This window comes from Endozoicomonas sp. 2B-B (assembly GCF_053470045.1).
On sequence record NZ_JBLZMU010000001.1, the window covers coordinates 1,513,186 to 1,570,856 of the forward strand.

At 47.6% G+C, this 57,671-nt stretch carries 37 protein-coding genes (2 of these 37 only partly in view); 8 read left to right on the plus strand and 29 right to left on the minus strand.

From position 1 onward, the window contains the following. The 18 genes from ACOMHB_RS06110 to ACOMHB_RS06195 all read right to left on the minus strand — a co-directional run. Positions 1-742, minus strand: partial view of a hypothetical protein gene (locus tag ACOMHB_RS06110; protein ID WP_448215907.1) — the beginning only. Its footprint begins 1,310 nt before the window's first position; the window shows 742 of its 2,052 coding nt (coding positions 1-742); the start codon lies at positions 740-742; its stop codon lies off the left edge, out of view. Positions 743-875: 133 nt separating this feature from the next. Next, positions 876-3,383, minus strand: coding sequence for a hypothetical protein (locus ACOMHB_RS06115; protein WP_448215908.1), 2,508 nt, complete (start codon positions 3,381-3,383; stop codon positions 876-878). Positions 3,384-3,518: 135 nt separating this feature from the next. Further along, positions 3,519-5,378: a hypothetical protein gene (locus ACOMHB_RS06120; RefSeq protein ID WP_448215909.1), complete on the minus strand. Its 1,860-nt coding sequence runs from the start codon at positions 5,376-5,378 to the stop codon at positions 3,519-3,521. 117 nt (positions 5,379-5,495) lie between these two features. Next, entirely contained in the window at positions 5,496-7,682 is a 2,187-nt protein-coding gene (locus tag ACOMHB_RS06125) for a hypothetical protein (RefSeq protein ID WP_448215910.1), read from the minus strand. Between the two features lie 113 nt (positions 7,683-7,795). After that, a complete protein-coding gene (locus tag ACOMHB_RS06130) occupies positions 7,796-9,943 on the minus strand; it encodes a hypothetical protein (RefSeq protein WP_448215911.1) in 2,148 nt (715 codons plus the stop codon). 231 nt (positions 9,944-10,174) lie between these two features. Next, positions 10,175-11,977: a hypothetical protein gene (locus tag ACOMHB_RS06135; protein WP_448215912.1), complete on the minus strand. Its 1,803-nt coding sequence runs from the start codon at positions 11,975-11,977 to the stop codon at positions 10,175-10,177. Positions 11,978-12,138: 161 nt separating this feature from the next. Then, the gene (locus ACOMHB_RS06140) at positions 12,139-14,115 is read right to left on the minus strand and encodes a hypothetical protein (RefSeq protein ID WP_448215913.1); all 1,977 of its coding nucleotides are present in this window, start codon (positions 14,113-14,115) and stop codon (positions 12,139-12,141) included. 660 nt (positions 14,116-14,775) lie between these two features. Continuing rightward, entirely contained in the window at positions 14,776-16,830 is a 2,055-nt protein-coding gene (locus tag ACOMHB_RS06145) for a hypothetical protein (protein ID WP_448215914.1), read from the minus strand. A gap of 23 nt (positions 16,831-16,853) precedes the next feature. After that, entirely contained in the window at positions 16,854-19,751 is a 2,898-nt protein-coding gene (locus ACOMHB_RS06150) for a hypothetical protein (RefSeq protein WP_448215915.1), read from the minus strand. A gap of 156 nt (positions 19,752-19,907) precedes the next feature. Next, the gene (locus tag ACOMHB_RS06155; RefSeq protein WP_448215916.1) at positions 19,908-21,665 is read right to left on the minus strand and encodes a hypothetical protein; all 1,758 of its coding nucleotides are present in this window, start codon (positions 21,663-21,665) and stop codon (positions 19,908-19,910) included. A gap of 322 nt (positions 21,666-21,987) precedes the next feature. Beyond that, positions 21,988-23,151, minus strand: a complete 1,164-nt coding sequence (locus ACOMHB_RS06160; RefSeq protein ID WP_448215917.1) for a hypothetical protein — start codon at positions 23,149-23,151, stop codon at positions 21,988-21,990. A 252-nt stretch (positions 23,152-23,403) separates the two neighbouring features. Further along, entirely contained in the window at positions 23,404-24,606 is a 1,203-nt protein-coding gene (locus ACOMHB_RS06165) for a hypothetical protein (RefSeq protein WP_448215918.1), read from the minus strand. 588 nt (positions 24,607-25,194) lie between these two features. Continuing rightward, positions 25,195-26,016 carry an RING finger protein gene (locus ACOMHB_RS06170; RefSeq protein ID WP_448215919.1) on the minus strand — a complete coding sequence of 274 codons (822 nt, stop codon included), beginning with the start codon at positions 26,014-26,016 and terminating at the stop codon, positions 25,195-25,197. Between the two features lie 280 nt (positions 26,017-26,296). Further along, complete coding sequence (locus tag ACOMHB_RS06175) at positions 26,297-27,613, minus strand: RING finger protein (RefSeq protein WP_448215920.1); 1,317 nt, start codon at positions 27,611-27,613, stop codon at positions 26,297-26,299. A 172-nt stretch (positions 27,614-27,785) separates the two neighbouring features. Continuing rightward, positions 27,786-29,036 carry an RING finger protein gene (locus ACOMHB_RS06180; RefSeq protein WP_448215921.1) on the minus strand — a complete coding sequence of 417 codons (1,251 nt, stop codon included), beginning with the start codon at positions 29,034-29,036 and terminating at the stop codon, positions 27,786-27,788. Between the two features lie 392 nt (positions 29,037-29,428). Beyond that, complete coding sequence (locus ACOMHB_RS06185; RefSeq protein WP_448215063.1) at positions 29,429-30,442, minus strand: IS110 family RNA-guided transposase; 1,014 nt, start codon at positions 30,440-30,442, stop codon at positions 29,429-29,431. A gap of 429 nt (positions 30,443-30,871) precedes the next feature. Further along, on the minus strand, positions 30,872-32,272 hold the full coding sequence (locus ACOMHB_RS06190) for a hypothetical protein (RefSeq protein WP_448215922.1): 1,401 nt from the start codon (positions 32,270-32,272) through the stop codon (positions 30,872-30,874). A gap of 143 nt (positions 32,273-32,415) precedes the next feature. Further along, a complete protein-coding gene (locus tag ACOMHB_RS06195; RefSeq protein ID WP_422474051.1) occupies positions 32,416-33,681 on the minus strand; it encodes a 6-phosphofructokinase in 1,266 nt (421 codons plus the stop codon). Positions 33,682-33,932: 251 nt separating this feature from the next. On the opposite strand from ACOMHB_RS06195, the gene mpl reads away from it, so the two are divergent. Beyond that, the gene (gene mpl / locus ACOMHB_RS06200) at positions 33,933-35,300 is read left to right on the plus strand and encodes a UDP-N-acetylmuramate:L-alanyl-gamma-D-glutamyl-meso-diaminopimelate ligase (protein ID WP_448215923.1); all 1,368 of its coding nucleotides are present in this window, start codon (positions 33,933-33,935) and stop codon (positions 35,298-35,300) included. 67 nt (positions 35,301-35,367) lie between these two features. Further along, complete coding sequence (locus ACOMHB_RS06205) at positions 35,368-35,919, plus strand: flavin prenyltransferase UbiX (RefSeq protein ID WP_448218608.1); 552 nt, start codon at positions 35,368-35,370, stop codon at positions 35,917-35,919. On the opposite strand, the gene ACOMHB_RS06210 is transcribed toward ACOMHB_RS06205, so the two are convergent. The 6 genes from ACOMHB_RS06210 to ACOMHB_RS06235 form a co-directional block, all read right to left on the minus strand. Then, positions 35,916-36,776 (minus strand): hypothetical protein, encoded by an 861-nt coding sequence (locus ACOMHB_RS06210; RefSeq protein WP_448215924.1) that lies wholly within the window; start codon positions 36,774-36,776, stop codon positions 35,916-35,918. The genes ACOMHB_RS06205 and ACOMHB_RS06210 overlap by 4 nt on opposite strands. Positions 36,777-37,201: 425 nt before the next feature. Beyond that, a complete protein-coding gene (locus ACOMHB_RS06215; protein WP_448215925.1) occupies positions 37,202-38,134 on the minus strand; it encodes a hypothetical protein in 933 nt (310 codons plus the stop codon). 50 nt (positions 38,135-38,184) lie between these two features. Then, a complete protein-coding gene (locus ACOMHB_RS06220; protein ID WP_422132460.1) occupies positions 38,185-38,490 on the minus strand; it encodes a hypothetical protein in 306 nt (101 codons plus the stop codon). Between the two features lie 215 nt (positions 38,491-38,705). After that, positions 38,706-39,248: a hypothetical protein gene (locus tag ACOMHB_RS06225; RefSeq protein WP_422132461.1), complete on the minus strand. Its 543-nt coding sequence runs from the start codon at positions 39,246-39,248 to the stop codon at positions 38,706-38,708. Between the two features lie 125 nt (positions 39,249-39,373). Then, positions 39,374-39,745, minus strand: a complete 372-nt coding sequence (locus ACOMHB_RS06230; RefSeq protein ID WP_422132462.1) for a c-type cytochrome — start codon at positions 39,743-39,745, stop codon at positions 39,374-39,376. A gap of 409 nt (positions 39,746-40,154) precedes the next feature. Then, the gene (locus ACOMHB_RS06235) at positions 40,155-40,727 is read right to left on the minus strand and encodes a hypothetical protein (protein ID WP_448215926.1); all 573 of its coding nucleotides are present in this window, start codon (positions 40,725-40,727) and stop codon (positions 40,155-40,157) included. A 457-nt stretch (positions 40,728-41,184) separates the two neighbouring features. Here ACOMHB_RS06235 and ACOMHB_RS06240 point away from each other — a divergent pair, with 457 nt between their 5' ends. Further along, on the plus strand, positions 41,185-41,997 hold the full coding sequence (locus tag ACOMHB_RS06240) for a hypothetical protein (RefSeq protein ID WP_448215927.1): 813 nt from the start codon (positions 41,185-41,187) through the stop codon (positions 41,995-41,997). A 202-nt stretch (positions 41,998-42,199) separates the two neighbouring features. Here the strand turns inward: ACOMHB_RS06240 and ACOMHB_RS06245 are convergent, their stop codons facing one another. Both ACOMHB_RS06245 and trmH read right to left on the minus strand, forming a co-directional pair. Next, on the minus strand, positions 42,200-43,309 hold the full coding sequence (locus tag ACOMHB_RS06245; RefSeq protein ID WP_448215928.1) for a polysaccharide deacetylase family protein: 1,110 nt from the start codon (positions 43,307-43,309) through the stop codon (positions 42,200-42,202). A 156-nt stretch (positions 43,310-43,465) separates the two neighbouring features. Further along, positions 43,466-44,149 (minus strand): tRNA (guanosine(18)-2'-O)-methyltransferase TrmH, encoded by a 684-nt coding sequence (trmH, locus tag ACOMHB_RS06250; protein ID WP_422132466.1) that lies wholly within the window; start codon positions 44,147-44,149, stop codon positions 43,466-43,468. Between the two features lie 153 nt (positions 44,150-44,302). Here trmH and ACOMHB_RS06255 point away from each other — a divergent pair, with 153 nt between their 5' ends. Continuing rightward, positions 44,303-45,592: a bifunctional DedA family/phosphatase PAP2 family protein gene (locus tag ACOMHB_RS06255; RefSeq protein ID WP_448215929.1), complete on the plus strand. Its 1,290-nt coding sequence runs from the start codon at positions 44,303-44,305 to the stop codon at positions 45,590-45,592. Between the two features lie 337 nt (positions 45,593-45,929). Here ACOMHB_RS06255 and ACOMHB_RS06260 read toward each other — a convergent pair whose 3' ends face one another. Both ACOMHB_RS06260 and ACOMHB_RS06265 read right to left on the minus strand, forming a co-directional pair. Beyond that, positions 45,930-47,600: an alpha/beta fold hydrolase gene (locus ACOMHB_RS06260; RefSeq protein WP_448215930.1), complete on the minus strand. Its 1,671-nt coding sequence runs from the start codon at positions 47,598-47,600 to the stop codon at positions 45,930-45,932. A 199-nt stretch (positions 47,601-47,799) separates the two neighbouring features. Beyond that, positions 47,800-48,534 (minus strand): FAD-binding oxidoreductase, encoded by a 735-nt coding sequence (locus tag ACOMHB_RS06265; protein WP_448215931.1) that lies wholly within the window; start codon positions 48,532-48,534, stop codon positions 47,800-47,802. A gap of 317 nt (positions 48,535-48,851) precedes the next feature. Here ACOMHB_RS06265 and ACOMHB_RS06270 point away from each other — a divergent pair, with 317 nt between their 5' ends. After that, a complete protein-coding gene (locus ACOMHB_RS06270; RefSeq protein WP_448215932.1) occupies positions 48,852-51,530 on the plus strand; it encodes a hypothetical protein in 2,679 nt (892 codons plus the stop codon). A 109-nt stretch (positions 51,531-51,639) separates the two neighbouring features. Here the strand turns inward: ACOMHB_RS06270 and ACOMHB_RS06275 are convergent, their stop codons facing one another. After that, complete coding sequence (locus tag ACOMHB_RS06275; protein ID WP_448215933.1) at positions 51,640-52,530, minus strand: SDR family oxidoreductase; 891 nt, start codon at positions 52,528-52,530, stop codon at positions 51,640-51,642. Positions 52,531-52,757: 227 nt separating this feature from the next. Here ACOMHB_RS06275 and ACOMHB_RS06280 point away from each other — a divergent pair, with 227 nt between their 5' ends. The 3 genes from ACOMHB_RS06280 to ACOMHB_RS06290 all read left to right on the plus strand — a co-directional run. Next, positions 52,758-54,503 carry a hypothetical protein gene (locus ACOMHB_RS06280; RefSeq protein ID WP_448215934.1) on the plus strand — a complete coding sequence of 582 codons (1,746 nt, stop codon included), beginning with the start codon at positions 52,758-52,760 and terminating at the stop codon, positions 54,501-54,503. A gap of 60 nt (positions 54,504-54,563) precedes the next feature. Further along, positions 54,564-54,770, plus strand: a complete 207-nt coding sequence (locus tag ACOMHB_RS06285) for a hypothetical protein (RefSeq protein WP_448215935.1) — start codon at positions 54,564-54,566, stop codon at positions 54,768-54,770. Positions 54,771-55,064: 294 nt separating this feature from the next. Continuing rightward, positions 55,065-57,671 carry the 5' portion of a hypothetical protein gene (locus ACOMHB_RS06290; protein WP_448215936.1) on the plus strand. 675 nt of this gene lie beyond the right edge of the window, so the window shows 2,607 of its 3,282 coding nt (coding positions 1-2,607); the start codon lies at positions 55,065-55,067; the stop codon falls past the right edge of the window.

The following is a 57,671-nucleotide window of genomic DNA, read 5'->3' on the forward strand; positions in this document are numbered from 1 at the left end:
TTGTATTGGCTGCCCCTGCAGCCATTGGTTCTGAGGCGACCCCATTTACCTCATTGGATGGATCGGAAGATTGTCGAAATCGACAGACACCGTTACAGGGATGGACAAAACAATTTAAATTCAAAGTATGCAGGTCTTGTTCAGGGTCTTGATTACCGCTGCCAGAGTCGGGATACAGAGGGCTAGTGTAATAGCCTGTAAAACAGGTAGTGGCCTGTGGGGCATGCTGACCCGATGATTGTGTTGGCTGATATTGAGGTTGGTTCTGTTCAGAGCCGGGCATCAGAGTGGTGATTGCAAACGGGTGATTTTGATTCGCCTCCTGGTGTTCAATTGGATTAAACAACGGTGAGAAGGGGTTCCAATAGTTTTTTAAAAGCCAGCCGACAGTGATAACCGCTTCCAGAGGTAGCCATGAATAAAGGGTTGGGCATTGAAAGGTGTCTTTGGTGGTCAGGATCATCTCATAAGCAACCAGCAGATTGGTAATGTCTAGCCATTGCCGGGAAATCGACTCAATCAGGGTTGTTTTGATCCCGTATATGTCAGTTTTGTGGCGTTTGTTATGAGGCGGTGAACCGGATTTTGTATAGCCGTTTGTATTGTCAAAGTCAGAGGGGTTGTCTGACAATATTTGTCGGTCAGGCTTTATAAAAAAGTTCTGGTTTGAAAAATCTGCATTCTGTTCAAACTCGATAACAAAGCGTCTCGTTAACGGTTTAGCCTGGCAGACGACAGACAACGACAGTAACAGCAGTGCCGCAAAGAGTGAGTGTTTAATGATTCTATCCCTGTCTTCTGATTTACAGAGAGGAAGGATAGATCAAGAAATAACTGTATTTTTTGCTTTTCTCACTGAGAGGGCGGTTATCAGTTCAAGGAGTGAGGTCATTGTCCCGGTTCACATTAACAGGCTTGCGTTTACGGTGTTTTCTTTTGTGGTCCGACAGGGCTTTGACATCTTTGCAGACCTCCCCGCAGTGCTGCGGCTGGCCGTCCTCGGCGACTGCGGTTTCATTACAGACTTGTTGCTTGCTGTGCACGCTTCTTCTGTGATACGACAGGGCTTGAATATTCTTGCAGACTTTCCCGCATAGCCTTGACTGACCATCCTCACTGATCATGGTTATTTCACAGGTTTTTCGCCCGGAATGGATGGTGATTCTGTGAGATGACAGTGATTGTGCATTCTTGAAGACCTTCCCACAAGACTGCAGCTGGCCATTCTTCCCCGGCATAGCCAGGTCACAGGTTTGTTGGCTAGTGTGAGCCATTTTTTTGTGCTTCAACAGGACCTGAGCAGTCTTACAGAGAGCCCCGCATGGTTGTGGCAGTCCATCTTCCCCGAGCACGGTTAAGTGGCAGGTTTTTTGCCCGGTGTGGTTGTTGCTTTTATGAACCGACAGAGATTGAGCACTTCTGAAGACCTTCCCGCATCGCCGCTGCTTGCCGTCCTCTCCAAACACGCTCGCTTCACAAATTCGTTGACTGGTGTGGAAGTTGCCTTTGTGATTCGACAGGACTTTAGCATTCTGACAAACCATTCCACATGGCCGTGGCTGGCCGTCTTCCCCGATGACTTTTGCGTTACAGGTTTTTTGCCCGGTGTGGTATGCGTTTTTGTGATTCGACAGGCTCTGCACACTCTTGCAGACCCTTCCGCATCGGTGCAGCTGGCCATCCTCCCCAACTACGTTGGCATCACAGGTTTGCTCTCTGGTGTGGACGTACCTTCTGTGAGTCCAAAGGGTTTGAGCATTCTTGCAGACCAATCCACATGGCCATAACTGGCCATCCTCCCCGACGACTTTAAAGGCACAGGTTTTTTGCCCTGTGTGGTATTTGCCTTTGTGATTTAACAGGCTCTGCGCACTCTTGTAGATTTTCCCACACGGTCGCTGCTCGCCATCTTCCCCGGTAACGGTCCCAGCACAGGTTCGTTGCCCACCGTGGGTTCTTTTTTTGTGTCTCAAGAGGGTCATAGCATTCGGGCAGACCATTCCGCAGGGTCGTGACTGGCCATCTTCTCCTGTCTCTGTCACGTTACAGGTTCTTTGTCCACTGTGGAACTTGCTTTTGTGCTCTGACAGGGCTTTAGGACTCTTGCAGATTTTCCCACATGTTCGCGGCTGGCCATCCTCACTGATCACGGTCGTATTGCAGGTTTGTTCCCCGCTGTGGACTCTTTTTTTGTGAGATGCCAATTTTTTTGCATTACTGCAGACCTTCCCGCACGGCTGCGGCTGGCCATCTTTCCCGACCACGGTTACTTCACAGGTTTTTTGCCCGGTGTGGTATTTGGTTTGGTGAATTGAGAGGGCTTGTGCACCGTTGTAGGTCTTCCCGCATGTTCGCGGCTGGCCATCCTCCCCTACTTCTGTTAAGTCACAGGTTTTTTTTCTGGCGTGGACTTTGCTTTTATGTTCAGACAAAGCCTGAGCACTTTTGTAGACCTTCCCACAGGGGCGTCGCTGGTCATCTTCTCCTGATAATGTCACGTCACAGGTTTTTTGCCCAGTGTGGTATTTGCTTTTGTGAGACCTAAGTATTTTTTTATTCTTTAAAGCTTTCCCACATTGTCGCAGCTGGCCATCATCTCCGATCAGGATCACGTTGCAGGTTACTTGTCCGACAGGGGGAGTTGTATAGGCTGCCCCTGTGAACATTGACTCTGAGGCGACCCCGTTCACGTTATCGGATGGATCGGAAAATTGTCGAAATCGACAAACACCGTTACAGGGATAGATAAAACAATTTAAACCCAAAGTGTGCAGGTGTTGTTCAGGGTCTTCATTACCGCTGCCAGAGTCAGAATACAGGAGGCTGGTGAAATAGCCTGTAATATGAGCAGTCGCCTGTGGGGTATGCTGATCCAATGATTGTGATGGCCGATATTGGGGTTGGTTCTGTTCAGAGCCAGGCATCATAGTGGCAATGGCAAACGGGTGATTTTGATTCTCCTCTTGTTGTTCAATTGAGTTAAACAGCGGTGAGTCGGGGTTCCAATAGTTTTTTAAAAGCCAGCCAACAGCGATAACCGCTTCCAGAGGTAGCCATGAACAAAGGGTTGGGCATTGAAAGGTGTCTTTGGTGGTCAGGGTCAGTTCATGAGCAATCAGCATAATCGTAGCCTGTAGCCATTGCCACGAAATCGACTCAATCAGGGTCGTTTTCATACCGTAAATGTAAAGTTTGTGTCGTTTTTTATCAGGTGGTGAACCGGGTTCTTTAAAGCCGTTTGTATCGGTAATGTCAGACGGGTTGCCTGACAATGTCCCTCGGTCAATCTTTATAAAAAAGTTCTGGTTTGAAACATCTGCATTCTGTTCAAGCTCGATAACAAAGCACCTTGTTAACGGTTTAGCCTGGCAGATGACAGACAACGACAGTAACAGAAGTGCCGCAAAGAGTGAGTGTTTAATAATTCTGTCTCTGTCTTCTGGTTTACAGAGAGGAAGGATAGATCAAGAAAATAAGTGTGTTTGTTTGTCTTTCCCGTTAAGGGGGCGGTTATCAGTTCAAGGACTGAGGTCATTGTCCCGGTTCACTCCAACAGGCTTGCGTTTACGGTGTTGTCTTTTGTGGTCCGACAGGGCTTTGACATTCTTGCAGGCTTTCCCGCACGGCCGCGGTTGACTATCTAACCCGAACACGGTCTCCTTGCAGGTTTTTTCCTTGCTGTGATATCTGGCTTTGTGATTCGACAGGGCTTTAAGATTCTTGCAGACCAATCCGCACGGCCCTGGCTGGCCATCCTCACCAATTACTGTTACGGCACAGGTTTTTTGTCCGGTGTGGCTGTTGCTTTTATGAACCGACAGAGATCGAACACTCCCGTATACCCTCCCGCATAGCCGCTGCTGGCCGTCGTCCCCAACCACGCTCGCATCACAACTTTGTTGACTGGTGTGGAAGTTGTTTTTGTGATCCGACAGAACTTTAGCATTCTGACAGACCATTCCACATGGCTGAGGCTGACCATCGTCTCCGACGACTTTTACGTCACAGGTTTTTTGCCCGGTGTGATATTGGTTTCTGTGATTCGACAGGGTTTTAGCATTCTTGCAGAGCTTCCCGCATGGGTATAGCTGGCCATCCTCCCCAACCAGGTTGGCATCACAGGTTTGTTGTCCCGAGTGAGCTATTCTTTTGTGATTCGACAGGGCTGTGGAATTTTTGCAGACCTTACCGCATGGTCGATGCTGGCCATCCTTCGACACTTCTGTCACATCACAGGTTTTTTTTCCACTGTGGATTCTGCTTTTATGTTCAGAAAAGGCTTGAGCACTTTTGTAGACCTTCCCGCAGCGGCGCGGCTGGCCATCTTCGCCGAATAATGTTAGGTCACAGGTTTTTTGCCCAGTATGGTATTTGCTTCTGTGAGACCAAAGTACTTTTTTATTCTTTAATAACTTCCCACATTGTCGCAGCTGGCCATCATCTCCGATCAGGATTATGTTGCAGGTTGTTTGTCCGACCAGGGGAGTCGTATCGACTGCCCCTGCAGCCATCGAGTCTGAGGCGACCTCGTCTGAGGCGACCTCGTCTGAGGCGACCTCGTCTGAGGCGACCTCGTCTGAGGCGACCTCGTCTGAGGCGACCTCGTCTGAGGCGACCTCGTCTGAGGCGACCCCGTCTGAGGCGACCCCGTCTGAGGCGACCCCGTTTAGGCTATTGGACGGATCGGAAGATTGTCGCAATCGACAAACACCGTTACAGGGATAGATAAAACAATTTAAACCCAGAGTATGCAGGTATTGTCGAGGGTCTTCATTACCGCCGCCAGAGTCAGGATACAGAAGGCTGGTGAAATAGCCTGTAATATGAGTACTGGCCTGTGGGGTATGCTGACTGGATGATTGTGATGGCTGAAATTGAGGTTGATTATGTTCAGCGCCAGCTATCATAGTGGTGATCGCAACCGGGTGATTTTGATTCGCCTCTTGTTGTTCAATTGGGTTAAACAGCGATGAGCCGAGGTTCCTATAGCTTGTTAAAAGCCAGCCGACGGTGACGGCCGCTTCCAGAGGTAGCAATGAATAAAGGGTTGGGCATTGAAAGGTGTCTTTGGTGATCAAGATCAGTTCATAAGCAACCAGCAGATTCATAGCGTATAGCCATTGCCAGGAAATCGGCTCAATCAGGACCGTTTTTATACCGTAAATGTCAGGTTTTTGTCGTTTTTTATCAGGCGGTGAACCGGGTTCTATACAGCCACTAGTAACGGCAATGTCAGACGGGTTGTCTGACAATGCTCGTCGGTCAAGTTTTATACAAAAGTTCTGGTTTGAAAAATCTGCATTCTGCTCAAGCTCGATAACAAAGCACCTTGTTAACGGCTTAGCATGGCAGATGACAGACAACAACAGCAACAGCAACAGCAATACCGAAAAGAGTGAACGTTTAATAATTCTATCCCTGTCTTCTGATTTACAGAGAGGAAGGATAGATCAAGAAAATAAGTGTGTTGATTTCCTCATCAAAGAGGGGACAGTTCAATGAGTGGGGTCATTGTTCCGGTAATTAGCAACGGGCTTGCGTTTTCGATGTATTCTTTTGTGATCCGACAGTGCTCTGACGCTCTTGCAGATTTTCCCGCACGACCACGTTTGGCCATCCACCCCGATCACGGCCTCATTACAGGTTTTTTGCCCGGTGTGGTATCTGGCTTTGTGATCCGACAGAGCTTGAGCACTCTTGCAGGTCTTCCCGCACGGCCATGGCTGGCGATCCTCCCCGACAACGCTTTTATTACAGATGAGTTGCCCGCTGTGCATGCTTCTTTTGTGATACGACAGGGCTTGAATATTCTTGTAGACTTTCCCGCAAGGCCGTGGCTTGCCATCATCCCCGACCATGGTTATTCCACAAGTTTGTCGCCCGGAATGGTGGCATCTTCTGTGAGATGACAGTGATTGTGTATTTTTGAAGACCTTCCCGCAAGGCTGCAGCTGGTCATTCTCCCCGAGCACGGTCAAGTCACAGGTTTGTTGTCCGGTGTGAGCTTTTCTTTTGTGATCCCGAAGGGCCTGAGCATTCTTGCAGGGCGTCCCGCATGGTTGTGGTCGGTCATTTTCCCCGGGCACGGTCAAGTCACAGGTTTTTTGCCCGCTGTGGATGCACCTTCTGTGACATGACAGTGATCGTCCATTCTTGAAGACCTTCCCGCAAGGCTGTAGCTGGCCATTCACCCCGACCACGGCCTCGTTACAGGTTTTTTGCCCGGTGTGGCATCTGGCTTTGTGATTCGACAGGGCTTGAGCACTCTTGCAGATCTCCCCGCACGGCCATGGCTGGCCATCCTCCCCGACAACCTTTTCATTACAGATGTGTTGCCCGCTGTGTATGCTTCTTTTATGATACGACAGGGCTTGAATATTCTTGTAGACTTTCCCGCAAGGCTGTGGCTGGCCATCTTCCCCGACCATGGTTATTTCACAAGTTTTTCGCCCGGAATGGATGTTCCTTCTGTGAGATAAGAGTGTTTGTGTATTCTTGAAGACCCTCCCGCAAGGCTGCAGCTGGTCATTCTCCCCGAGCACGGTCAAGTTACAGGTTTTTTGCCCGGTGTGGGATTTGCTTTTGTGCTCTGACAGGGCTACGGAACTCTTGCAGATTTTTCCACATGGTCGCGGCTGGCCATCCTTGCTGACCACGGTCGTATTACAGGTTTGTTGCCCACTATGGAATCTCTTTTTGTGAGATGCCAATTTTTTGGCATTACTGCAGACCATTCCACAGGGGCGCGGCTGGTCATCTTCTCCTGATAATGTTACGTCACAGGTTTCTTGCCCGGTATGGCATTTGTTTTTGTGAGTCCAAAGTGATTTTTTATTCTTTAAAAACTTCCCACATTGTCGCAACTGGCCATCGTTTCCGATCAGGATCACATTGCAGGTTGTCTTTCTGACGGGGGGAGTTGTATCGGCTGCGCCTGCAACCATTGATTCTGAGGCGACCCCGTTTACGCTATTGGACGGATCGGAAGATTGTCGGAATCGACAAACACCGTTACAGGGATAGATAAAACAATTTAAACCCAGAGTGTGCAGGTATTGTTGAGGGTCTTCATTACCACTGCCAGAGTCAGAATACAGAAGGCTGGTGAAATAGCCTGTAATATGAGTACTGGCCTTTGGGGTATGCTGACCGGATAATTGTGATGGCTGATATTGAGGTTGATTCTGTTTAGAGCCAGCCATCATAGTGGTAATGGCAAACGGGTGATTTTGATTCGCCTCTTGTTGTTCAATTGGGTTAAACCGCAGTGAGTCGAGGTTCCAATAGCTTTTTAAAAGCCAGCCGACAGTGATGGCCGCTTCCAGAGGTAGCGATGAATACAGGGTTGGGCATTGAAAGGTGTCTTTGGTGTTCAGGATCAGTTCATAAGCAACCAGCAGATTCGTAGCGTATAGCCATTGCCAGGAAATCGACTCAATCAGGGGCGTCTTTATACCGTAAATGTCAGGTTTGTGTCGTTTTTTATCAGGCGGTGAACCGGGTTCTATACAGCCATTAGTCTCGGCAATGTCAGACGGGTTGTCTGACAATGTTCGTCGGTCAAGCTTTATAAAAAAGTTCTGGTTTGAAAAATCTGCATTCTGTTCAAGTTCGATAACAAAGCACCTTGTTAACGGCTTAGCCTGGCAGATGACAGACAACGACAGCAATAGCAGTACCAAAAAAAGTGAGTGTTTAATAATTCTATCCCTGTCTTCTGATTTACAGAGAGGAAGGATAGATCAAGAAATAAGTTTATTGTTTTGTCTTTCCCTCTAAGAGGGGGGTTATCAGTTCAAGGAATGAGGTCATTGTCCAGGTTCACATTAACAGGCATGCGTTTACGGTGTATTCTTTTGTGATTCGAAAGGGTTTGAGCATTCTTGAATACCTTCCCGCATGGTCGCTGCCGACCATCCTCTCCGACCACGGTCGCGTAACAGGTTTGTTGCCCTGTGTGCTTGTCTCTTTTGTGATCTGACAGGGCTCTGAAACTCTTGCAGACCTCTCCGCACGGGCGTGGACGAGCATCTTCACCGATCACGGTCCGGTCACAGGTTCGTTGCCCGCTGTGGGCTCTGGTTTTGTGAGCTGACAGGGCCTGAGAACTCTTGCAGATCTTCCCGCATGCCCGAGGTCGGCTGTGCTCTGGGAAAATGGTTACGCCACAGATTTTTTGCCTGCTGTGTTGTTTGCTTTTGTGATCCGACAGGGCTTTAGCATTCTTGCATAGCTTCCCGCATGAACGCGGCTGGCCATCCTCCCCGACCCATGTCAAGTCGCAGGTTTTTTGTCCAGTGTGCTCTTTTCTTTTGTGATCAAGCAGGACTCTGGTATTCTTGCAGATCTTCCCGCATGGCTGTGGCTGGCCATCCTCTGCGAACACAGTGAAGTCACAGCTTTTTTGCTCTGAGTGGTATCTGTTTTTGTGATCCAACAGGACTCTGGAATTTCTGAAGGTCATCAGGCACAGTTTCTGCTGACCATCCTCCCCGATCAATTTAGAGTTACAGGTTTTTTGCCCGGAGTGGTATTTTCCTTTGTGATCCCAGAGGGCCTTAGCATTCTTGCAGAGTTTTCCACAGGGTCGCGGCTGCTTGTTCGCCTCAAACACGGTGAACCTACAGATTTTTTGGCCGCTGTGGTATCTGCTTTTGTGTACAGACAGTGATTGAGCATTTTTGAGGACAACCCCGCATGGCCGCTTCTGACTGTCCTTCCCGACAATGATCGCTTTACAGATTTTCTGTCCGGAGTGATATCTGCTTTTGTGTGATGATAAAGATTTAGCATTCTTGAAGACTGACCCGCATGGCTGCTTCTGACCATCCTTCCCGGTCACTGTAAAGTTACAGATTTTATTCCCGGAGTGGTATATGCTTTTGTGAGACGACAGGGATCGAGTATTCTCACAGACTTTCCTGCATAGCTTCTGTCGGCCGTCCTCCCCAACCACTATCAGGTTGCAGATGACCTGCCCGGCAGGGCCAATTCTATCGTTCTTCTCTGCATCTACTGACTGTGATGCGACCCCGTCCATATAGTTGCAATTATATTCTGCGTGCCCTGTCGAACTTTCTTCGGAATTCAGCTCTTCGCTATCGGATAAGTCAGATGAATCGGATGAGTCAGATGAGTCAGATGAGTCAGATGAGTCGGATGAGTCAGATGAGTCAGATGAGTCAGATGAATCGGATGAATCGGATGAGTCAGATGAGTCAGATGAGTCAGATGAATCGGATAAACCAAAAAAACCGTATAAAGAATATAAGTGGTGAAAGGGTAATGATCCCAAGTGACAAACGCCACGACATGGATGGACGAAACAATTTAGACCAAAGGTGTGTGAGTATAGTCCAGAGCCCCCCCTGCCTCCGCTTGAGTCAAAATACATGAGACCTGTGAAATAGTCTGTAGGCAGGGTGGAGAAATGTGAAGCTTGCTGGACAGATGATTCTGATGGCTGGCCTTGTTGTTGATGTCCAGAGCCAGACATCATGGTGGTGATCGCAAACGACTGATCCCCCTGTGTCAGCACAGATGTCGCCTCCTGTTGTTCAATTGGTTTAAATAGCGGTGAACCGTGGTTCCAATAGCTTTTTAAAAGCCAACCAACCGTGAAAAACGCTTCTACAGGTACCCATGAATAACTGTGAGAGCTTAGAGGGATGTTTCTGTTGGTCTGGATCAGTTCGAAAGCAACCAGCAGATGAGTGACGTAATACCATTGCCACGAAGTCGACTCAATGATTATCGTTTTTACTCTATAACCGCCAGGTTCGTGTCGTTTTTGATCTTGCGGCGAATCAGATCCTGCGTAGCTGGGTGTGTCGTCAATGTCTGATGGGCTGCCTGACAAAGTACGCCGGTTATTTTTCATAGAAAAGTTCTGATTTGGAAAACCTGTATCCTGTTCAGGCAAGGCAATAAAACGTCTTGTCAATGTTTCAGCCTGACAGAAGACAGATAAGAAAAATACCAGCAAGTGCAGGGTTACAAGGGATGCGTGTTTAATAATTTTATCCTAGTGTTACGGGTTGCAGAGAGGAAGGATAGATCAAGAAAATAAGAGTGTTTATCTGTCAAAGACCTTATGTTAAAAAACTCTATTAAAAAACTAAGGCTGTAAGGGGCACAACTTTATGGAATGGGGAGTGTCAGATCAGGGGCTGAGTTACTTGTCGTCACTGATATTAAAAGTGCTGCGTTTTCGATGTGTTTTTTTGTGATATGACAGGGCCAGAGCACTGCTGCAGACCAACCCGCATCTCTGCGACAGGCCATCCTGCCCGAATACTTTCACGTAACAGGTTTTTTGCCTGGGGTGATATTTTCTTTTGTGAGCCGACAGAGCATAAGGATTGTTGTAGATTTTGCCGCATATATTCCACTGGCCATTGTCCCCAACCATTATTATGCCACAGGCTTTTTGCCTGCTATGGTCTCTTCTTTTGTGATCCGACAGGGTTTGGGCATTCTTGCAGATCATCGCGCATGGCCACTGTTGGCCATCCCCCCCGACCACGGCTGCATCACAAATTTGTTGCCCGGTATGGTATCTGCTTTTGTGAACCGCCAGAGACGGCGCATTTTTGCAGACTCTCCCGCATGGCCGTGTCAGACCATCCTCCCCAATCACGCCCATTTCACAGGTTTGTTTTTGCTGGTTGTGGGCTCTCCTTTTATGAGACGACAGGGATTGAGCATTCTTGTAGACCGTCCCGCAATGCCGCTTCAGGCCATCCTGCCCAACCTCTGTTATGTCACAGGTTTTTTGCCCGGTGTGGTACTTGCTTTTGTGACATCTCAGAGCTTTGACATTCTTGCAGACTACACCGCATGGTCGCGGCTGGTTACCCTCCTCAACCACGGTCACGTTACAAGCTATCTGCTTGGTGTGGTCGTTAATTGCAGGCTGCAACTGGATTGCGTCTGTCTGAGAAAGATGAGGATGGTTCTGATCCGATTGGGATGATTCGGTGGTTTTTTGTTGTGTTTCTGAATGGTTAACCCTAACGGGAATACTTATACCTTTGAGAAAACTATTTACACAGAATGGCCGATTATTGTTTGCGAAATTATCGATGCCGGAGAGCAGGCTCCCGGGCATTGGTAATTCGTGGTCGGGTGGTTCGGTCGGGTTGACATCAATGTCATGCAGATTTGGCTCGGATAGTTGGTCAAAATCGAATAGGGGCTGAATGTAAGAATGATCATTCCATAGTTCGAAAAGCGATTCTTGTTCGATATTTGTAGCGTTAACAGGTTTAACATGACTTACGCAACTATAGCAGTATTCACTGGTCAGATGAGGGCATGAGCTTTGTTCGAGTGTCGCTGCGTAAGATGGATTGTATTTACAAACACCATGACAAGGATAGACGTAGCAACTGAAAGCCATAGTATGCAGTTGTTGTTTTGGGTCTCCGTTACCGTCGGCAGAGCCAAAATATAGCAGTCTATTGAAATAGCCTTTGGCGTGGGTAGCTGCCTTTGAGGGCTTCCGGCAGGACGATTCTGATTGTTGAGTTTGTGATGGATTGTGTCTTGGGCTAAACATCGCAGTGATGGCTGCAGACGTCGCTGGGTGTTTAATCGGCTTAAACTGCAATAAGTCGCGATTCCAATAGTTCTTTAGAAGCCAGTTGACAGTGATGACCACTTCTACAAGTAGCCATGAATAAGGGCTGGCGCATGGAGGGGCGTCTTTGGTGGTAAGGATCGGTTCGAACGCAACCAGAAGGTGAGTAGCGTAAAGCAACTGCCAGGAACTCGAGTTAATGATGGCCGTTTTTATTTCGTAACCGAACGATTCTTGTCGATTATTATCAGGCGGCGAATCTGGTCTTTCATAGCTGTTTTTGTCAGCAATGACTGAAGGGCTACCCGGCAACGTGTTCAGCTTAAGCTTTATAGAAAAGCTCTGGTTTGGAAAGTCTGCATCTTGTCCAAGCTCGACAACAGTACGTCTTGTCAACGGTTTTGCCTGACAGACGATAGATAGCGAAAGTAACAACAGCAGTGTTTTAAAGAGTGAGTGTTTAATAATTCTATCATTGTATTATGGTTCACAGAGATGAAGGATAGATCAAGAAAATAAATGTGTTTGAGAGGATGAGTATCAGATCGTTATTTAATTCATTTTGCTTTGTTTACTTTGCCTTCTTGAGAATCGGAGTCATTGTCCTGATTCGCATCAACAGACTGGCGCTTTCGATGTGTTTTTTTGTGATCCCGGAGGACACCAGCATTCTTGCAGAATTTCCCGTATGGTCGCAGCTGGCCATTTTTCCCAACCACGATTTCGTCACAGGTTTGTTGTCTGCGATGATATTTGCTTTTGTGTACTGATAGAGATGGTGCATTTTTGCAGACTAACCCGCATTGTCGTTGCAGTCCATTTTCCCCGACCAGGGTCGCGTCACAAATTTTTTTTTGCTTACTGTGGGCTCTGCCTTTATGAGACGACAGAGATTGAGCATTCTTGAAGATCATCCCACACGGTTGCTGTAGGCCATTCTTTCCAATCATGGTCACGTCACAGGTTTTTTGCCCGGTGTGGTATCTACTTTTGTGAACTGACAGGGATAGAGTATTTTTGCAGACTATCCCGCATGGCCGCTGCAGGCCACCCTCTCCGACCACGATCACGTCACAGGCTTGTTGCCCGGTATGGTATCTATTTTTGTGAACCGACAGAGATTGAACATTCTTGAAGAGCATCCCGCACGGCCGCTGCAGGCCATCTTCTGAAACCAGGGCCACATTACAGGTATTTCTTTTCCTTTCGACTCTTCTTTTGTGAATCGAAATGGCGTGGGCAGTTGGGTAGAGCTTGCCGCATAGCTGGTGCTGGCCATCCTCCCCGATCACAGTAACAATACTGGTTTGCTTCGTGTTGTGGTATCTGTTTTTGTGACATGCCAGGGCGCCGGCATTCTTAAAGACCTTCCCACATGGTTGTGTTTGGCCATCTTTATTGACCACGGCCATGTAACAGTTTTTTTGCCCGGTGTGGATTCTGCTTTTGTGAGATGCCAGAGACTTGTAATTCTTGTAGGCCCTCCCGCATAGTCGCTGCTGGCCATCCTCCTCGAACAGGATCTCGACACAAGTTGTCTGCCCAGTGCAGTCGTTCTCTGCTACCTGGACTCGTAATGCATCTGTCTGAGAAAGGTGAGGTTGGTTCTGACTCAATTGGGGTGATCCGGTGTTTTTTTGTTCTGTTGCCGAATGGTTAAGCGTAATGGACATTCCGACTTCTTCAAGAAAACTATCTGTCTCGGGAAGTCTGTCAATGGCCGCATAATTATCAACGCTGGAGAGCAAATTCCTGTGCATTGGTACTTCATTATTCAGTGACCCGTCTGGGTTGAAACCAATGCCATGCGAATTAGACTCAAATGGTTGGCCAGAATAGAGGGTGGGTTGAACGTCAGAAAAATCATTCCATAGTTCGATAAGCGATCTTTGTGCGGAATCTTTAGCGTTAACAGGGTTAAAATGGCTTACACAGTGATGGCAGTAGCCACTGGGCAAATGAGGACATGAGCTCTGTCGGGAAGTTGCCCACATGTGGCCTGTCGCACTTACATCAGAATTCGGCAGCCATTCAATTGACTCTCTGCTATCAGCAGAGAGTCGGTAGCTACAAACACCATGACAAGGATAAACGTAACAATTTAAACCCATGGTATGCAGGTGTTGTTGAGGGCCGCCGTTACCGCTGCCAGAGCCAGAATATAAGAGACTTGTGAAATAATCTGTGTCCTGGCGAGCAGCCTTTGAGGCTCTCTGGCCAGATGATCCTGATGGCTGGTATTGCGGTGTGTTATGTCCAGAGCCAAACATTGCAGTGATGATTGTCAAAGACGCCATGTGCTCAATCGGTTTAAACAGTGATGAGTCGGGGTTCCAATAGCTTTTTAAAAGCCAATCGACAGCGACAATCACTTCTACAGAAAACCGTGAATAAGAGGGTGAGTATTGTGGAGCTTCTTTGATGGTCAGGATCAGTTTGCATGCAGCCAGCAGGTTTGTGGTGTATATGTGTCGTTTTTCATCAGGTGGCGAACCTGAGGTTGAATAGCCGTTGAAATCGACTAAGTCTGACATATAATACGACAGTGTACTAGTAACAGAATTTATAGAAAAGCCCTGATTTGGAGAACTTGCATGCTGTTGAAGTTCAACACTATAACGGTCTGTCAACATTTCGGTCTGGGAAGTGACAGACAATATTAGCAGCAAAATCGGCGCCGCAGAGAGTGAGTGTCTGATAACTCCGTCCTTGTCTTCTGGTTTAAAGAGAGGAAGGATAGGTCAGGAAAATAAGTATTTTTTTGTGTCTTCCTCATGAAGGTGCGGTGGTCAGACCAGGGATTAAAGCTACCACCCCGGACTACGAGGGTTCTTACCGATCGTCCCCCATGGCCGCAGCCTGCCATCCTCTCCAATTACTGTCACCTATCGAAACCTTTAATGCGTCAGCCAAAGAAAGATGAGGTTGGCTCTGACCCAAATGTGACGATTCGGTTGTGCTTCTGAATGGTTAAGCGTAATGGAAATCCAGATTTCTTCAAGAAGACTATTTAAATCGTGCAGCTGATTAACGTCTGCAAAATCATCTATGCTGGAGAGCAAACTCCCGGACATTAGCAATAAACCCATTGCATGCAGGAGTTCCTGAGGACCTCCATTACTGCCACCAGAGCCAGAGTACAGAGGGTTTAAAACAACTGCCGAGAAATCGACTCATTAGACAGAGAGGATAAATCATTTTACGAAAATATGGGTATCAGTTCGGGGATCGAGTTTATCCTCCTGATCGACATCAGCACGTTTGCGTTTACGGTGTCTTCTTTTGTGATCCGTCAGAGCTTTGGCATTTTTGCAGACTTTTCCGCATGGCTGCGGCTCACCATTCTCCCCAACTACCTTTACTTCACAGGTTTGTTGGCTGGTGTGGGCGATTAATTTGTGATATCTGAGGACACGAGCATTCTTGCAGATCTTCCCACATGGATGAGCTTGACCATCTTTCCCGATCACTTTTGTGGCACAGGTTTGTTGCCCGCTGTGACCTCTGCTTTTGTGATCCGTCAGGGCTTTGGCATTCTTACAGACTTTTCCGCATGGCTGCGGCTGGCCATTCTTCCCTTGCACTGTCAAGTCACAGGTTTGTTGCTTGGAGTGATCTTTTTTTTTGTGATTACACAGGTCTCGATTATTCTTGAAGATCTTACCGCATGACCGCGTCTGACCGTCCTCCCCAACCATGAATACCCTACATGTTTTTTGCTCGGAGTGATGATTGCTTTTGTGCATCTGCAGGGCCTGAGCATTCAAGCAGATCGTCCCGCATTGTTGCAGCTGCTTATTCATCCCCTCCACCAACACGCTACAGGTTTGTTGTCCGGTGTGATGTTGTTTTTTGTGAATCGTCAGGACTTGAGCGTTCTTGCAGTTCGTCCCGCATGGCCGCTTCTGGCCATCCTCGCCGATCACGTATACGTCACAGGTCTTCTGCCCTGAGTGGTATCTGTTTTTGTGGGATGAAAGAGATTGAGTATTTTTGAGGACCTTCCCGCATGGCTGCGGCTGGCCATCTTTCCCGAACACTGTTACCTCGCAGGTTCTTTGCCCATTGTGCGCCTTGGCTTTGTGAGATGTCAGAATTCGAGCATTCTTGCAGACCTTCTGGCATGGCTGCTGCCGACCATCTTTCCCAGTCACGATCGCGTCGCAGATTTTTTGCCTGTCAGGGGCCGTTGTATGATTGTCCCCTGCAATTGCTGCTTGTTCAGGGTTGCAGCTATTGGCAAAGTGGCTGCCAGTGTCATGAGTAGGTAGCTCAAATAGCAGATCAAAGTCATAATGACGCTGAATGTCAAAAAGATCATCCAGTGTTCCGAAATGCGAACTTTCCCGGGAGTCTTTGGTGTTTTGAGAATGAAAATGATCTATGCAACTAAAGCAATTTCCACCAGCCAAATGGGGGCATGATTTTGCTATGGAATTCACTAGCCATTCATCGGGTTCTCCATTATCGGATGATGGTCGGAATAGACAAATACCATGACAGGGATTGGTGAAACAATTGAAACCGAAAGTATGTGAGTGTTGTTGAGGATTTTCTTCACCATCACCAGAGCCAGAATTCATGGGAGGAGTGAAAGAGCCTTTATAAGGAATGGTCGTACCCGAAGACTGTTGGCGGGTTGAATCTGATGGCTGACTTTGTTGTTGCTGATGTTCGGGGCCAATCATCACAGTGGTGATCATAAACGGCTGGTTTTGACTCGCTTCTTGTTGTTCGATCAGTGGTTCAATCGGGTTAAACAATGATGAATCAGGGGGCCAACAGCCTTTTAAAAGCCAGCTGACAGCGATAACTATTTCTACAGGTAGACATAGATGAGAATAAGGGCTTTGAAGGACGTCTTTGGTGGTCTGGATCGGCTCGAAAGAAGCCAGCAGATTCGTGACGTAAAGCAGTTGCCAGGAAATTGATTCGATATGGGGCGTTTTTACTCCGTGAGTACCCAATCTGTCTCCTTTGTCATCAAGCAGCGAATCTGATCCTGCGAAGCTGATTGTGTCGGCAATGTCTGACGGTGTGCCCGACAATGCGTGACGGTCAGGCTTTATAGAAAAGTTTTGTTTTTGATAACCTGCAGTCCGTTCAATCCTGACAATAAAACGTCCTGTTCCAGGCTCGGTCTGACTGAGGACAGATAATGACAGTAGCAGTAGAAGCGTTACCGCAAAGAGTGAATGTTTAATAATTCTATCCTTGCCTGATGGTTTAAAGAATGAATGATAGATCACTTCATGAAAGGGTGGTTGTCAGTTCAGGGACGGAGTTCATTGTTCTGGTCCACATCAACATGTTTGCGTTTTCGATGCCTTCTCATGTGTTCATACATCGATGAAGCATTCTTGCAGACCACACCGCATGGCCTTTTCTGGCCATCTTCCCCGACCAATGTCAGGTAACAGGTTTGTTTCTCTCCGTGGTCTCTTCTTTTGTGATTCTTCAGAGCTTGATTATTGATGCAGACCCTCCCACACGGCTGCGCCTGGCCATCCTTTGAGACGACTGGCACGTCACAGGTTTTTTCCCCTTTGTGGTATCTGCTTTTGTGAGATGACAGACATTTAGCATTCTTACAGACCTTCCCGCATGGCCGCTGCTGGCCATCTTTCCCGATCACGGTCAGGTTACAGCTTTTTTGTTTGCCGTGATTTTGTTTGTGATACCGCAGGGCTATAGGATGGGGGCAGACCTTCCCACAGCGCTGCGTCTGACCATCCTCTGAGACGACTACCACATCACAGGTTTGTTCCCTGCCGTGATATCTGATTTTGTGAGATGACAGGCATTTAACATTGCTAAAGACCTTCCCGCATGGCCGCTGCTGTCTATCTTCCCCGATTACGATTTCTTCACAGGTTGACTGCCCGGAGTGGTATGCGGTTTTGTGATACGCAAATACAAGATTATTCACACAGAACTTTCCGCATGGCCTTTGTTGGCCATCTTCCCCGATCACGGGCATGTCACAGGTTCTTGTCCTGGTGTGGCATTTGTTTTTGTGGCGTGTCAGGGCCACAGCACTATTGCAGACCTTCCCGCATGGCTGTCGCTGGCCATCTTCACCGAACACGGATACATCGCAGGTTTGCTGGCCGGTATGGTATCCGCTTTTGTGCGTCAACAGGGCAAGAATATTCTTGCAGACCTTCGCGCATTGCCGCTGCTGGCCATCCTCCCCGACGACAGTCACCTCACAGATTTGTGGTCCGGTGTGGTATCTGTTCCTGTGACTCGACAGGGCTTTAGCATTCTTGCAGGCTTTCCTGCATGGCCTCTGCTGGCCATCCTCCCCGACCACGATAATGTCACAGATTTGTTGCTGGCCGTTGTGGTATTCGTTTTTGTGACTCGACAGGGCATGAATATTCTTACTGGCCTTCCCGCATGGCCGCAGCTGGCCATCCTCGCCGACGACAGTCACGTCACAGATTTGTGGTCCGGTGTGCTCTCTGTTCTTGTGATTCGACAGAGCTTGAGCATTCATAAAGGCTTTCCAGCATGGTCTTTGCTGGCCATCTTCCCCGACCACGATCATGTCACAGAATTTTTTCCCGCTGTGGTATTTGCTTCTGTGACACGTCAGGGCCTTGGTATTCTTGTAGACTCTTCCGCAGAGTCGCGGCTGGCCATCCTTTCCAGCTATTTTGTAGTCACAGACTAGCCCGTTGTGGTATTTGCTTTTTTGAACCGACTGAGTTTCTTGAGAATATGCCGTTTCTATCTGGACATTGTCAGATACTGAAGAAGTTTGTACTGTGCCCGTCTGGGTTTGTGTAAAGGAAATCCCGATTTCTTCGAGACGACTTTCAAAACTGACTGACTCATTCATGACCGCAAAATTATCAGTGGTGAAAGACAAATTACTGAGCATTGATACTTCGTCACCGAGTGGCTCGTTAGCGACATTTTTAAAGTCGGCTACTGCACTGATCAAAGTAAAGTCGGCCTCGCCTATAGCGACATCGTTTGAACAGTTGTTATCAATGTCATGGGTCACTGGCTCTGATAGCTGGCTGGAAGTGTATTGGCTTTGAATGCCAGGGAAATAATCCCTTGTTTCTGGAAATGTGTTTTGTTGTGAACATGAAATGTTTAGAGAATTAGTGTGATCCAGACAACTAAAACAGTATCCATTGGCTAAATGAGAGCATGAGCTTTGTCTGGGTGTTTCTTCTTTGTAGTCTGTCGATCTTTCTTCGGGATTCAAAGCCTTTTCAGCGGGCTCTCTGCTATCAAATGATGGTCTGAATCTACAAACGCCACGGCAGGGGTAGATGAAACAATTTAAACCCAATGTATGTTGGTCTTGTTCAGGGCCTTCGTCACCGTCACTATACCCATGATTCAAGAGGCTAGTGAAAGTGCCTGTAGTGTGGGTATGGGTTTTCAGGGTTTGCTGTCTGGATGATCCTGATGACGGGTTTTTTGCTGGGTCATATCCAGAGCCATACATCACAGTGATGATCTGGAACAGGTTTTCCCCCCGTTTCAATATAGATAAAAAATGTTGTCTGATAGGATTAAAAAGTAGTGAATCGGGGTTCCAATAGCTTTTGAAAAGCCAGCCGAGAGCGACACCCACTTCGACAGGTAGTCCGGAATAATGTTTGGGTCTGAGAGTTGTGGTGTTAATTGTCAGGATCAGTTCGTAAGCAACCAGAAGATGCCTGAGGTCAGGCAATTGCCACGAAATCAACTCAATAAGGGGCGTTTTTACTCTGTAACCATCAGCTCTGTGTCGTTTGTCATCAGGTGGAGAATCTGAGGCTGCATAGCCGTTTTCAAGATCGATCTCTGTCGGGTTGTCGGACAATGTCTGTCGGTAAGGATTTATAGAAAAGCTCTTATTTGGCAAGCCTGCAACCTGTCCGGGTTTGACAACAAAACGTCTTGCCAACGCATCTGCCTGACAGGTAACAGACAACAACAGCGCCAACATCAGTGTCGTAAAGAGTAGTCCCTGTCGTTTTTTATTCGATGGTGAATCTGACCCTGCGTAGTCATTTGTGTCGACAATGTCTAACGTTTTGACCGGTAATACAGGCAGGTCACGCTGTATAGAAAAAATCGCGTTTGAAGAGCTTGCATCCTGTGCAAGCTCAAAAATGAAACGTCTTGTTAACGCTTCGGCCTGGCAGACGACAGGCAACATCAGCATAAGTAGCAGAGGTGTCGCAAAGAGTGAGTGTGTAATAATTCTATCCTTGCTTTCTGGTGTACAGAGAGGAAGAGTAGACCACCCTCCTGAGCATGGGAACCAGAGTTTTGTGACAGCCCGGTAACGGCGGGAGACAGATTAGATTTTTACTTATTCAATGTGACTTTTTGAGGGCTCAGGTTTGTTCCGGACCACACTGGCTGGCTGGCGTTTTCGATGTTTTCTTTTATGATGCTCCAGGGTTATGGTACTCCTGCAAATTTTTCCGCATGGCGACGAACGTTCATCTTCTCCGACTTGTATCACGTCACAGGTTTTTTGCCCGCTATGGACACTTCTTTTGTGATCTGACAGAGATTTTTTACTCCTGCAGATCTTTCCGCATGGCCGCTGAAGGCCATCTTCCCTGAACACAATGACACTACATGTTCTGTGGCTGGTGTGGTGCATGCTTCTGTGATCCGACAGGGCTCTGGAACTCTTGCAGACCCTTCCGCATGGCTGCTGCAGGCCATCCTCCCTGACCACGATTAAGTTGCAGATTTGTTGTCCGGTATGTACTTTTCTTTTATGATCTGCCAGGGCTTGAGCATTCTTGAAAGCTATCCCGCATGGCTTTTGATGGCCATCATTCCCGACGACAGTTCTATTACAGTTTTTTTGTCCGGTATGGTATCTCTGTTTGTGAGTTGACAGAGCTTGAACATTCTTCAATAGCCTCCCGCATGGCTGCTGCAGGCCATCTTTACTGACGACAGTTGTATTACAGCGTTTTTGTCCGGTGTGGTATCTCTTTTTGTGAATTGAAAGGGTTCGAACATTCTTGAAAATCTTCCCGCACGACTGCATCCCATCTTCCCCGACCACTTTGACGTCACAGGAGAGGGCTTGATGGCAATGTGTTATTCCGGATAGAGTGTTCTCAGGTGCTACTGTATTCATTGATTCTATAGGATTGCAGTTATTGTCTGGGTTGCTATCAGAGCCAGACGTTTGAAACAGTTGACCAGAGTTGCATTGGAATTGGATGTCAGCGAGATTATTAAATGTTTTTAAAGGCATGGTTTGTCCCGGTTCTACAGGATCAAAATAATCCATGCAACTAAAGCAGTATCCATCGGCTAAATGAGTGCATGAGCTTTTTTTGGGTGTTTTTTCAGTGTAGTTTGTCAAATTTTCTTCGATGTCCAGCAGCCATTCAGCAGCCTCTGCGTTTTCGGATGCTTGTCGGAATTTACAAACGCCATAACAGGGATGAACGAAACAATTCAGGCTTAAAGTATGCTGGTTTTGTCCAGGGCTCTGGCTACCGTCACCAAAGTCAGAATGCAGTGGCTTGGCGAGAGAGCCAGTAGGCCGGTTGTTGGCTTCAGGGGCTTGTTGGCAGGATGATTCTGATGGTTGGCCTTCTTGTTGGTTATGTCCAGAGTTAAACATCACAGTAATGACTGAAAAAGCGTGATCTACCTGTGACAACATAGATGCCCCCTGTTGTTCCATCGTGTTTAACAGGGGTGAACCGGGGCTCCAATAACTTTTTAAAAGCCAGCCGACAGCGACAACCACTTCTAAAGGTAGCCATGAATAGGGGCTGGCACTCAGAGCGGCGTCCTCAGAGGCCAGGGTCAGTTCGTAAGCAACCAGCAGGTTAGTAGAATAAAATCTTTGCGACGAAATCGAATCGATAAGGATCATTGTTGCTTCGTTACCGTCATGTCTGTGCCGCTTGTCATTAGACGGTGAAGCTGATCCCGAACAGGTGTCTGCACTGGCAATGCCTGATCGCTTTCCAGGCACTGCAGGCTGATCACACTTTATAGAAAAGCTGTGGTTTGGAAAGTTTTCATTCTGTTCAGGCTCAACGGTAAAACATCCTGTCCACAGTTCGGCCTGACAGATTACAGACAACAGTAGCAGCAATAGCTGTGCTGTAACGAGTGACTGGTTAATGATTCTGTACTTGCATTCCTGTCTATAGAGAAGAAGGTTAGACCACCTTATGAAAAAAGAGGGTATCCTAAAACTCCAGCATCTCGTTCACTTATTCCTAGTAGGAATGCATACCCCTAAGAAAATCTCGCTCTACAACTTCAGATAGACTATAGGTTCCCAGGCTGAAGAAAGTCGCAAAAGATAAGCGAGCAAGCCTGGGCTACCTTTTTAACCGGCATCAGCGCAGTACTTTTGCGACAGTCTCGACAGAGAGGGGCAGATTAGGCCCGAGGTTACCTTACTCGTCCATATCAAAAGGCTGGCGTCTTCGGTGAGTTCCTTTGTGTTCCGACAGGAATTCAAAAGGCTCGCAGACCTTCCCGCATATCTCCCACTGGCCGTCGCTCCCGCGCACCATTACCTCACAGGTTGGTGGCTCAATGTAGTAATCGCTGTCGTCATCCGACAGGGGTTCATCATCCGACAGAGGTTCTTCATCTGAAAGTGGACCGTCATCCGAAAGGGGATCGTCATCCGCTAGACCTTCGTCTTCTGACAGGGTTTGTATTGTGCCTGTTTTGGAAAAATGAGGTTGGCTCTGACCCAATGGGGATGATTTTGTAGTATCTGTTGTTATTTGTTGTGTTTCTGAAATTCCTGGCGGGAAGGGGGGCGTTAACTCATTGCAAGGGGTGGACTGTCGATCGAAGTCCTCATTGAGCCTTGACCTTTTTCCCGGTCTTGCTTCTGCTTGTCGGAATTGACAAACGCCATTACAGTCATTTGCGAAACAATTTAAACCAAAAGTGTGTTGGTCCAGTTCAGGATCTCTTTTGCGGCCGCTAGAGACATAATGCTCGTGACTGGAGAAAGTGCCCATAAGCCGGGTGCTTGTTCCTGAAGCTGGCTGGCTGGATGATTTTGACCGCTGGTCATGCTGTTGGTTATCTGCCGGGCTGAGCATCATAGTGTTGATCACGAACGGGTAATCCTGACTCGCCTGCTGTTGTCCAATCGTGTTAAACATCGGTGAGTCGAAGTTCGAATAACTGTTTAAAAGCCAGCCGACAGCGATAAACGCTTCCACAGGTAGTCGCGAATAAGTTTTGGGGCTTTGAGGGGCGTCACGGGTGGTCAGGAACAGTTCGTAAGCAACCAGCAGAGGAGTGGTGTAAAGCAAATGCCACGAAATCGACTCAATAATAACCGTTTTCAGCCCGTAAACGCTGAGCCCGAATGCTGTGTCATTTGCCTGAGAGTCCCGGACTGGATGAACGTTGATGTTAGTAGTGGTTGAAGGGGGGAGCGGTAATTTGTTCAGGTCATGCTGTTTGATAGAAAAACTTCCGTCTGGAGAGCCAGTATTTTGTTTAATCTCGACAATATAACGTTCTGTTAATACCTGAGCCCGGCAGGTGACAGACAGCAACAGCAGTGCCGCAAATAGAGGGTTCTTAATCACTTTATTCTTACATCCTGGTTTGAAGGGAAGAAGTATAGACCAGGAAAATAAGCGTGTTTTCTGACAAAAAAAATTGCTAAAAACTCATTAAAATGCAGCTGTATCGATTGCTGGGCCCTGAGAGTGTAATCATGAGCCATTCGATGGTTAGATGGATGACTTCGGTCACTTAGTTAGAAGTCTTGTGTCCTTTGGTGTTTCCGGACTGCCAAGCGAAACATGTTACCCTCATGAAAGAGGGTGTTGCAAAACTTATCCTCTTGCTCTTTTTGGGGTTGGATGATTTTGATTTACATCAGGAGGCCTAAGTCCCCGGTTTGCACCAACAGGCATTCGAAGATGCACTATTCTTGTTTGCTTGCTCAGCTGACGAGCATTCTTGCAAAGACGTCTGCATGGCCTCGGGCGGTGATCTACGGGCAAGTCACAGGTTTCCGGTTCGGTCCTGTATCTTTTCTGGTTACCCGACGCAGCTTTTACGGTGCCCGTTTGGGAAAAGTCAGGTTGGTTCCGACCCAAAGCAGCGCAGAATCTTTTCCACAGCCTCGATACGGGAGGGGGCGTTATACTGGCTCGGGCTTCCTGCGGGCTTTCCCTGCGGCTATGATCCAGTTGGGATAATTCCGTCGTTTGTGTTGTTATTGGTTGTGTTTCTGAAGACGCTCCCGGGGATGGTGAAAGTGTCTGGGTTAGCGAAAAGGAGAACCCGACTTTTTCAGAAGGTAAGCTCTGTGGCTCTGAGTTCCTGTAGAGCCTTGACCTTGTTTTCGGTCTTGCTCCAGATTGTCGGAATTTACAAACGCCATTACAGTTATCCGCGAAACAATTTAAACCCAGAGTATGCTGGTTTTGTTGAGGTTCTCCGTCACCGCCACCAGAGTCAGAATGCTGGCGGCTGCTGATAATGCCTCTAAGTCGTGTCGTTGTCCCTGAGGCTTGCTGGGTGGATGATTCTGACAGTTGGCCTTGTTGTTCGTTATCTCCGGGGCTAAGCATCATTGTATTGATCACAAACGGATAATCCTGACTCAATTCTTGTTGTCCAACCGGATTAAACATGGGGGAATCGGGATTCCAATAGCTGCTTAACAGCAAGCCGACAACGATAAACGGTAGCCATGAATAGGTGTTGGAATTTATATAGACGTCTTTGGTCGTCAGGGTCAGATCGTAGGCAACCAGTGCATGGGTAGCGTAGAGCACATGCCACGAAATTGACTCAATGATGGCCGTATGTAGTCCGTATCCGCAGGGTCCGGGTGGTATGTTATTTGCCGGGGAATCTGATCCTTCATAGTTGTTTATTTTGGTAATGATTGAAGGGTTTTTCGGCAATGTACGCGGGTAGTGCTGTTGGTTAGAAAAGCTTTTGTCTGGAGAATCTGTATTTTGTTGAAGCTCGACAATATAACGTTCTGTTAATGCTTGAGCCCGGCTGGTGACGGATAATAACAAGAGTAACAGCAGGGCCGTAAAAATTGGGTTTAGAATCACTTTTTTCTTACATTTTGATTTAAAGCGAAGAAGTGTAGACCAGAAAAACAGGTGTGTTTTCTATCAAAGATCATTTGTTAAAAAAACTCTATCGCTGGCTGCTGAGCCCCCGGGCTGTGGTCACGTCACAGGTTCATTGTCGTCTGTGGCTTCTCATTTTGTGAAAACTCAGGGATTGGCAGTCTTGAAGACCTTTCCACATCGAAGCTATTGGCCATATTCGCTGATTTAGACCTCACAGACTCATCGCCCTCTGTGGCAGCGGCGTTTGTGCTCTGTCAAGGCTCGTCTATTTAAGCAGATTCTCTGGCATGACCGCAGCAGGCCATCCTCGTCGACAAAGGGTATGAGACATGTCAGATTGTCTGTTCTCCTTGTGAAAACGAAAGGCAACGAACGGAAATCCCGGGGCTCGTTATGAGTATCTGGTAAGTTCTGTTGTACCTCTTCGGTTACTGCAAAATCAGGTGATTGTGCTAATAAATTCATATCTGCTCTGCAAAGTGGGCAGGTTTTCATTGACCGTCGCGGAGCGTTCAGAAACACCCTTCATAAACAGTGTGTGTCAATTTTCTGTGAACAACAGGGAGTAACCATTGCATTGTTAAATTTATCAAAACATATAGGGCAGTTCTCACCTGCTTCAGCCAGCTCTTGGCTATCGGATGGTGGTCGGAATCGACAGACGCCATTACAGGAATCGACGTAACAATCCAAACCGTAAGTGTGCTGGTGTTGTTCAGGGTTTCCGTTACCTTCGCCAGAGCCTGAGTCCAGTGAGCTGGTGAAAGAACCTGTAAGTTGGGTGGTTGTTCCTGAGACCTGCTGACCGGATGATTCTGATGGCTGGCTTTGTTGTGGGTTATCTTCGGGGCTAAGCATCATTGTATTGATCACAAACGGATAATACTGGCTCAATTCTTGTTGTCCGATCGTACCAAACATGGGTGAATCCGGGCTCCAATAGGTGTTTAACAACGAGTCGGCAACAATAAACGGTAGCCATGAATAAATGTTGGAGTTTAGATGGGCGTCTTTGGTAGTCAGGGTCAGTTTGCAGGCAACCAGCAAATGGGTAGCGTAGAGCAGATGCCACGAAATCGACTCACTAATGCCTGTTTTTAGCCCGTCACTGCCGGGTCCGGGTGACTGGGAATCTGACCCCATAAAGTTGTTTGTTTTGGCAATGCTTGAAGGGTTGTTCGGCAATGTGCGCAGGTCATGCTGCGTGACAGACAAGCTCTGGGTTTCAGGGAAATCTGTATTCTGTTCAAGTTCGACAACAAAATGTTGTGTCGATCGTTGAGCATGGCAGGTGGCAGACAAAGACAGCAGTAACAGCAGTGGTACATAGATTGACTGTTTGGTCATTTATTCTTACATCCTGGTTTAAATGTTCTGCAAGTAATTTTGCGAGACCAAGTGTAGACCAGGAAAATTGATTGCGTTGCAGCAGTACCCGTTGGCGAGCCATGAGAGGGTAGTCACGAGCCATTTGGCTCGTGCATCTCCTCAAGCAAGTAGTCTCTTTTAGGAGGAGCCGATGAATTCCCAAGATGGGAGCCCGGAGTGCCTGAGAGTGTGGGAACGAGTCAACGTGGACGCTGCTGGTCCTCCTCAGTCCCACGGTTATGTCACAGCTTCATTGCCGTCAGTGTCTTTTTCTTTCGTGGTCCGCCAGGGCACTGGCATTTCTGTGGATCATCCGGCATGGTATTTGTCGGCCATTCTTGCCGATCACGGTCATTACGCAGGTCTTTTGCACTGTGTGGTATTTACTTTTGTGATGCGCCAGAGCTTGAGCATTTCTGAATTTTTTCCCACATGGACCTAACCGCCCATCTTTGGAGGTGACGGTCACATAACAGGTTTGTTGCTGGGTGTGACAGCAGCGTATGTGGTATGACAGGGATATGAGATTCCTGCAGATTTTCCTGCACTGCCGAACCCGGCCATCCTCGCCGACTACTGGCCTGTCACATATTAGATGGTCTGTTCTCCTGGTGAAAACGAGAGGGTCCGAACGGACACCCCGGGGCTCGTTATAAGAATCTGGCAAGTCCTGCTGTGCTTCTTCAGTTACTGCAAAATTCGGTGATTGTGCTAAAAAATTCATGTCTGCTCTGCAAAGTGGGCAGGTTTTTGTGGTCCATCGTGGAGTGGCCAGAAACACCCTTCGCAAACAGTATGTGTCAATTTTCTGCGAACAACAGGGAGTGATAATTACATCGCTAAACTTTTCGTAGCATATAGGGCAATTCTCGTCTGTTTCAGCCAGCTCACTGTTATCAGATGGAGGTCGGAATCGACAAACGCCATTACAGGAATCGACGTAACAATCCAAACCGTAAGTATGTCGATGCTGTTCAGGGTCTCCGTTACCGTCGCCATAACCTGAATCCAGAGGGCTGGTGAAAGAACTTGTTAATTGGGTGGTTGTTCCTGATGCCTGCTGACCGGATGATGCGGATAGCTGGCTTTGTTGTGGGTTATCTCCGGGGCTGGGCGCCATGGTGTTGATTACAAACGGATAATCCTGACTCAATTCATGTTGTCCAATCGGATTAAACATGGGGGAATCGGGATTCCAATAGCTACTTAGCAGCGAGCCGACAACGATAAACGGTAGCCATGAATAGGTGTTGGAATTTATATAGACGTCTTTGGTCGTCAGGGTCAGATCGTAGGCAACCAGTGCATGGGTAGCGTAGAGCACATGCCACGAAATTGACTCAATGATGGCCTTATGTAGTCCGTATCCGCAGGGTCCGGGTGGTATGTTATTTGCCGGGGAATCTGATCCTTCATAGTTGTTTATTTTGGTAATGATTGAAGGGTTTTTCGGCAATGTACGCGGGTAGTGCTGTTGGTTAGAAAAGCTTTTGTCTGGAGAATCTGTATTTTGTTGAAGCTCGACAATATAACGTTCTGTTAATGCTTGAGCCCGGCAGGTGACAGATAATAACAAGAGTAACAGCAGGGCCGTAAAAATTGGGTTTAGAATCACTTTTTTCTTACATTTTGATTTAAAGCGAAGAAGTGTAGACCAGAAAAACAGGTTTGTTTTCTATCAAAGATCATTTGTTAAAAAAACTCTATCGCTGGCTGCTGAGCCCCCGGGGCGTGGTCATGTCACAGGTTCATTGCCGTCGGTGGTGCATCATCTTGTGAAAACTCAAGGTTCTGGCATTCCGGAAGATCCTGCTGCATGGCCTTTGCTGGCCATCCTCGCCGATCACGGTCAGTTCACAGGTTTGTTGCCCAGAGTGGTACTGTCTTGCGTGTTCTGCCAAGGCTCTTCTATTCCTGAAGAGCCTCCCGCATGGCAGCAGCTGGCCATTCTGGGCGATTACGACACTGTCACATGTCAGACTGTTTGCTCTCCCGGTGAAAACGAAAGGGGCCAAACGAAAACCCCAAGGTTCGTTATAAGGATCTGGCAGTTCCTGCTGTCCCTCTTCGCTTACTGCAAAATCCGGTGATTGTGCTAACAAATTCATGTCTGCTCTGCAAAGTGGGCAGGTTTTCATTGACCGTCGTGGAGCATTCTGAAACGTCCTTTTTAAACAGTGGTTATCAATTTTCTGCGAACAACAGGGAGTAATCATTGTGTCGCTAAACTTTTCATAGCATATAGGACACTCCTCATCTGCTTCAGCTCGCTCACTGCTATCGGATGGTGGTCGAAATCGACAAACACCATTACAGGAATCGACGAAACAATTTAAACCGTAAGTATGCTGGTGTTGTTCAGGGTCTCCGTTACCATCGCCAGCGCCGGAGTCCAGAGGGCTGGTGGGAGAGCCTGTCAGTTGGGTGGTTGTTCCTGTGGCTTGTTGACCGGATGATGCTGGTGGCTGGCCTTGTTGTGGGTTATCTCCGGCGCTGAACATCATAGTGTTGATCGCAAACGGATAATCCTGACTCAATTCTTGTTGTCCAATCGTGCCAAACATGGGTGAATCGGGATTCCAATAGCTGTTTAAAAGTGATCCGACAACGATAAACGCTAGCCATGAAGAGGTGTTGGAATTTATATAGGCGTCTTTGGTCGTCAGGGTAAGTTCAAAGGCAACCAGCAGACGGGTAGCATAAAGCACATGCCACGAAATCGACTCAATAATGGTTGTTTTTAGCCCGTAACCGTCGGGCCCAAATGGTATGTTATTTGCCGGGTAATTTGACTCTGCATAGTCGTTTGTTTTGGCAATGATTGTAGGGTCGTCAGGCAATGTATGTGGATAATGCTGTTGGATAGGAAAGCTTTTGTCTGGAGAACCTGTATTCTGTCGCAGCTCGACAATATAACGTTTTGTCAGCATTTGAGCCTGGCAGGTGACCGGTAATGATAGCAGCAACAGCAGCACTGCGGGGAGTGGGTGTTTGATCATTTATTCTTGCATCGTGATTTAAATATTCTGCAATCAATCTTGCGAGGCCAAGTGTAGTCCAGGAAAACTCTTTGAAGCGCTGCGGTATCCTTTGGCTAGGAGCCTTATATGGTCCGCCCCGTTTTGCAAGAGCCTGTTTTGTTAATTAGCAAACAAAGATAACTGCAATCATATATACGGCCTATTCATGAGGTCTAACCCTCTGGCCCTGATGGGTATCCGCGCAACCTGGCCTTATCAGTCCGACGGCCTCAAGGGTCAAGGCTCCTATCAGGTTTCAGGTTGCCGGTTTTTACCTGTTTGCCATCAACTGTACATGCTCATCGCAATCTGCGGGGGGGTCCCCTTTGATTAAGCTTATGCTTTACTTTGCCGCTGCCGCCTTTACTTCATTATGCAGCCTTGTAAACTTCATTTCGGGTCATGATGACCCAGACAATCCGAGCCATTTTATTAGCCAGACCAACGGCGGCAACGTTGTGATTGCTGCGCTCATTAAGTTGGCTAACCCATTTTTTACAGCGGTCATCCTTATTTTTGAGGCAGTGGAGTACCGAACGTGCGCCGTGTATCAATAATGTGCGCAGGTATTTATCACCCCGTTTACTGATGCCCAGCAGGACTGACTTACCGCCTGTGGAATGCTGTCTTGGAACTAATCCCATCCATGCGGCAAGGTGTCGACCAGATTTAAAATACGTCGCATCACCAATGGCTGCCTTCAATGCTGTGGCAGTGATGGCTCCGATACCCGGCATAGTCATCATTCGACGACATTCGTCGTCGTTTTTTGCTAGCTCCTGAATTTTCTGGTCATACTGTTGAATACGCTTGTCAAGACTGGCCAACTCTTCTGATAAACCATGTAGCAGCTCACGAGTCAGCGAATGGAGTCCATTTTCAGCATCTTCCAGAATTCGTGGAAGCTGTGCACGAACTTTACCAATACCCTGGGCAACTACAATACCTTCTTCCAATAGTGACCCCCGGATCTGGTTAACCAGGGCAGTTCTCTGATCAACCGCTTGTTGACGATAGCGGTGCAGAAGTTGCCAGGCCTGCTGCTCTGACGTTTTAACAGGTACAAAACGCATGCTGGGCCGTGAAGCTGCTTCTGCAATCGCTTCAGCATCGTTGTAGTCATTTTTGTTGGTCTTGACATAAGGCTTGACAAATTGAGGTGAAATCAGCTTGACAGTATGCTCATAGTTCTTGAATAACCGAGCCAAATAGTGAGCACCACCACAAGCTTCCATAGCGATAATGCATGGCTCCAGATTTGCCACGTACTCTAGAAGGTTCTTCCTGGACGACTTCTTTCTGATGACTTTGCTACCCTGCTCATCAACACCAAACAGGTGAAAGTTGTTCTTGCCAATATCGATACCAAGTACTGAAATAGTCATGGGTGGTTCGCTCCGGTTAATCCTGTTTAAATGGTTAACTCCATTTTGGCTCATTTGAAGCCGTTTAGGAGGGGCGGACCATCCCATTAGACCGAGAATAGCGCCCGTAGCGAGGACGGCAGAAAATTGAGGATGAAAATTCGGTTTTGTGAGGAGAATAGCGAGCTATTTGACGAACAAAAGCGGATTTTCAGACCAATTTGCTGCAATCCTCGCTACGGACGCTTAAGTCCGACAGGCTGCTAGGCCGAAGAGGGTAATCACGAGCCATTCGGTGGTGGATGGGTAGCTTTGTGTACCTATCAAAACGATTATTGTCTTTTACTGAAGGGGCTTATGCATTCCCACGCTTTGACCCACAGGGCCTGAAAGCGTAAGAACGAGGGCAAAGCGTGGGAACGAGTTGAGAGCAAAAGGCGAGCGTCAGATTTAATCGCTACTGACTTCTTTTTGCTTTTCTGAGGCTGGGTTATGCTGGTTCACACTGGCAGGCCTACGACCATGATACATCATTCTGTGCTGCATCAGACGCTGAGGATTCATGCAAATCCGCGTGCACCACGGCCACCCCGGGCCCTCAACCTCAATGCCACAGACTAGCAGGTCGTGTCTGTTTTGGTTACCCGATGGGGCTTCAGGGGTGGGTTGGCTCCGACTCAACGCAGCACAGAACCTTTGCCACAACTTCGATAGATTGTCCTTCAGACCCGTTCCGGCTCCCTGCTGTTTTTCCCAGCCGTTGTGAAACTTGTCAAAGTGATCCACCAGGGCTTGACGACTCCCGCAGATCATCCCGCATGGTTGCAGCGTGCCATTCGGGCTTTTCACGCGTTCGCCACAAACTGCCTCTTCACAGAGTAGGTAAATGTACCCGTTTCGGAAAACCTCCGGGTCTCTTGCAGTGGCTATTTGGGCAAGAGTCGCGTGTTGGGTCTGACGCAAATATGATAACTCCCTCGATTCTGTTTTTATTGGCTGTGTTTCTGGAGTCTCAGCTATGGAGGTTGACGGCGACTGGGCAAGCGAAAGTGAGAACCCAACGGCTTCTGAAGGAGGGCTTTGTGGATCGAATTCCCCATCGAGCCCTGAGCCTTGTTCCGTTGTTGCTTCTGATTTTCTGAATTTACAAACGCCATTACAGTTATCTGCGTGACAGTTTAGATCGAAAGTGTGTTGCTGTTGTTCAGGGTCTCCGTTACCTTCGCCAGAGTCAGAATGCGGGTGGCTGGTGATAGTGCCTCTCAGTCGTATGGTTGTTCCTGAGGCATGCTGGGTGGATGCTGTTGATAGCTGGCCTTGTTGAGAATTATCTTCGGGGCTGAGCATCATACTGTTGATTGCAAACGGGTGGTCCTTACTCGCCTCTGGTTGTCCTATCGGGTTAAACATCGGTAAGTCGCTGATCCAATAGCTGCTTAAAAGAGAGCCGACAGCGATAAATGCAAGGGGTAGTTGAGAATAGGTTTTGGCGTCTGGAGAAGTGTCATGAGTGGTCAGGATCAGTTCGAAGGCAACCAGCAGATGAGTAGCGAAAAGCAAATTCCAGGAAATCGACTCAATAATGGTCTTTTTTAGCCAGTAACCGTCGGGTCCGAATGCCAGGTTATTTGCCGGGGAGTCTAATAATGCATAGCTGTTTGTTTTGCCAGTGATTGAAGGGTTATCCGGCAATGTATGCCGGTCATGCCGCTTGATAGAAAAGATTTTTTCAGAAGAATCCACATTTTGTTGCAGCTCGACAATATAACGCTCTGTCAACCATTGAGCCTGGCAGGTGACAGATGACGACAGCAACAACAGCAGTGCCGCAAGGAGTGAGTGTTTGAACATTTATTCTTACATCCTGACTTAAAGTTTCTGCAAGTAATCTTGCGAGACTGAGTTTAGATCAGGAAAGTAAGAGTGTTTTTTTAATAAAGCACGCCCGGAAGAGGTCACTACATAACATGATTTCCTGTCCGGGCGTGTTCGATTCAGCTATCAAAAGTGTTGTTGAGTTTTTTCTCAACCATGACTTTTCTCAGCTTGGCGAATCTTGGCAGACCATTGAGATAAGGCGGGTATTCTTCACCTTCAATCAGCGGCTCAAGGTATTCCCGGCAGACCGGAGTAATGCCAAAGCCTTCCTCATCAATGAACTCCATGGGCATTTTCTTTTCGAAGTTGGCCACTTCTTCCAACTGCACTTCACCGATAGACCAGCGATAGGGCGCATTGGACTCACGGGTGATACAGGGCATTACGGCATTTTTGCCAGTGACCGCCAGTTCAACTGCTGCTTTACCCACGGCATAAGCCTGTTCAACATCCACTCTGGAGGCAATATGTCTGGCTGAACGCTGCAGGTAGTCTGCCACCGCATAGTGGTATTTGAAGCCGTGTTCCCGCTTGATCATGGTGCACAGTGCCGGTGCCACACCACCGAGCTGCTGATGACCAAAAGAGTCGATGACCGTGGTTGAAGCAGATACAAAAGTGCCATCGGCGTATTTGGCGCCTTCAGAGGCGACAATGACACAGTAACCTTCTTCATCCACGGTTTTCTTGACCTTGGCCAGAAACTTTTCTTTATTCAGGGGCGTTTCCGGGAACACAATAATATGAGGAGGATCTCCATTCTGACGGGCTGCCAGTCCGGCGGCCGCTGCCAGCCAGCCGGCATGGCGGCCCATCACTTCCATGACAAACACCTTCGTAGAGGTATCGCACATGGAGGCAATATCGTGGCTGGCCTCTTTGGTGGAAACGGCAAGGTATTTGGCGGCTGAACCAAACCCGGGGCAGTTGTCGGTTACCGCCAGATCATTATCGATGGTTTTGGGAATACCAATGCAGGTGATGGGGTAGCCCATTTTTTCACTGAGCTGAGACACCTTCAGCGCAGTATCCATGGAATCGTTACCGCCGTTGTAGAAGAAGTAGCCAATATTGTGTGTCTGAAACACTTCGATCAGTCGGCGGTATTCTGCTTCACTCTCTTCGAAGGATTTGAGCTTGTAACGGCATGATCCAAATGCGCCTCCGGGGGTTCGGTGAAGTGCTCCGATGGTTTCATGGGATTCCTGACTGGTGTCAATCAGTTCTTCTCTGAGCGCTCCCAGAATACCGTTATAACCCGCATAGACCTTACCAATTTGGTCCGGATAGCGACGTGCGGTCTCGATAACGGCGCAGGCACTGGCATTGATAACTGCTGTTACGCCCCCTGACTGTGCATAAAATGCATGTTTGATTGACATCCTGAGTGGCTCTCGCTGAATAGTAATCTTGGCTTTGAATGTTTCTGTTGTTCTATGGTTTAGCGGGTTTCGATCCGCATAATACTTAAAACAAGCCTGTTTGTCCGTTTATTTAGCGGAATTTTTTCTGTAAAAAGGTAAGGAAAGAGTCTTAAATCCACGGCCAGAACGACTTCGCATTGGCCATACGTTTTCAGAACCGTTTGCGGCCGTTGAAGAGCCGCCAGCGACCGACGATGAGTAAGGATGGTATGCGCATACATATTCTGGGAATCTGCGGCACATTTATGGGGAGCCTCGCCCTTCTGGCCAGGGATATTGGCATCAGGGTCAGTGGTTCCGATGAACATGTCTATCCCCCCATGAGCACACAGCTGGAAGCTGAGGGTATTCAGCTGATGCAGGGCTATCATATCGAACAACTGGACGATGAGCCTGATCTGGTCGTGATAGGGAATGCCATGAGCCGAGGGAACCCGATTGTAGAGCACGTCCTGAACAAGGGACTTGCTTATACCTCGGGTCCCCAGTTTTTTGCCGAGCACATTCTGAAAGACAAATGGGTGATGGCCGCCGCTGGTACTCATGGCAAAACCACAACCGGCAGCATGTTGGCGTGGATTCTGGAATATGCAGGCATGTCGCCGGGTTTTCTGATTGGTGGCATCCCGGCTAACTTTGGTATTTCGGCTAGAATGGGGAAGACTCCGTTTTTTGTGGTCGAAGCGGATGAGTACGATACCGCCTTCTTCGATAAACGTTCTAAGTTTGTTCACTACCATCCCCGTACAGCCATACTGAATAATCTTGAATTTGATCACGCGGATATCTTCGAAAATCTTGCCGCTATCCAGAAGCAGTTTCACCATCTGGTCAGAACAATACCGGGTGATGGCCGAATTATATCTCCGGCGAACTGCGAAGCCCTGAACCAGGTTCTGGCGATGGGGTGCTGGTCGCAACAGGAGCAGTTGGGAGTTGAGTGGACGACCCACCTGACTGCAACGGATGGCAGTGGTTTTGATGTCATCTATCAGGGCAAGGTGGTTGGCCAGGTCAACTGGTCGCATACGGGTGATCACAACGTTGCCAACGGCCTGGCGGCTATAGCCGCTGCCCGGCACGTCGGGGTGTTGCCTGCTCTGGCTTGTGAAGCACTCAGCCTCTTCAAGGGGGTCAAACGCAGAATGGAATTGCTGGCTGATATAGGTGGCATCAAAGTGTATGATGACTTCGCCCATCATCCGACGGCGATTGAAACCACTTTGAATGGCTTACGTGCCCGACATCAGAATGACCGTATTCGGGCTGTTATCGAGCCGCGCTCCAATACCATGAAAATGGGCGTTCATGGTGATGCTTTGTCGGGTTGTGTCAGGAATGCGTCTGAAGTCATCTGGTTTCAGCCCACAAATATTGAGTGGTTACAGGGTGAGTTTATTGACAAAAGCCCCGTTCCTACCCGTGTAATGTCGTCTACTGAAGAGATCATCGATTACCTGATTGAAACTTCTGAGAAGGGTGATCATCTGGTCATTATGAGTAATGGTGGCTTTGAGGGAATTCATCAGCGTCTGCTGGTGAAACTTAATAACGCGGCAGCGTCAGAAAAAGGTTAATACATTGGCTGAGAGAATTACTCTTGCTATTACCGGGGCTTCTGGGGCCCAGTATGGACTCAGGTTGATGCAGTGTCTTGTCGCTTCGGGGGCAGAGGTTTTTTGCATGATTTCAAGAGCCGCAAAAGTGGTGATTGAAACGGAAACGTCTCTTCATCTGCCTGACGGCGACCGGGAAGCAGAGGCTGTCTTGATTGATTACTGCAAAGCCAGAGCCGGGCAGATCAAACTATTGGGCCATGAAGAATGGATGTCGCCCGTTGCCTCTGGCAGTGGTGCTGCCAGTAAGATGGTCGTCTGTCCCTGCAGTTCGGGCACATTGTCGTCTATAACCTATGGAGCCAGTAATAATCTGATTGAGAGAGCTGCGGATGTGGCTCTAAAAGAGCGCAGAAAGCTGGTTCTGGTGCCCAGAGAAGCACCATATTCGGAGATTCACCTTGAGAATATGCTCAAGTTGACCCGAATGGGGGCAGTGATTTTGCCTGCCTCACCCGGATTTTATAACAAACCTGAAACCATGGAAGATCTGGTGGATTTTGTGGTGGCCAGGATATTAAGCCAGCTGGGCATCGAGCAGACACTGATGCCCGGGTGGGGGCAGTCGTACGTTAATTAGTTAATTCGCGACTGCAGGTTGTGAAGCCAGAGAGCCAGTGCGTCCAGATAAAGTATTATTCGGGTCCCTTCATCCGCAGTCTGAGCGGTTACTTCAGGCTGGAAAGCGTCAGGAAGCTCCTGTTTCACCACTTCCAGTTGATAGTGGGCATGGGGTTGGTCAGAAATTACCAGTGTTCTGCCGGGAGTCGGTGCTGCTTTCATCCACTGAATCAGGGTGTCCCGCGTGTTGGCTCTCTGCCAGTGATTCTGTTTCCACACTCTGGGAGAGTCAACAAACTCTGTCGGCAGCTTTTTCATCTCCCCGGGAAGTTTCATGGTGGCAAACAGTTGCATGGCACCTTCTGTCTCTGTGATGGGGCGGGCAGTTCTGGCGCCCTTTCCCCGGGCCTGTTCACCAATACTGTTGGCAACAAGACTGTCAATATTATCGATACCCTCTTTCAGTGGACGTTGTCCTACCAGAAAAACAATTTTGTTAAACCGGACACCCTCCTGCCAGAGTTTGGCGAGGTGGTTAAGTCTTCGCTCCATTCCGGGAACCGTTGCCCCCAGGACTAAGGAGTACTCATAGTTTGTAGAGGATGGGAGTAACTCCTGCACGAAGTTGAGCGCCTTAAGGTGACCCATAACCGCCAGATGCTGGTCCGGTGTCAGGGGCAGATCCTTCATCTCCCAGCGCTCGTGACCGGGTTGTCTGCGCCACTGTTGAGAAGCAATGATCAGAGAGTCGAGGGAGTTTGTGTGAGAGATACCGACTTCGTCCATTAAAGTGGCTAAGCCCGACAGTTTCAGAGGGTTAATGACTGTGCTGTGGTCCAGAATCGAGCTGTCAGAGGCGGGGGCATGTCGGTGCATAGAGTCCTTCCATGGAATCAGTCAGAATGGGAAAAGGCAGGGTTAAACATTAAGTACCTAACCAGTTGGTTTCGCATATTCTGGACGGCGGCTTTTTCCATCCTTCTGCGTTCCAACTCTGGTTGCGTAGCTATGGCTACGCGCCCGTCGTTGCGCCTTGAAGGATGAAAAAATCCACTCGCCAGAATATGCAAAACCAACTGGCCAGGTACTTACTAGCAGCCTGTCGGACTTAAGCGTCCGTAGCGAGGATTGCAAGAAATTGAGGATAAAAATCTCTGTTTCTGAGGAGAATAGCGAGCTATTTGACGAAGAAACAGGGATTTTTAGACCAATTTATTGCAACCGCAGTAGGACAGTCTTAAGTCCGACAGGCTGCTAGAGCCGTAATAGAATTTTTCGGCCGGGCAGAAGAGTGATTTAGACTATTGCCTGTCAGCCTCCTGGCCTGCTTTCTGAGCGATTCTGATCTGCAGGTTGTGAAGCCAGAGGGCCAAAGCATCGAGGATCATGATGATTTGACTGTCAGGATCTGCTTGCTGGGCCGTTCCCTCGGTGATGAAGCCTTGGGGTAATTCCTGCCGGATGACCTCTTGCTGATAAAGAAGATGCGGCTGGTTTGATACGATCAGGGCAGAGCCGGGTTTGGGGTTGCTCTTTACCCAGCTTTTGAAACTGTCTCTTGTGTTGCCCCGTTGCCATCGATCGACCAGCCAGGTTCGGCTCGATGAGAAGAGTTCAACAGGAATATTTTGCATGTCATCAGGCATTTCAGTGGACATATAGACCATCCTGGCGGCTTCTTTTTCTGTTGCAGGGCGTGCCTTTTGTTTTTTATCCCTGGAAGCCTCTTTACCAATCACGTCAGAAACCAGTAATTCTGTCATGTCGATGTCGTCGTGAATGGGGCGCTCTCCGGATAAAAAAATGATCCGGTCGAAGCGAACGCCTTCCTTCCAGAGTGTGACCAGATGCTGAAAACGACTTTTCATCCGTGGTGCTGTTGCACCTAGCACCAGAGCGTAATCAAACTGTTTCTTGTCGGGTTTCTGTTGATTGATTAAGCCCAGGGCTGCCAGATACTTCCTCACCTTTTTTTTCTGTTTGGCAGAAAAATTCAGGTCTGCCACTTCCCAGCGCTCCTGGCCGGGTTTTCTCCGCCACTGCTGAGTTGCTTCGACCATGGAGTTAAAATCTTTCTTGTGAGGAGTGCCCGTTTCAGAGAGCAGTGCTGACAGTGTATCAAGTTGCTGCTGGCTTAATGCAGGATCAGCAGCCAGAGTCTTGGCTGTCAGGAAGAGCGTCAGTAAAAGCCCTGATAGCTGGAGCTTATAGCGTTGATAGGAGCTGAAGTTCATGACCATTGATGGACCCGGTTAAAACACCTCAGCATAGATCAGTTTTTGATTCAATGTGGTAAAGATGGCAAAGAAGATTTCGCTACCGCATTAATCAGGCTCTGATCCAGATCGGGGAGCGCCCAGGCTTCAGGGTAGTTTTTTGAGAGTTCTGCAATCATGATCGAGTATTCTTCTGCCGGTTTATTAAGAAGGTAGGTCAGAAAGGTATAGATGCGGTTGGACATCTGATGATTAAACTGTGTCATCTGTTCTTCTGAGATAGCCCTGGTTTTTTCAGCCTCCTCCAGAACAGAGTTGCGGGTACAGTTAGCAGCAATCATCAGGGCCAGTTTTTTGACGGTATCATCATTCATGGGACTTCCTCAGCTTGTGTGTTTTCCTATCTTCAGTGTAGATCGGTTGAATTCGGTCAAAGTAAAGCGGGTTCTTATAGATCGGGTAATTGAATTTATGGTTTTGAAAGTCAATGGGGAAAAACCTCATGATTGCCTTTTGAGACCTCACTCTTGAAGCACAAAGCGTGGCATTGGCAAAATGCCACGCTATACCAAAAGCAGTTTATTGATACTTAATTATGAAAATTTTCTGCTGTCAGCTTATAAGGCTCATCAGGTTTAATATCTCCATACAGATCCTGATACCTTTGCAGTTTGGCGGCATCCTGGTTGGTCTGTTCCTGTTGTCTGGCAACGTTTGACCAGGTGCTGGTGGCGTAATAAAGCCCGACCGCACCACCCAGGCCCATGCTGAAAGCAGCACCTACCGTTGATCCAAAGAGGAAGCCTCCCGCCAATGCACCCCCCATTCCCCATCGGGCGAAGGTTCCCCAGGCTTCATTGATGCGTACACAATACTGCTTGATGCTTTTCCAGGCTCTGGACGTTCCAATGGATTTGATCTTGTCCTTTATAAAGGTCGGTACTTTGATACTGTCCACAGACAGCCCCATAAAGGTTCTTTTGGCTCTGGCGCCCAATTGCTCAAGAGCTCTACCTCCAGCTCTAACCAGAGTATTAGCAGTGTCTATCGCCAGCTGATCATGCGTCCCATTAATGATCTTATGATCCTGAAACACTGGCGTTGAATGCGTTGCTTCTGTTCCGTAAGCCATGGCATACCTCCTTGATAATCCATGAGCGGGTTGGTTTTTTCACGACAGGCAGTATGACATGGGGTGAAAAGAGAGGTCACTGACGGTTCGGTCAGTGTGGCTAACATCAGGCTCTCAGAGGCTCCCTAAAAAGTATCAATGGGACACCTTTGCAGTGAGTACCATTCACTGATGGCGTCTATCTCTTCCCCGGTCAGCATCCTGGCGATATTGACCATGGGGATATGGTTGCCTCGCAGTCCATTCCGATAATCATTCAGCTGCTTCACCATATAGACTTTCTTCTGACAGGCCAGATTAGGATTAATGTCAGCAGTGCCTATGCCGTCGGGGCCATGGCATCCGGAACACAGAACCAGGGCCTTATTTTTCGCAGCTTCCAGTCTCGGAGTCATTTCAACCGGACGAAATTCAGAGCTTTTGTGCCCGGACAGGTCGCATCCGGCCAGCAGGACCGCAGAGAAGAGGCTGATGGGCAGCCAGGGCTTAATGTTCATAATGTTCCCCAAGATACCTCTCTAATGGGTCAGGTTTTGCCACCCCGGTGAATCACCAGATGCGAGCCAGCTAGCTGAGGCGGTGTGTGTGTTGAAGGTTAGAGACCTCCGGCTACCCGGTTTAGCCGTGCCTTGCGATGACGTTAGTATCAATGACAAGAATGTGAATCTGTATGACAAAACATTAAACAATGAACTTACATTTTTGTCTAATTCACAAAACTTTAAAAAGGAGGAGTATTAAATGTCGATTTTTTGCATTACACAAAGGAATGAGAATCTACACCAAAATTTCTGAGTGGTTTTGATCTTGTTTTGTACGGCTATCGCCTGCTTCAGCTGCGCATCGCAGGGCGACGCCTCGGAACGAACCTGATCAATTGTTATGTTTGTTGTTAAGCTGGATAAATTACTTTTCAGATGAAATAGACTGTAACAAGACTATGGTTTCATAGAAATTGGTGTCGATTCCAATAGACTTGTAAAAGTCATGAAAACCTTGGTTATTGAGAAAAGTACTTAATATTTGTTCCAGTAAAAACTTGGTTCTTGCTTTCAAATCTCCTACCCCCATTGATTCATACGGATGCAGGAAATCACTCAAGCTTACACCATGCAGAGTGGTTGCACCGAACTCTGCCGCCTTTGTAGCAAACTCCTGAGGTATATGCTTATGGAAGACTTGGCTCATTGATTTTTGAAGATTCTGCACAAACACGTCTTTGGCAGATGTTGCAGAAACTTCCAGTTTAGAGTGAAGCACTGAAAAACATGCCCTGAGTTCATCAAGAGTAATGCTAAGCCCTGAAGAACTTTTTAAGTCTTCATGTTTTCCAAACTCCTCTGAGTTTGATGGAAGAGTTTTCTCCATGCCCCGATCAAAAAAATCCAATACTTTTTTCGTTTCAGATAGTAGGTCAGCATGAAGCTCTACGGAACATGTAGCTATTAAAACCAACAAACACCTTATGATCTTCATCATTGTCGTCCAACCGAGTGGTGGTTCTGCAGTATGTATAGTTGAAATTTCTGGGAAAGCATAATGCTGGTTTCAGTTGCTGCACCGCAGGCTGAGCGACCTCCAAAAATCGTCAACAGGTTGGCAATCATGGGTTCCAGCTTTTTTGCTTATTCGCCACTTCTCCATGGGTGCCACTCCTTTTACGAATGAAATGTAAATAATTTTTAAATAAGGAGATGTGTCATACCTAATCTGCTATACCTGTGGCCTCAAAATGGAAATTTTTGAAGACTTTTGAAGAGTTAGGTGCTGAATAAAATAGCTGCTTTGATACTACCGGGAATGCACAGATTATTTACCTGAACTATTACCAGTGGAATGAGGATCAATGTAAGGCCTCATATAGATATTATTGAGAATATGACATGTGATAGTCTGGGCAGTCTTAAAATTAAGATATTTGTATAAGTGTCATGCTATGAACTTAATTGAAAAATTATTGGTTGCGGTAATAGCTACTTTTCTTTTAAACGTGCAAGGTGCTGTAGCAATTAACTTAAAAGATGTTTTCAAATATGACGTGCCGCTTTTAATTATTTTAAACTATTTAAGCTGTCCAGAAGAAGTAAACCTTATTGAGGCAATTCAAGATGTAGAGGGTATGGAAAGAGCTATAGTGCTGGTAACTAATGATGTGGCCGATAAAGTTAGCCATATTGATTTTTCTTTTGTTTCAGAAACAATCTGGGTCAATGGGTTAAAAAATTGTTTGCAGGAAGATATAATTCGCCTCGATGACCAAAGTTTTACTATAAAGGGGGTACCATTGCCTGGTTTGCTTTCATATTCTCCAATTGATAAATTTGAAGTAAAACTTGTTCAGTCTGTAGTACTTTATGATTGTGAAATTAAATCATGGGTAGGAGAACAGTGGTCTATTGCAGGTCAAAGGAAAGATGGAGTTGTGTTTTTTATTGAGGGAGGGGTTGTTGACTCAACAACTTACGACACAGAAGGTACAATTCTATTAGCTCCGTCGTGGCTGGAGCTTATTAAAAATTTGGATCTTTACGATGCAATATGTCTTTTCAATGGATGTGAAATTTCCCAGGATATGCGACTTTTAATTGTTTCTTGTATAAGCTCGACATCTGATATTTCAAGAATTGTGATGAGTATCTTATGTGAAATAATTAGTGGTAAGCAAAAAGAAATTCAAGAGATTATTCGCCAGTGTAAGCTTCAAAAAACACTTGTTTCAGAGTTTCTCACACTATCCTATATAAACTAGTCATTCATTTCTTTGAATGATGAAATATAGAGTACATTACGAGTTTTTAGAAAAAACACCTCAAAGACTGCTATTGCCAAGAGACTCACTCTAATATTCATTTAATCCTGTTTCAGCCATTCAGTTAAATCAGAGTGGCTGAAACGGATTAAGCGTTTGTATCACTCTCTGTCAAAAGACAGCAAGCCCTGGTCAGGTGACTCTAATCAATGGCTTTTCCATCTTCCGTAAGGCGAAGCCATTGGTGAGAAAACCAGTAATAATGACGTCCATCCATCGAAGGGGCCGTGCAGTTATAGCGACTGCGACCAACTGGCAGTGGCGATTTTGCCTGAGTTGTGAATCGGGTTTTCTCTTTATCGAACCATTTCACTTCAACTTTGCCCTGTCCGGAGACATAACAATTGAGTTGCTGTTTCTGATAGCTGCCATCGGCCAGAGTAAGGGTTAAAGAGGGTGTCAGGTTTTTTGGATCGATGATGGCGGTATCGGGTTCCTGCTGCATCACTGGCAGGGGTCTGCTGTTAACTTTGGTTCTGAAACCACTCATATCGGAATAACTTCCGGACATAGGGAAGCGGGGCAGACGGGTAAAGTCTGATAATGGGCCAACGGCACCAGACTGCTGTCCAAATCCAATATAGCCCATCTCTTTGATCATCTTTCTCAGTTCCGGGGCTGTCTCACCGAAAGGCCAGGCCAGCATTTTCACATTCTGACCGGTTTCTTTCCTGATGCGTTGTTCGGTTTCGGTGATCTCTTTTCTGGAACGCTCGAGCCAGGCCTGATTGGATTCTCCGGGTTGCTTTTCCGGCATGTGAGGGTGGTTGAGGGTGTGGTTGGCGATGGTCGCGCCTGAGCGGGTCATCTCCTGAATCTGCTGCCAGGTCAGGAAGTTGCCAAAGCCGCTGTCTACTGGCTGAGTGCTGACAAAAATGGTAAAGGGCCAGCCCTTTTCTTTCAGCATTGGGAAAGCATTCTCGTAGATGTTCTTATAAGCATCATCGAAAGTGATCACTACCGTTTTATCAGGCACTGAGTCGCCATTTTGTATGGCTTTGGTGATGGCCTCTATGGGCGCTACGTTAAAGTCATTCTTATCCAGGTAATCCAGATGTTGCCTGAACATCTCTGGCGTAATACTCGTGATAGCCGGGGTCTTGTCACTGACATGATGATATTGCAGGAAAACCGCGCTATCTGCTGCAATAGCCAGTGAAGGTATGAATGCAGCTGCAGCCAGTAATCCTCTCAAGGGCAAAGAGGCAGTGCGGTTGAGTTGCCTGATGCGGGATACTATACGGGGGATCATGTAGCCTCTGTTTTTAAAGTAAGAGTGAGTAATGAGTACAAGGACTGCTTATGAAGAGTTTCAATGTTTGAAACTAAGACATTTACGGTATGTTTGGCAAGCAATGTCAGCTCATGACAAGGGACTGGCTTCAATGAGCAGAAACTGCCATAGGACTCAGGTATCAGTCCGGACCTGGGCATACCAGGAAGATGGGTCTATAAGCTGCCCGTTGTCATCCATTTGCGGGTATTTCAGCCCCCGCTGGTCACAATACCGAGCCAGTTCGGGGTATCCCCAGCGAAACAGGGTTGGGGGGTAGATCTCGGGAGGCAGGCTTGGTTTATCATACATTCCCTTTAACAGACGCTGTCTTTGAGCTTCAACCAGGATGACCGCTGCTGCTACCGAGACGTTGAAAGAAGCCACAATACCTTGCATGGGAATAATAATGTGCTGGTCAGCAAGCTCTGCTGCCTCGGTGCTGATCCCTTTTTTCTCAGCGCCCATCATTACGGCTACAGGTGAAGTGTAATCAACTTCTGAATAGGGGATTGCAGTGTTGGAAAAATGCGCAGCATAAACTTTAAAGCCGCTGGCTTTCAGTTGTGATATACCTTCCTCTACACTGCTGTGATGATGAACATTGACATATTTGTGGCTGCCAACAGTCCTGCCGCGGAAATTTCGATAGCCCATCTTTGGCTGGCTGAGATGAATATCGGGAATGCCTACTGCATCGCAGGTTCGGATAATAGCTGAAAGGTTATGGGGTTTATGAACCTGATCGGTGATTACCGTCAGGTCGGGCTGGCGTCGATCCAGAAGGTGTTTAAATTTCTTGTAACGTTCCGGTGTCATGGCTCTGCTCTCAATATTGTATTGCGTGGCATTTCTCGTAGGTATGATAGGAGTATTTTACATCAATGAATTCACCCAGGGTTATAAGCCTTCTTGCTTTGCAGGAGAACACTGGCTTCTGGCCAAAAATGATGACTCTGAAAGAGGCTTTTTGTGGAATCGGATAGCTTTGTTGCAGTGCATGAATGGCTTCAACATCACGGGTACTGGCTGGGCCCGATTATAGCATTGGCTGCTTTTGTGGAGTCGCTGGTGGCCATCGGTTTTCTCATTCCTGGTGTTGCACTGCTGTTTGCTCTTGGGGCTCTGGCTGGCAGTGGGTTGATGGAACCCTTACCCATGTTGGCCTGGGCTTTTGTGGGTGCGGCCCTGGGAGATGGTGTCAGCTTTCAGGTGGGTTATCATTTACATGGTCGAATTCGCAACTGCTGGCCATTTTCAAGGCATCCCGGTTGGCTGGAAAAAGGCGAACGCTTTTTTGAACGGTACGGTGGCTTCAGTGTTGCCCTGGGGCGTTTTATAGGCCCTATCCGTCCGGTGATTCCAGCCGTTGCCGGGATGATGGATATGCCTCCCCTGCGTTTTTATATTATCAACCTGCTCTCCACGGCGCCCTGGGCGATAGCCTACACCATGCCGGGCTATCTGACCGGTGCTGCCCTGAAGCTGGATGTGCCGCAATCCTTTTACTATCTTTTAACCGGTTTGACCGTTGTTTCGTTGTTGATTGCTTATCTGGGGCTGATTCTGGATCGCAGGTTCTACAGGAAAAAGTTGATGCTGCTGTTACCGGTCAGCTTCATTGTGATAGCGCATATCAGCCTGTTACTTCTGACAGTGATGGACGTCAGTGGTCAGTTTGATGACCACAATCCCAGAATGCACTCGTTTATTGCCAGTATTTCTGTACCGATAGTTGAGTACCTGTCCGGTCTGGTGACCTGGCTGGGAAGTGCCCTTATTCTCTGGTTACCTCTGGTGTTGTTTGCTGTCTACTTTCTCTGGTGCAGGCGCTATAAAAAATTGTTGATTATGTCGACTTGCCTGGCGGGTATGGAGGCAACTCTCTGGTTGATGAAATGGGGGATTGATAAACCCAGACCAGCTGACTTTGATGGTCTGGATCAGTTTTCTTTCCCTTCCGGGCATACCACTCAGGCTACCTTTGTCTGGCTGCTGGTGACCTTATACCTGGTGGCCGCCAAGAGAGGCGTTGTTAAGTTCAGTGCCTACAGTTGTGCCATGATGATTGCCCTGATGGTGGCACTCTCGAGACTTGTGCTTGAAGCCCACTGGTTTGGAGATGTTCTGGCAGGTTTGCTGTTAGGAAGTATCTGGTTCAGTGTGGCGGTGATTGCAGAGAGAGTTTACCTGTTTCGCCGTAAAGCCTCGCCCAATGCGGGCGGGGATATAAGGCGGGAACGCGTAGAGCGTTCCGGTTGAGTGTTTGTAGGTAAACTGCTACCTTTTGTCCTGTCTCTTGTAGACCTACCGTCGGGCAGACGGGAAGTTAAGTCTGTGGAGTTTGTGTTAGACTTGGGGAGCATGGGTTGATTCGCCATCGTAAAAGCTCCCACTGTGGGACTTTTGCGCGATAACCAAGCCTGTTCCCTGAGCAACGAACTATGAAACAGAAACGTTCTTGAGCGATCAAGAACCCTCGCCCGATAGGGCGGGGAGTGTCAGTTTAACGAGAAAATCCCCAAGCCCCGAATATCCTGATAGAAACCGCCCGGAATGGTTCCGGGCAGTGATGTTCAGGAGAAGAAACTGTGTGGGCTCAGTTTGCCTGAAGGGTTGGAATCGTGAGTGTTGATTGCTTCTGGCGACTGAACTCGAAATCAATAAAGTAATTGTCGCTTGTAGGTCTCTTATACTGAGGGTCCTTAGTATCTATAGCCAACACAACCCGGTGCCCTTCCGGTACATCGTAAGCTGTGGTGACCAGCTCGAAGGACATTTCAATTTTTTGTCCGGGTTCGGCCTGAGGCAAGGTTGATACACCGTGGGTGATCAATCTTGCATTACCCAAACTGTCCATGTCATAGAGATAGCCCACCAGTTGTGCCTTGTCATAGTGTGGTTGTACGACAAGGTTAACGGTCGGATTACCCCTTATTTTCATGACGTTCTGCAGCTTATCGGTGTTGAAATAAATGCCTCTGAAATCGGATGCGGCGTAAATGTTAGTGACGACCGGGACTTCAAGCTGCTCCAGAAGTTGTGAAAGAACAGGAATCTGGGTACTGAATAAACTACCCGTCCAGGAGTTGATAGTGTTGTCTTTTGACATCCAGAACGGTGGTTCATAGGGATAGGTTTCCAAATCGCCGTTATCAAATGCAGACCTTGGATGAAGATAGTACTTCTGCTCTGCAGCTTCTTTTATTGGAAAACCGTCGAACCCTTCATACCGGTCCTGGAACTTTACTTTCATCTGAAACGGACTGGCCTGACTCAGTTCGTTACTTTCACCCTTCAGGTGAATGTCGAACCATTGGTAGACATTGTTCCAGATTCTGTCTTCACCAATGCCCAACAGCGGAGGCAACAGCTCTGCCGTTGCATGGGTTCCGGTCAGCAGATCGATATATTTGGGGGTACTCAGCTGGCTGTACATCTCAAGCAGAGAGTTTGCCTGGAAAAGGTTATCGCCATAAGCTTTGGCAAAATAGACGGCAGTATTATTCTGATTCAGTTGCTCGACGTAGCTGATCGGAGACCTTTCATCTGCCCACTCGATAACGGCAGGTAACTGATCCAGCTTTTGGTTTTTAATGATGTTCCAGTTTTCAGCAATGATCGGATCGGGACTGCCTTGGAGGTCAGATAACAAAATCAGTAATTCTCCCCAGGCCAGTCTGGGGGTTTGATTGCCGTAGAGTGCTTCCAGCAAGCTTCCCCAGCTGCTCATGGCGGCAACGGCTTTGACCCGTTCATCGTGAGCAGCTCCGATCAGGCTGATACCTGAGCCATAAGAGATACCCGCAGTACCAACCGCATTGGGGTTTACAGGGTAGTTATTCAGTAGAAAGTCAATGACCTGACTGTAGTCGGCAATGTCTTTAGGACCAGCCGTGTCAATTTGTCCGGTAGACTCGCCAAAGCCCCGGGTAGAATAGCTAAGAACAATATATCCTCGTTCAGCCAGTGCTGCAGCTTGTTGCAGGTACTGGTACTCATTCATCCCCCAACTGTTAATAAATACGACAGCGGGTGCAGACCCGGTAAGTTGGGTGGGTACAAAGATATTAGCGGTCAGTTCTACGCCATCATTGGTCAGAATGACAATATCATCATCGGTAGTGTAGCGGTCAGACTCTGGAAACTTTCCATTGTTCAGCAATCCGGCAGCGAACTGAAACAGTGGCTGTATGGATGCGAAGGAATAGAGAGGGAAGAGAGACAGTGCTAGATGAAGAACCAGCAGCTTGAGTAGCCGTTTCGACATGGAGTTACCTTTGTTATTATTTTTATATTGTTTTTTGTTGTTTTTATATTTTTTTCACCCGCAATTGAATCTCGACGATTACCGTTGCGTTTCAACGGGGTGCAACTCATCATACACAGGTTTTAAGTGGGTGTGTACTAACTTATTGGTGCTATCAAAAAACAGCAATGGGCGCCCATGGTTTCAGTCGCAAGAAGGATTAACTGGAAAAGACATACTTTTCCCGCTTGACCTGCCTTGGTCCAAAGCCCAGCTCTTTCAGTTCTGCGGAAGCATCGTCAATCATGGCAGGGTTGCCACACAGGTAAACCAGGTCTTTTTCGGGTGTAAGATTCAGTTGTGGAAACTGATTCTGAAGGTAACCCGGGTATTCGTTGGCGGAGGAGTTCAGTGACTTTTCCCTGCTATAACAGGCCCTGTATTCTATGGATTCGGATAAAGCAGCAAGGTCACGAAAATCCTGCTCGTAAATCATATCGGCCCTGTCTCTTACACCCATCAAAACAAGAATCTGAGTACCTTCACTGGCCAGTTTTTTCAGTTCAGGTACCATGGCCCGGTAGGGTGCAAGACCTGTTCCGGTACCTGCCAGTATGATGCGTCCGTCGTGTTGTTTCGGTACGGTGAGTACACCGAAAGGCCCGCCGATGGACAGTTCCAGACCCGCTTCTGCTTCACTGAACAGAGAAGAGGCAACCCCCCCTTTAACAAAGCTAATGGCTATTTCAAGCTGTTGAGAGTTTTGGAAAGACTCGGGTGAATTGGCAATGCTGTAACTTCTCTTATAGTCCTGTCCCTGGAAGGAGAAGTGCAACTGCACAAATTGTCCGGGCTGATAGTCAAAACCGGCCTCTAACCTGAAGTCCAGTTGTACGGAGTTCTGACTGAGCTGGTGTTTGGCTGTCAGGGTTGCTGGATAGAGTGGGCGTGGCATTTCGAACTCCTTGAGCGTATTAAATAGGAACTCATTAATCTGTCTCGGGGATTTCCATTAATGTTTTAATATCAAATGAAAGTTTTTGTTTCTTGAAGAAACAGCTTCATAAGGTTCAAACTCTTTCCCGGTGCAAAAGGGAGTACCCTCGTCAAGGTTAATGCCCTGAGAGTGACTTTTCAACAGGATTCACCTCTCCACGAGGCAAATACAGATTAGTCTCATCACACATCAGAGCTTCAGAAATAAATAAACAGTTTTCAAATTTAAGGTCTACTTTTATGCATTATCAATAAAATCTTCAGGAAAATTCGATCATGAAAAATGCAGGGCCTCTGACTATGGTTTGCCTGTTTTTTTTATTCATCTTGTCTGTCATTTTGCCGCTTTCTGGTCACTGTGCTTTTTATACCAGCCTGTTGAACTGGTCAGGTTGGGGAAGCTTCTCCAAAGTCACTGAGACATCGGGGGAGATTAATAAACTATCGTTCAGAGATAACAAACCGCCCCTCCTTCTTACTTATGATCGCAAGGCGGTTGACGAGAACGTTAAAACAGTTTCTGAACTGGCGGACAATCAGCTGTATGTCATTCTTGATAGTCAACCGGGCGATCAATTTAATTTTTGTTTCAGGACGCCCCCCGCATTGTCGACAGGAAATTATCCCACCCCCCCGGTCATTAAAAAGCCTGTAACGGGTCAGGGCATGCCAGATATACAAAATGGAAGCGTGATACGGGTTGCATCGAAACCCGACAGTGGTCGCTGGCAGCATGAGTACTCGGTCAGATGGCGTTTACCGGCTGGTCATCAATCGTTGGTTTTGACTATTGAAGATAATGAGAATGGATGGGTTATAGAACCGCAATGCAGTGGTCTTTTTTCAGAAAGCGCTGCTTTACCTTCGTCATCGGGCATTAATACGTCAGCTAACAAAAAAACATCATTTGTCGATATTTTTTACCGCAATAAACAAGCTGTAAAAAATGGGCCTGGTAATTCTGACGTCAGCAGCCGTTTCAGTGGCATACCCGGAGCCCCTGATACTGGCGATAACAGCAAACCCTATACAAGCTCTGGTGGTGGCGGTGTTGGCGGCAGCGATGATTTAGACGATCTATTCAAAAAAAGGCCGGGCAGTGGGATGGGCCCTCTTTACTCCTTTGAATGGACCAGTGAGCATGTCAGCAGAATGATCCTGATACCCGGTACTGACGGCCAGGCCGTAAAAAAACAGATTTGGGATACCCGGATTGTGCTCAAAATAAAGCAGGGTTGGAATGAGCAGGCAATCATTATTTCGCGGGAACTTTGGGATAAAATAAGAGGTGCAAATCTTGAAAGGAGTTCAGGGCTTTTTCTGGCACTGTCCAGAAATCCCGATAATCCGGAGGCCGTATTTGATCATTACCTGAACAGTAACCTGGCACAACCGCTACAAACAGCAGACTACCATCGTTATGCACAGCAAGAGCTCATTCTCAGTCCCAAACAATTACTCAGCGTGTCCGTTTTTCCGGGCTACGTCCCTACAGGGATCGGCCATTCCGGAGGAACCACTCAGGCTGGAAAGCAAACGGCCAACGTTGGACCACCCTCTTGCGCCCAGTCTCAACGAGAGTATGGTCGTCAACATCAAGGCAGCCGCAGAGGAAGTGAGAGTGATGGAGATGATGGGTCAGGTGGGTCATCAGACAATGGTTTATGCCAGATTTGTAATAAACCTGTACTCGCCTTCGATAAATGCAAAGAATGTCTGGATCGTGAATCCGGTGAACTTGAGCAGGAACCGACTGAAGAAATGCTCCCTGCAACAGGACAAGACAAGGAAGTACCTGGGTCAGGAAACATTCTCGCTGAGCAGGAATCGACGGAAGAGCTGTCTGCTGCAACAGGACAAGACAGTGAAGAACCTGTGTCAGGCACAGAAGAGGCTGATCCTTCAGCAATCCAGGTATTTGAATGGTTCAAAACGTTGGATTCAAATGGAAAACAGAGAGATGATTGTTTTCGCACTAATGATAACTATAAGCTCCCGGAACTTTATAGACTTTTAACGCAAAGTTTTGTATCAGATAAAAATGCGCTAAGTAAATTTCATTCGAAATGGGTTAAATTTTTAAATGGCAGTATGGGTCTTTATCACCTTATTTCAGAAGTCGGTGAATTGGCAAAATCCCAGGGAATTGAAGATTATGTTGAGGTGGCAAGAATTGTTAAAGCACTTGCTATTAACAGGGATGAGTTTGAGAACGAAACCAGTTGGAAACAATTCAGAAACGAATTGCTGGACTACTTGACGACTAATAATCTTTTGGCTTCTGATGACCCGGGCAAAGTTTTTTATTCTGGATTAGATCAGAAAGAGAAAGCAGAATTAATTAATTTTATTTTTGAAATATTTTTTGATGTGAGTTTGTGGCTAAATAATGAAAAAGTCCCATCAAGATTTATAACAATAGCAATGTTAAATAAATTAGCCAGAGATGTTTATGCTAAGTATGGTTTTGGTCTTCCGGATACGGATATGGATTATGAGAACTTATCAGGAATTATTATGTGGGGCTGTGGGAGTTGTGGTCAACATTCTTTTATTACTCGATATAACAGGAAATATTTAGGTAGATTTGCCAGTGAAACACTTCATTTTATGGGGTTAAGAGTTACTATCAATGAATCTGGAGATTTTCTTGATGTCGAAGCTATGTTTACTGCAATGGCTCTTATAAGGTCAATGCACGGACAGCGTTTAAGAGATATGTTTCCTGAGCATGTCAGTTTTGCTGAAGGTGTACCCAGTGAGCAACTTGAGCTTTTAGAAAACTTTAGCATTAAAGCCAACGAACAGCTTGTTAAGCATCTGGAAGCTGCTGAGCCTGAAAAAAAAGACAAATTTATACGTAGTATGTTTTTGATCTTTGGTATGGTTCCCAGAGAACTATCTAATGAGCTATCTAATGAGCTATCAGATCCCGAAACTGTTCCGTCAACCTAAGCCGTTGCATACGCCACCGCAGATCTAACTTTGGATTCTACCAACTTTGAAACCTGCAGGCCGGGCTTGCAGGGCAAGCCTCTTGTGCTATTTTTCAATCCCCCGTCGTTTACGGTGGATAAGATGTCAGCTCACATACTTCACGGACAATACGGGCCACAGCACTTCTCCATGGGCGGGCATGTACGCCAAAAGTGTTCAGCACCTTATTGGAAGATAGGGTGCCATTGGCGGGAGGTTTGATGCCTTCCCTGGATTCGATGTTGGCCATGATCAGCTTTCGGACGCTCAGGTCGCGATGCTGGGAAGCCTCAGCAATAAGAATTTCGGCGAAGTTGCTTTCAGAAACCGACTCTGTGGTGGAGTAGTGGTAAGTGCCCCAGGTCTGGGCGCCACAATCGAGTTGTTGAACCATGGCGATAATAATCCGGGCAGCATCGTCAGCCGGTGTCGGGCAACCCAGCTGGTCCGGAGTTACATAGACTTCCTTGTTAACCAGCATCTGTTCCGCCAGTCTTCTAAGCATGTTGGGACGACGCGCACTGATGATCCACGACAGACGCAGAATGATATGCCGCTCACAGCGTTCACGGATTTGTTGCTCCGCCTGAAGCCTGCTGTTACCGAGAACACCGATGGGGTTGGTAGGATCTTTTTCGTTATAAGGTTCCTGCTTGGTACCGTCAAATACCCTGTAACTTGACAGCTGAAACAGAATAATGCCTTGACGCTGGCAGCAGTCTGCCAATTCTGCAACGGCGTCTCTGTTGATACTGAAACAGCGGGAAGGCTCATTCTCGGCCTTGACCGGGTTGTTATAGGCCGCAGCATTGATGACCAGATCTGGCTGGTGGCGGTTGAGACAGCTCTGAATCTGATCGGGCCTGGATAAGTCCAGTTCCGTTCTGTCCGGCGCGTGCCAGGGAATACCTTTCTCTGTCAGTCTTTTGCAGACTTCATGGCCGACCTGGCCGGTTTGACCGATGACCAGTACTTTCATACTTGGATTCCAATATCACAGGCTTAATGATTAAAAGGCTATTGAAGCACGAATAGCTGTCCAGGGGCACAGGCGTTTGAGTGTTTTGTCAGAAAACATGTTTGTTTTCCTGATCTATCCTTCCTCTCTGTAAACCGGAATGCAGGGATAGAATTATTAAACACTCACCCTTTGCGACACTGCTGTCACTGCTACTGTCGTTGTCTGTTATCTGTCAGGCCGGATCGTTGACAAGACGTTTTGTTGTTGAGCTTGAACGGGATGCAGGCTCCCCAGAACAAAACTTTTCTATAAAACGTGACTGGCATACGTTGCCAGGTAACACATCAGATATTGTCCACATAAACGACTATGCAGAACCCGATTTGTCACCTGATAAAAAACGACATAGTTCATCTGGTTATGGAATAGAAAAGACCATCATTGAGTCGATTTCGTGGCAATGGCTTTACGCTTCGAATCTGCTGATTGCTTACGAACTGTTCGTTACCACAAAAGTGACCCCCATGATCGCCGAGCTTTGTCTATGGCTGCCTTTGGAAGTGCCTGTCGCTGTTGCCTGGCTTTTAAAAAACTATTGGAAGCCTCATACACAGCTGTTTAGCCTAATTGAACAACAGGCGACATCTTTGTTGACACGGTGGGGGCACCGGTTTGCAACCATCACCGCAGTGTTTGGCTCTGGAGAGAACCCACCACAATACCAGTCTTCGGAATCATCAGGCCAGCCAGCTTCAAAAGCCACCCTGCCGCCTATAAGCCCTTTTGTCAGACCCCTTAATAATGACTATAACGGTGGAAACGGAGGCGATCAGCAACACCAGCACACCTTGGGTTTAAATTGTTTTATTCATCCCTGTCATGGCTTTTGTCAATTGCAGCCTTTGTCCGAAAGTAGCGAGCCTGCTGAATGGCCCCTGAACACCCTGGAAGGCTCATGCGTTCACCTGGCTACCGGACACTGCTCAAGTTGCATGAGGCATTTTGATCTTGCATATGCCGGGGAGTCCCATCAAAACCCTTTTTTCAATAAATTGCATTATCTTTCTGGCATTCAGCTCCCGTTCGAATCTGAGCCACCCTTTGATGGCATTGATGGCATTGATGGCATTGATGGCATTGATGGTCACCTTACAGACTTAATTCAGAATGCCATTGACGCTAACGGATCATTCAATAATGATGTGCCAATGCTCAGACATTCGTCTTCCATTGCTAATGATTTGGCGGTCATCAATGGATCACTCGATCTACAGCGTCTTTTCAAAAAAGACCAGCTGGCCTTTACGCTTACCCCCTCAGAAACACAACAAAACTCCTCTAAGTCATCCCAATTGGATCAGAGACAACCTCATCTTTCACGGACAGGCAGAGCGCAGGCTAAAGCCTGCAGTGCTAAAAAAGTCTGTGAGGTGACCCTGATCGGGGAGGGCGGCCAGCAGCGGCCATGCGGAAAGCTTTACAAAGATGCTAAGGCCCTGATAAATCACAAAAGCAAATGCCATACCGGGCAACGAACCTGTGAAGTGATTGTGGTCGGGGAGGACGGCCAGCAACGGCCATGCGGGAATGTCTGCAAGAATGCTAAAGCCCTGATGAATCATAAAAGAGGCAAACACTCCGGGCAACGAACCTGCGCAGTGGTTATGTTTGGGGAGGGTGGCCAGCAGCGACCCTGCGGGAAGGTCTTTAAGAGCTCTGGAGCTCTGTCGGACCACAAAAGTAAATACCACAGCGGGCAACAAACCTGTAATGTGATCGCGATCGGGGAGGATGGTCAGCAGCGGCCATGCGGGCGGCTCTGCAAGAATACCAGTGCACTGAGATATCACAAAATTAAATACCACAGCAGGCAAGAAGCCTGTGAAGTGAGCGTGGTCGGGGAGGATGGTCTGCAGCGGCCATGCGGGAAGGTCTGTAAGAGTGCTGCTGTCTTGTCGGATCACAAAAGTAAATACCACACCGGGCAATAAAACAGTAAAGTGATCGTATTCGGGGAGGATTTTCAGTGGCAGCTATGCAGGAAAGTCTGCATGAATGCCAGAGTTATGTCGTATCACAAAAAAATCGCCCACAGACAGCAACAACACTGTAACCTGACCGTTGTCGATGATGGCCAGCAACAGTCGTCCGGGATGCTCTGCAAAAAAACTCAAGCTCTATCAGATCACAAAAGAAGAGACCGAAAACGCAAGCATGCTTTGGGCGAGGAGGATGAACTCAGTCCTTCTGCAGATTAAGTGAATAAGTGTGATTACCAGGGGAAGCTAACGGACTGATACCTGTCAATGCCCCGGAAGCTTGTCGGACTTAAGCGTCCTCGTTACGGGATCGCCCGGGTGCGCTATTCCCGCTCAGACTCGCAGGGGGCACAGGAGTACGATTTTTGAGCGGTTTGACAGAAAACATGTTTATTTTCTTGATCTATCCTTCCTCTCTGTAAACCGGAATGCAGAGATAGAATTATTAAGCACTCACTCTTTGCGGTAATGTTGCTGCTACTGTCGTTGTCTGTCATCTGTCAGGCAGGATCGTTGACAAGACGTTTTGTTGTGGAGATTGAACGGGATGCAGGCTCCCCAAAACAAAATTTTTCTATAAAGCACGGCTGGCATACGTTGTCGGGCAACCCATCAGATATTGCCCACATAAATGACTATGCAGAATCAGATTTGCCAACTGATAAAAAACGACATAGGACTCATGGTTATGGAATAGAAAAGACCATCATTGAGTCGATTTCATGGCAATGGCTTTACGCTTCGAATCTGCTGATTGCTTACGAACTGTTCGTTACCACAAAATTGACACCCATGGGCGCCGAGCCTTATTCATGGCTGCCTTTGGAATTGCCTGTCGCTGTTGCCTGGCTTTTAAAAAACTATTGGAAGCCTGATACACGGCTGTTTAGCCCTATTGAACAACAGGCGACATCTATGTTGACACGAGAGAATCACCGGTTTGCGGCCATCACAGCAGTGTTTGGCTCCGCAGAGAACTCACCACAATACCAGTCGTCAGAATCATCCGGCCAGCAAGCCTCAAAAGCCAGCCTGCCGTCTATAAGCTCTTTTGTCAGACCCCTGAATAATGACTATAGCGGCGGAAACGGAGGCGAACAGCAACACCTGCACACTTTGGGTTTAAATTGTTTCATTCATCCCTGTCATGGCTTTTGTCATTTGCACCCCTTGCCCGAGAGCACAGAGCCCGCTGAATTGCCCCTGAATACCCTCGAAAGTTCATGCGTTCACTTGGCTACCGGACACTGCTCAGGTTGCATGAATCATTTTGATCCTGCATATGTTACGGAGTCCCGTCAAAAACCTTTTTTCAATTCATTGAATGATCTTTCTGACATTCAGTTCCCATTCGATTCTGAGCTACCCTTTGATGACATTGATGATAATGTTGCAGACTTAATCCAGAATGCCATTGACGCTAATGAGTCACTTGATGGTGATGTGCCAATGCTCAGGCATCTGCCTTTCATTGCTGATGATTCAATGGTCATCAATGGGTCACTCGATCTGCAGCGTCTTTTCAAAGAAGACGAGCTGGCCTTTACGCTTACCCCTTCAGAAACACAACAAACCACCTCTAAATCATCCCAATTGACTCAGAGACAACCTCATCTTTCCCGGGCAAGCGCAGCACAGGCTAAAGCCGACAGCACTCAAAGTGTCTGTGAGTTGACCGTGGTCGGGCAGGACGGCCAGCAGCGACCATGCGGGAGGGTCTTTAAGAGTGATCGAGTCCTGGTGAATCACAAAAGCAAATGCCATACCGGGAAAAAAGTTTGTGGCCTGACCGTGGTCGGGGAGGACGGCCAGCAGCGGCCATGCCGGAAGGTCTGCAAGGATGCCAGATCCTTATCGACGCACAAAAGCACATACCACACCGAGCAAAAAGTCTGTGGCCTGACCGTGGTCGGGGAGGACGGCCAGCAGCGGCCATGCGGAAAGCTTTGCAAGAATGCTAAAGTCCTGACGGATCATAAAAGTAGATACCACAGAGGGCAACGAACCTGTGAATTGATTGTGTTCGGGAAGGATGGTCAGCAGGGGCCATGCGGAAAGCTCTTCAAGAGTGCTCAAGCCCTGTTGAATCACAGAAGAGGAGAACACACCGAGCGACAATCCTGTGAAGTGATCATGTTCACGGAGGATGGCCAACAGCGACCATGTGGGAAGGTCTTTAAGAACGCCAGAGCCCTTTCGGACCACAAAAGTAAATTCCACAGCGGGCAAGAAGCCTGTAAAGTGAGCGTGGTTGGGGAGGATGGTCAGCGGCGGTCATGCGGGCAGCTGTGTAAGAATGTCAGAGCGCTGATATATCACAAAATTCACTACCATGGCAGGCAAGAACTCTGTAAAGTGGGCGTGGTCGGAGAGGATGGTCGCCAGCGGCCATGCGGGCAGATCTGTATGAATGCCAGAGACCTGTCGAGACATAAAGGCACATGCCACACCAGACAACAAACCTGTGACTTAACCGTTATCGGGGAGGACGGCCAGCAGCGGCCATGCGGAAAGCTTTGCAAGAGTTCTTCAGCCCTGAAGACTCATAAAAGAAGCGAACACTCCGGGCAACAAATCTGCGAAGTGATCATGTTTGAAGAGGATGGCCAGCAGCGACCATGCGGTAAGGTCCTTAAGAATATCAGAGCCCTCTGGAACCACAAAAGTAAATACCACAGCGGGCAACGAACCTGTAAAGTGATCGTGTCCGGGGAGGATGGTCAGCAGCGGCCATGCGGGAAACTCTGCAAGAATGCTAATTACCTGTTATATCACAAAAGTAAATACCACAGCCGTCAAAAAACCTGTGAAGTGATCCTCTTTGGCGAGGATGGTCAGCAGCGACCATGCGGGAAGGTCTTTAAGAGTGCTGCAACCCTGTCGAACCACAAAGTTGAATACCACAGAGTGCAACAAACCTGTAAAGTGACCGTGGTCGGGGAGGATGGTCAGCGGCGGCCTTGTGGTGAGCTCTGCGAGAATGTTAAGACCCTGTCGAATCACAAAAACACATGCCACACCGAGCAAAAAACCTGTGTCTTGATTATGGTCGGGGAGGATGGTCAGCAGCGACCATGCGGGAAGGTCTATAAGAGTGCTGAAGCCCTGTCGGACCACAAA

What these genes read in the sequence shown, in the direction of transcription:
- ACOMHB_RS06140 (WP_448215913.1), bottom strand. Translation starts at nt 14,115, where the DNA reads ATGTCAGACTTAGTCGATTTCAACGGCTATTCAACCTCAGGTTCGCCA.
- ACOMHB_RS06150 (WP_448215915.1), bottom strand. Translation starts at nt 19,751, where the DNA reads ATGTTGCCTGTCGTCTGCCAGGCCGAAGCGTTAACAAGACGTTTCATT.
- ACOMHB_RS06170 (WP_448215919.1), bottom strand. Translation starts at nt 26,016, where the DNA reads ATGACCAAACAGTCAATCTATGTACCACTGCTGTTACTGCTGTCTTTG.
- ACOMHB_RS06180 (WP_448215921.1), bottom strand. Translation starts at nt 29,036, where the DNA reads ATGATCAAACACCCACTCCCCGCAGTGCTGCTGTTGCTGCTATCATTA.
- ACOMHB_RS06185 (WP_448215063.1), bottom strand. Translation starts at nt 30,442, where the DNA reads ATGACTATTTCAGTACTTGGTATCGATATTGGCAAGAACAACTTTCAC.
- ACOMHB_RS06190 (WP_448215922.1), bottom strand. Translation starts at nt 32,272, where the DNA reads ATGTTCAAACACTCACTCCTTGCGGCACTGCTGTTGTTGCTGTCGTCA.
- ACOMHB_RS06195 (WP_422474051.1), bottom strand. Translation starts at nt 33,681, where the DNA reads ATGTCAATCAAACATGCATTTTATGCACAGTCAGGGGGCGTAACAGCA.
- mpl (WP_448215923.1), top strand. Translation starts at nt 33,933, where the DNA reads ATGCGCATACATATTCTGGGAATCTGCGGCACATTTATGGGGAGCCTC.
- ACOMHB_RS06205 (WP_448218608.1), top strand. Translation starts at nt 35,368, where the DNA reads ATGCAGTGTCTTGTCGCTTCGGGGGCAGAGGTTTTTTGCATGATTTCA.
- ACOMHB_RS06210 (WP_448215924.1), bottom strand. Translation starts at nt 36,776, where the DNA reads ATGCACCGACATGCCCCCGCCTCTGACAGCTCGATTCTGGACCACAGC.
- ACOMHB_RS06215 (WP_448215925.1), bottom strand. Translation starts at nt 38,134, where the DNA reads ATGAACTTCAGCTCCTATCAACGCTATAAGCTCCAGCTATCAGGGCTT.
- ACOMHB_RS06220 (WP_422132460.1), bottom strand. Translation starts at nt 38,490, where the DNA reads ATGAATGATGATACCGTCAAAAAACTGGCCCTGATGATTGCTGCTAAC.
- ACOMHB_RS06225 (WP_422132461.1), bottom strand. Translation starts at nt 39,248, where the DNA reads ATGGCTTACGGAACAGAAGCAACGCATTCAACGCCAGTGTTTCAGGAT.
- ACOMHB_RS06230 (WP_422132462.1), bottom strand. Translation starts at nt 39,745, where the DNA reads ATGAACATTAAGCCCTGGCTGCCCATCAGCCTCTTCTCTGCGGTCCTG.
- ACOMHB_RS06235 (WP_448215926.1), bottom strand. Translation starts at nt 40,727, where the DNA reads ATGATGAAGATCATAAGGTGTTTGTTGGTTTTAATAGCTACATGTTCC.
- ACOMHB_RS06240 (WP_448215927.1), top strand. Translation starts at nt 41,185, where the DNA reads ATGAACTTAATTGAAAAATTATTGGTTGCGGTAATAGCTACTTTTCTT.
- ACOMHB_RS06245 (WP_448215928.1), bottom strand. Translation starts at nt 43,309, where the DNA reads ATGATCCCCCGTATAGTATCCCGCATCAGGCAACTCAACCGCACTGCC.
- trmH (WP_422132466.1), bottom strand. Translation starts at nt 44,149, where the DNA reads ATGACACCGGAACGTTACAAGAAATTTAAACACCTTCTGGATCGACGC.
- ACOMHB_RS06260 (WP_448215930.1), bottom strand. Translation starts at nt 47,600, where the DNA reads ATGTCGAAACGGCTACTCAAGCTGCTGGTTCTTCATCTAGCACTGTCT.
- ACOMHB_RS06265 (WP_448215931.1), bottom strand. Translation starts at nt 48,534, where the DNA reads ATGCCACGCCCACTCTATCCAGCAACCCTGACAGCCAAACACCAGCTC.
- ACOMHB_RS06270 (WP_448215932.1), top strand. Translation starts at nt 48,852, where the DNA reads ATGAAAAATGCAGGGCCTCTGACTATGGTTTGCCTGTTTTTTTTATTC.
- ACOMHB_RS06275 (WP_448215933.1), bottom strand. Translation starts at nt 52,530, where the DNA reads ATGAAAGTACTGGTCATCGGTCAAACCGGCCAGGTCGGCCATGAAGTC.
- ACOMHB_RS06285 (WP_448215935.1), top strand. Translation starts at nt 54,564, where the DNA reads ATGAATGCCAGAGTTATGTCGTATCACAAAAAAATCGCCCACAGACAG.